General features: G+C 58.8%; 56 protein-coding genes (2 of these 56 only partly in view). 15 read left to right on the plus strand and 41 right to left on the minus strand.

Translation table 11 applies throughout. The annotated features are described in order from the left end of the window. Positions 1-113, plus strand: partial view of a tRNA pseudouridine(55) synthase TruB gene (truB, locus tag CORTU0001_RS07570; RefSeq protein ID WP_005328674.1) — the 3' portion only. It extends 781 nt beyond the left edge of the window; the window shows 113 of its 894 coding nt (coding positions 782-894); its start codon lies beyond the left edge, outside the window; the stop codon is at positions 111-113. On the opposite strand, the gene CORTU0001_RS07575 is transcribed toward truB, so the two are convergent. The 5 genes from CORTU0001_RS07575 to rbfA form a co-directional block, all read right to left on the minus strand. Then, the gene (locus CORTU0001_RS07575) at positions 110-784 is read right to left on the minus strand and encodes a 4'-phosphopantetheinyl transferase family protein (protein ID WP_034668458.1); all 675 of its coding nucleotides are present in this window, start codon (positions 782-784) and stop codon (positions 110-112) included. The genes truB and CORTU0001_RS07575 overlap by 4 nt on opposite strands. Then, positions 784-1,593 (minus strand): metallophosphoesterase family protein, encoded by an 810-nt coding sequence (locus CORTU0001_RS07580; protein WP_005328677.1) that lies wholly within the window; start codon positions 1,591-1,593, stop codon positions 784-786. The genes CORTU0001_RS07575 and CORTU0001_RS07580 overlap by 1 nt, the downstream gene beginning before the upstream one ends. A gap of 86 nt (positions 1,594-1,679) precedes the next feature. Continuing rightward, a complete protein-coding gene (locus tag CORTU0001_RS07585) occupies positions 1,680-2,996 on the minus strand; it encodes an MATE family efflux transporter (RefSeq protein ID WP_005328678.1) in 1,317 nt (438 codons plus the stop codon). Between the two features lie 20 nt (positions 2,997-3,016). Then, positions 3,017-3,979: a DHH family phosphoesterase gene (locus tag CORTU0001_RS07590; RefSeq protein ID WP_005328679.1), complete on the minus strand. Its 963-nt coding sequence runs from the start codon at positions 3,977-3,979 to the stop codon at positions 3,017-3,019. Beyond that, the gene (gene rbfA / locus CORTU0001_RS07595; RefSeq protein WP_005328680.1) at positions 3,980-4,423 is read right to left on the minus strand and encodes a 30S ribosome-binding factor RbfA; all 444 of its coding nucleotides are present in this window, start codon (positions 4,421-4,423) and stop codon (positions 3,980-3,982) included. It lies immediately after the preceding gene. Positions 4,424-5,304: 881 nt separating this feature from the next. Between rbfA and CORTU0001_RS07605 the strand changes: the two genes are divergently transcribed. Continuing rightward, entirely contained in the window at positions 5,305-5,745 is a 441-nt protein-coding gene (locus CORTU0001_RS07605; protein WP_034668461.1) for a hypothetical protein, read from the plus strand. Positions 5,746-5,874: 129 nt separating this feature from the next. Here CORTU0001_RS07605 and infB read toward each other — a convergent pair whose 3' ends face one another. From infB to rimP, 4 genes are all read right to left on the minus strand, one after another. Next, entirely contained in the window at positions 5,875-8,706 is a 2,832-nt protein-coding gene (gene infB / locus CORTU0001_RS07610) for a translation initiation factor IF-2 (RefSeq protein ID WP_005328682.1), read from the minus strand. A 106-nt stretch (positions 8,707-8,812) separates the two neighbouring features. Then, on the minus strand, positions 8,813-9,160 hold the full coding sequence (locus CORTU0001_RS11510) for a YlxR family protein (RefSeq protein ID WP_005328683.1): 348 nt from the start codon (positions 9,158-9,160) through the stop codon (positions 8,813-8,815). Between the two features lie 84 nt (positions 9,161-9,244). Beyond that, complete coding sequence (gene nusA, locus CORTU0001_RS07620) at positions 9,245-10,261, minus strand: transcription termination factor NusA (protein ID WP_005328685.1); 1,017 nt, start codon at positions 10,259-10,261, stop codon at positions 9,245-9,247. 23 nt (positions 10,262-10,284) lie between these two features. Further along, a complete protein-coding gene (gene rimP, locus CORTU0001_RS07625; RefSeq protein ID WP_005325182.1) occupies positions 10,285-10,824 on the minus strand; it encodes a ribosome maturation factor RimP in 540 nt (179 codons plus the stop codon). A 38-nt stretch (positions 10,825-10,862) separates the two neighbouring features. Between rimP and CORTU0001_RS07630 the strand changes: the two genes are divergently transcribed. Both CORTU0001_RS07630 and CORTU0001_RS07635 read left to right on the plus strand, forming a co-directional pair. Continuing rightward, positions 10,863-11,714 (plus strand): DUF4439 domain-containing protein, encoded by an 852-nt coding sequence (locus CORTU0001_RS07630; RefSeq protein ID WP_005328687.1) that lies wholly within the window; start codon positions 10,863-10,865, stop codon positions 11,712-11,714. A gap of 182 nt (positions 11,715-11,896) precedes the next feature. Then, positions 11,897-12,226: a transglycosylase family protein gene (locus CORTU0001_RS07635; RefSeq protein WP_005325184.1), complete on the plus strand. Its 330-nt coding sequence runs from the start codon at positions 11,897-11,899 to the stop codon at positions 12,224-12,226. A 120-nt stretch (positions 12,227-12,346) separates the two neighbouring features. Here the strand turns inward: CORTU0001_RS07635 and CORTU0001_RS07640 are convergent, their stop codons facing one another. Both CORTU0001_RS07640 and CORTU0001_RS07645 read right to left on the minus strand, forming a co-directional pair. Next, complete coding sequence (locus tag CORTU0001_RS07640) at positions 12,347-12,709, minus strand: DoxX family protein (RefSeq protein ID WP_034668463.1); 363 nt, start codon at positions 12,707-12,709, stop codon at positions 12,347-12,349. Positions 12,710-12,748: 39 nt separating this feature from the next. After that, positions 12,749-14,518, minus strand: a complete 1,770-nt coding sequence (locus CORTU0001_RS07645) for a proline--tRNA ligase (protein ID WP_005328689.1) — start codon at positions 14,516-14,518, stop codon at positions 12,749-12,751. A gap of 31 nt (positions 14,519-14,549) precedes the next feature. Here CORTU0001_RS07645 and yaaA point away from each other — a divergent pair, with 31 nt between their 5' ends. Beyond that, positions 14,550-15,272: a peroxide stress protein YaaA gene (yaaA, locus tag CORTU0001_RS07650; RefSeq protein ID WP_034668531.1), complete on the plus strand. Its 723-nt coding sequence runs from the start codon at positions 14,550-14,552 to the stop codon at positions 15,270-15,272. A 16-nt stretch (positions 15,273-15,288) separates the two neighbouring features. Here the strand turns inward: yaaA and CORTU0001_RS07655 are convergent, their stop codons facing one another. The 5 genes from CORTU0001_RS07655 to CORTU0001_RS07675 all read right to left on the minus strand — a co-directional run bounded on the left by CORTU0001_RS07655 (position 15,289) and on the right by CORTU0001_RS07675 (position 19,923). Then, positions 15,289-16,602: a DUF4921 family protein gene (locus CORTU0001_RS07655; RefSeq protein WP_034668464.1), complete on the minus strand. Its 1,314-nt coding sequence runs from the start codon at positions 16,600-16,602 to the stop codon at positions 15,289-15,291. Between the two features lie 27 nt (positions 16,603-16,629). Then, complete coding sequence (locus CORTU0001_RS07660) at positions 16,630-17,382, minus strand: ABC transporter permease (RefSeq protein ID WP_005328691.1); 753 nt, start codon at positions 17,380-17,382, stop codon at positions 16,630-16,632. A 32-nt stretch (positions 17,383-17,414) separates the two neighbouring features. Continuing rightward, the gene (locus tag CORTU0001_RS07665) at positions 17,415-18,314 is read right to left on the minus strand and encodes an ABC transporter ATP-binding protein (RefSeq protein ID WP_034668533.1); all 900 of its coding nucleotides are present in this window, start codon (positions 18,312-18,314) and stop codon (positions 17,415-17,417) included. Between the two features lie 66 nt (positions 18,315-18,380). Next, positions 18,381-19,124, minus strand: a complete 744-nt coding sequence (locus CORTU0001_RS07670; RefSeq protein ID WP_005325191.1) for a response regulator — start codon at positions 19,122-19,124, stop codon at positions 18,381-18,383. Continuing rightward, positions 19,117-19,923 (minus strand): sensor histidine kinase, encoded by an 807-nt coding sequence (locus tag CORTU0001_RS07675; RefSeq protein ID WP_244262103.1) that lies wholly within the window; start codon positions 19,921-19,923, stop codon positions 19,117-19,119. Before CORTU0001_RS07675 ends, CORTU0001_RS07670 begins: the two co-directional genes overlap by 8 nt. A gap of 445 nt (positions 19,924-20,368) precedes the next feature. Here CORTU0001_RS07675 and CORTU0001_RS07680 point away from each other — a divergent pair, with 445 nt between their 5' ends. Together CORTU0001_RS07680 and CORTU0001_RS07685 are read left to right on the plus strand one after the other, a co-directional pair. Further along, complete coding sequence (locus CORTU0001_RS07680) at positions 20,369-21,190, plus strand: PhzF family phenazine biosynthesis protein (RefSeq protein WP_005328694.1); 822 nt, start codon at positions 20,369-20,371, stop codon at positions 21,188-21,190. After that, complete coding sequence (locus CORTU0001_RS07685; RefSeq protein ID WP_005328695.1) at positions 21,191-22,546, plus strand: protein adenylyltransferase SelO; 1,356 nt, start codon at positions 21,191-21,193, stop codon at positions 22,544-22,546. A gap of 85 nt (positions 22,547-22,631) precedes the next feature. On the opposite strand, the gene mqo is transcribed toward CORTU0001_RS07685, so the two are convergent. Next, entirely contained in the window at positions 22,632-24,128 is a 1,497-nt protein-coding gene (gene mqo, locus CORTU0001_RS07690; protein WP_005325195.1) for a malate dehydrogenase (quinone), read from the minus strand. Positions 24,129-24,392: 264 nt separating this feature from the next. Here mqo and CORTU0001_RS07695 point away from each other — a divergent pair, with 264 nt between their 5' ends. The 4 genes from CORTU0001_RS07695 to CORTU0001_RS07710 all read left to right on the plus strand — a co-directional run bounded on the left by CORTU0001_RS07695 (position 24,393) and on the right by CORTU0001_RS07710 (position 28,008). Further along, positions 24,393-25,421, plus strand: a complete 1,029-nt coding sequence (locus CORTU0001_RS07695) for an alpha/beta hydrolase (protein WP_005328696.1) — start codon at positions 24,393-24,395, stop codon at positions 25,419-25,421. A 27-nt stretch (positions 25,422-25,448) separates the two neighbouring features. After that, a complete protein-coding gene (gene mtr, locus CORTU0001_RS07700; RefSeq protein WP_005328703.1) occupies positions 25,449-26,852 on the plus strand; it encodes a mycothione reductase in 1,404 nt (467 codons plus the stop codon). 316 nt (positions 26,853-27,168) lie between these two features. Continuing rightward, on the plus strand, positions 27,169-27,561 hold the full coding sequence (locus CORTU0001_RS07705; RefSeq protein ID WP_005328705.1) for a hypothetical protein: 393 nt from the start codon (positions 27,169-27,171) through the stop codon (positions 27,559-27,561). Positions 27,562-27,609: 48 nt separating this feature from the next. Then, positions 27,610-28,008, plus strand: a complete 399-nt coding sequence (locus tag CORTU0001_RS07710; protein ID WP_005328707.1) for a hypothetical protein — start codon at positions 27,610-27,612, stop codon at positions 28,006-28,008. A gap of 193 nt (positions 28,009-28,201) precedes the next feature. On the opposite strand, the gene map is transcribed toward CORTU0001_RS07710, so the two are convergent. The 5 genes from map to dxr form a co-directional block, all read right to left on the minus strand. Beyond that, a complete protein-coding gene (map, locus tag CORTU0001_RS07715; RefSeq protein WP_005325202.1) occupies positions 28,202-29,071 on the minus strand; it encodes a type I methionyl aminopeptidase in 870 nt (289 codons plus the stop codon). A 66-nt stretch (positions 29,072-29,137) separates the two neighbouring features. Next, positions 29,138-30,991, minus strand: a complete 1,854-nt coding sequence (locus CORTU0001_RS07720; RefSeq protein ID WP_005328709.1) for a penicillin-binding transpeptidase domain-containing protein — start codon at positions 30,989-30,991, stop codon at positions 29,138-29,140. Between the two features lie 81 nt (positions 30,992-31,072). Then, positions 31,073-32,236: a flavodoxin-dependent (E)-4-hydroxy-3-methylbut-2-enyl-diphosphate synthase gene (gene ispG / locus CORTU0001_RS07725; protein ID WP_005328713.1), complete on the minus strand. Its 1,164-nt coding sequence runs from the start codon at positions 32,234-32,236 to the stop codon at positions 31,073-31,075. A gap of 108 nt (positions 32,237-32,344) precedes the next feature. Then, positions 32,345-33,553 carry a M50 family metallopeptidase gene (locus tag CORTU0001_RS07730; protein WP_005328716.1) on the minus strand — a complete coding sequence of 403 codons (1,209 nt, stop codon included), beginning with the start codon at positions 33,551-33,553 and terminating at the stop codon, positions 32,345-32,347. Between the two features lie 14 nt (positions 33,554-33,567). Next, positions 33,568-34,728, minus strand: a complete 1,161-nt coding sequence (gene dxr, locus CORTU0001_RS07735) for a 1-deoxy-D-xylulose-5-phosphate reductoisomerase (protein WP_005328718.1) — start codon at positions 34,726-34,728, stop codon at positions 33,568-33,570. Positions 34,729-34,860: 132 nt separating this feature from the next. Between dxr and CORTU0001_RS07740 the strand changes: the two genes are divergently transcribed. Continuing rightward, positions 34,861-35,367: a DUF2631 domain-containing protein gene (locus CORTU0001_RS07740; RefSeq protein ID WP_179386647.1), complete on the plus strand. Its 507-nt coding sequence runs from the start codon at positions 34,861-34,863 to the stop codon at positions 35,365-35,367. Positions 35,368-35,556: 189 nt separating this feature from the next. Here the strand turns inward: CORTU0001_RS07740 and CORTU0001_RS07745 are convergent, their stop codons facing one another. From CORTU0001_RS07745 to rlmN, 3 genes are read right to left on the minus strand one after another with little or no spacing between them, the layout of a single operon-like run. Then, positions 35,557-37,149, minus strand: a complete 1,593-nt coding sequence (locus tag CORTU0001_RS07745) for a hypothetical protein (protein ID WP_005328720.1) — start codon at positions 37,147-37,149, stop codon at positions 35,557-35,559. Positions 37,150-37,154: 5 nt separating this feature from the next. Then, positions 37,155-37,985 (minus strand): ABC transporter ATP-binding protein, encoded by an 831-nt coding sequence (locus tag CORTU0001_RS07750; protein WP_005328721.1) that lies wholly within the window; start codon positions 37,983-37,985, stop codon positions 37,155-37,157. An 18-nt stretch (positions 37,986-38,003) separates the two neighbouring features. Further along, a complete protein-coding gene (gene rlmN, locus CORTU0001_RS07755) occupies positions 38,004-39,116 on the minus strand; it encodes a dual-specificity RNA methyltransferase RlmN (RefSeq protein ID WP_034668468.1) in 1,113 nt (370 codons plus the stop codon). 94 nt (positions 39,117-39,210) lie between these two features. Between rlmN and CORTU0001_RS07760 the strand changes: the two genes are divergently transcribed. After that, a complete protein-coding gene (locus CORTU0001_RS07760) occupies positions 39,211-39,618 on the plus strand; it encodes a LapA family protein (RefSeq protein ID WP_005325219.1) in 408 nt (135 codons plus the stop codon). A gap of 83 nt (positions 39,619-39,701) precedes the next feature. Here CORTU0001_RS07760 and CORTU0001_RS07765 read toward each other — a convergent pair whose 3' ends face one another. The 5 genes from CORTU0001_RS07765 to rpsB all read right to left on the minus strand — a co-directional run bounded on the left by CORTU0001_RS07765 (position 39,702) and on the right by rpsB (position 44,256). Next, positions 39,702-40,580 (minus strand): phosphatidate cytidylyltransferase, encoded by an 879-nt coding sequence (locus CORTU0001_RS07765; RefSeq protein ID WP_005328723.1) that lies wholly within the window; start codon positions 40,578-40,580, stop codon positions 39,702-39,704. A 149-nt stretch (positions 40,581-40,729) separates the two neighbouring features. Beyond that, positions 40,730-41,287 carry a ribosome recycling factor gene (frr, locus tag CORTU0001_RS07770; RefSeq protein WP_005325221.1) on the minus strand — a complete coding sequence of 186 codons (558 nt, stop codon included), beginning with the start codon at positions 41,285-41,287 and terminating at the stop codon, positions 40,730-40,732. A gap of 71 nt (positions 41,288-41,358) precedes the next feature. Then, positions 41,359-42,045, minus strand: coding sequence for a UMP kinase (pyrH, locus tag CORTU0001_RS07775; protein WP_023027755.1), 687 nt, complete (start codon positions 42,043-42,045; stop codon positions 41,359-41,361). A gap of 265 nt (positions 42,046-42,310) precedes the next feature. Next, the gene (gene tsf / locus CORTU0001_RS07780; protein WP_005325225.1) at positions 42,311-43,123 is read right to left on the minus strand and encodes a translation elongation factor Ts; all 813 of its coding nucleotides are present in this window, start codon (positions 43,121-43,123) and stop codon (positions 42,311-42,313) included. Between the two features lie 299 nt (positions 43,124-43,422). After that, on the minus strand, positions 43,423-44,256 hold the full coding sequence (gene rpsB / locus CORTU0001_RS07785; RefSeq protein WP_005325233.1) for a 30S ribosomal protein S2: 834 nt from the start codon (positions 44,254-44,256) through the stop codon (positions 43,423-43,425). A gap of 378 nt (positions 44,257-44,634) precedes the next feature. Here rpsB and CORTU0001_RS11515 point away from each other — a divergent pair, with 378 nt between their 5' ends. Then, positions 44,635-45,156, plus strand: a complete 522-nt coding sequence (locus CORTU0001_RS11515) for a M23 family metallopeptidase (protein WP_005328726.1) — start codon at positions 44,635-44,637, stop codon at positions 45,154-45,156. Here the strand turns inward: CORTU0001_RS11515 and CORTU0001_RS07795 are convergent. The 8 genes from CORTU0001_RS07795 to lepB (CORTU0001_RS07830) all read right to left on the minus strand — a co-directional run bounded on the left by CORTU0001_RS07795 (position 45,153) and on the right by lepB (CORTU0001_RS07830) (position 51,918). Next, on the minus strand, positions 45,153-46,070 hold the full coding sequence (locus CORTU0001_RS07795) for a tyrosine recombinase XerC (RefSeq protein ID WP_005328727.1): 918 nt from the start codon (positions 46,068-46,070) through the stop codon (positions 45,153-45,155). The two genes, CORTU0001_RS11515 and CORTU0001_RS07795, sit on opposite strands and share 4 nt — an antisense overlap. Positions 46,071-46,105: 35 nt before the next feature. Further along, entirely contained in the window at positions 46,106-47,287 is a 1,182-nt protein-coding gene (gene dprA, locus CORTU0001_RS07800; RefSeq protein ID WP_005328728.1) for a DNA-processing protein DprA, read from the minus strand. Next, complete coding sequence (locus CORTU0001_RS07805; RefSeq protein ID WP_034668471.1) at positions 47,284-48,846, minus strand: YifB family Mg chelatase-like AAA ATPase; 1,563 nt, start codon at positions 48,844-48,846, stop codon at positions 47,284-47,286. Before CORTU0001_RS07805 ends, dprA begins: the two co-directional genes overlap by 4 nt. Then, on the minus strand, positions 48,833-49,231 hold the full coding sequence (locus tag CORTU0001_RS07810; RefSeq protein ID WP_005328730.1) for a YraN family protein: 399 nt from the start codon (positions 49,229-49,231) through the stop codon (positions 48,833-48,835). Before CORTU0001_RS07810 ends, CORTU0001_RS07805 begins: the two co-directional genes overlap by 14 nt. A 172-nt stretch (positions 49,232-49,403) precedes the next feature. Then, positions 49,404-49,709: a DUF2469 domain-containing protein gene (locus CORTU0001_RS07815; protein WP_005325239.1), complete on the minus strand. Its 306-nt coding sequence runs from the start codon at positions 49,707-49,709 to the stop codon at positions 49,404-49,406. Between the two features lie 62 nt (positions 49,710-49,771). After that, complete coding sequence (locus tag CORTU0001_RS07820) at positions 49,772-50,413, minus strand: ribonuclease HII (protein ID WP_005328731.1); 642 nt, start codon at positions 50,411-50,413, stop codon at positions 49,772-49,774. Further along, the gene (gene lepB, locus CORTU0001_RS07825; RefSeq protein WP_005328734.1) at positions 50,400-51,137 is read right to left on the minus strand and encodes a signal peptidase I; all 738 of its coding nucleotides are present in this window, start codon (positions 51,135-51,137) and stop codon (positions 50,400-50,402) included. Before lepB (CORTU0001_RS07825) ends, CORTU0001_RS07820 begins: the two co-directional genes overlap by 14 nt. Continuing rightward, complete coding sequence (lepB, locus tag CORTU0001_RS07830) at positions 51,115-51,918, minus strand: signal peptidase I (protein ID WP_005328737.1); 804 nt, start codon at positions 51,916-51,918, stop codon at positions 51,115-51,117. Before lepB (CORTU0001_RS07830) ends, lepB (CORTU0001_RS07825) begins: the two co-directional genes overlap by 23 nt. A 415-nt stretch (positions 51,919-52,333) precedes the next feature. On the opposite strand from lepB (CORTU0001_RS07830), the gene CORTU0001_RS07835 reads away from it, so the two are divergent. Beyond that, a complete protein-coding gene (locus tag CORTU0001_RS07835) occupies positions 52,334-53,542 on the plus strand; it encodes an IS110 family RNA-guided transposase (protein ID WP_005328739.1) in 1,209 nt (402 codons plus the stop codon). A 247-nt stretch (positions 53,543-53,789) separates the two neighbouring features. Here the strand turns inward: CORTU0001_RS07835 and rplS are convergent, their stop codons facing one another. The 3 genes from rplS to CORTU0001_RS07850 all read right to left on the minus strand — a co-directional run. Then, on the minus strand, positions 53,790-54,134 hold the full coding sequence (gene rplS, locus CORTU0001_RS07840) for a 50S ribosomal protein L19 (RefSeq protein WP_005325245.1): 345 nt from the start codon (positions 54,132-54,134) through the stop codon (positions 53,790-53,792). Positions 54,135-54,308: 174 nt separating this feature from the next. Then, positions 54,309-56,645, minus strand: coding sequence for a Tex family protein (locus CORTU0001_RS07845; protein ID WP_005328741.1), 2,337 nt, complete (start codon positions 56,643-56,645; stop codon positions 54,309-54,311). Positions 56,646-56,791: 146 nt separating this feature from the next. After that, positions 56,792-57,111, minus strand: partial view of a hypothetical protein gene (locus CORTU0001_RS07850; RefSeq protein WP_005328743.1) — the 3' portion only. It continues 313 nt past the right edge of the window; only the last 320 of its 633 coding nucleotides appear in the window; its start codon lies beyond the right edge, outside the window — the gene reads right to left on this strand; the stop codon is at positions 56,792-56,794.

A 57,111-nucleotide genomic window follows, 5' to 3' on the forward strand; every position in this document is an offset into this window, starting at 1 on the left:
GACTCAAGGGCGTCCACGCTGCTGTGGCCCCTAATGGCCAAGCGGTGGCGCTCATTAAAGAAAAAGGCAAGCGCCTGGCCACCGTGTTTGTGGCACGGCCCTCTACCCTTTAGTGGCTAAAGTCTAAGGCTGGAACCGAGGTGGAGACGATAACGTAGCCGTCTCGAATTACCCAACGCCCGGTGATAAAAGGCACCGGTGTGGGCCTAGCTAAAATATAGGAAATAAGCGTGCCATCCTCGCGCAGGTCGATTTCTGCCTGGTCAAAGTCCAACCAGCGAAAGGTCATGGGAAACCACGACTTATATGTGGCCTCCTTGGCACAAAAAAGCAATCGGTCCGGGCAGGTAATCCCTGCCTCACGCAGCCGCAAAAGCTGCGGCATCTCCCCCGCTCGGGCGATCATGGTGAGCACATGATCCGGCAACGGTTCGGCGGGTTCTGCATCCAGGCCTACGGATTTTAAGGCTGAGGTAGGGGCAACCACCGCAGCCCGCATCCCCTCGGTATGCGTCATCGAGCCGACAAAACCTTCTGGCCACAGCGGCATGCCGCGCTCGCCGCGCAAAATGGGCGTCGCCGGGCTGGCCCCCAATTCCTGCAAGGCTCGGTGCGCACACCACCGAGCATCTCCGAACTCGGCCTTGCGTACATCAACTGCCTGGGAAACCAGAGACTTTTCTTCGGCCGCGAGTTCTTCAAAATTGGCCAAATCCGTATAGCTCGAGTCCGTGCGCACGTAGCAATAGCGCGCACTTTCTGGAAATAGCTCTGGATACATCATCATGTCCCCTCCTCTACAAAGGAACGCAGTACCGGATAGGGCCACGCCTGGGCGCTCTCACGCCCCTGCCATTCACGCGGATACCCCAATGACGTCTCGATGTGATCAACGCCGTCTACATTCATGCGAGACGGCATATGCAGGTGTCCATAGATGACGGACTGCGCGTTATAGCGCCGCGGCCACGACCGCGTATGCCTGGTTCCGCACCACAAGGCGATTTCAGGAAAGCGCAATAACATTGTCGGCTCTTGGACCAACGGCCAATGGTTAACCAACACGGTAGGACCATGTACTCGGGAAAGGCGCTTGATGGAATAGGCCAACCTGTCCCAACACCACGCCCGCACGTCTACGAAGGGGGCAATGGCAAACTCATCGGTCATCATCAGTTGTTTTGCGCGCGCCGCGTCAATGGCTTCGCCCACGCTTAGGCCATGCGGACGGAAACTGTAATCATACAAAGTAAATAGCGGAACGATGGTGGTCCCGTGAAATACCGGATACGGGTCTTCGGGAGTAATAACTCCAATCTCCCTGCACCTTTCCACCAGGTGCGCATACTTTTCTCGGCCTTGATACCGGTCCTGGGAGCGGGAGAATAGCTCATGGTTACCCGGCACCCAGATGACCTTGGCATAGCGATCATTGAGCTGGCGCAAAATACGAATAATGAGATCGGTGCGTTCTGCAACGTCCCCGGCCACGATGAGCCAATCTGCGGGATCGGGCGGGGTGAGCTGTTCAATGCGCTCGCTATTGGTTTTGACCGCTCCATGCAGGTCAGAAACCGCCCACACTGTTGGCATAGGTTTCTCACCCGCCTTCCTAGGATCTGCGCGCTGCACGGGGCCGAGCACCGCGCGAGAGTATCAACACGCCCACTTTAGCGCAGCTAACTCTCCTGCACTACGGCCCATTTCATCGATCGGAACCGGTAGACCACGCCCACCATGCGGAAAGCAATGAAGGCGGCGAGGCCACACCACACGCCGGTTAAGCCTGTGCCCATGAAGTGTGCCAAGATAACTCCCGGCAAAAATCCCACCAGAACCGAAGAAATGGTCAGCGTGCGCAAGAAGGCAGCATCGCCCGCGCCCAGCAAGACACCATCGAAGGCGAAGACCACGCCACCGCCGATAACCATGGCTACCAGGATCCACCACGGTTGGGAGATGGCATCGAGCACTTCCGGAGAGGAGGTGAAGATGCGCGGAATAATCCCTGCACCAGCAGCAAATACGGCAGCCAAGAGGCCAGAGAAAATCGTAGAGTACAACGCCACCTTGCTGCCCACACTGCGTGCGTGCCGCGCAGAGCCAGCACCTAGTGCAGCACCAGTCAATGTTTGCGCGGCAATGGCCAACGAATCCAAGATGAGGGACATGAAGTTCCACAGCTGCATCATGATCTGGTGACCGGCCAAAGAAGCGGTACCAACGCGGGAAACCACAGCCGTGGCCGTAAGAAAGGCAACCTGGAAGCTGGCTGAACGCAAAATAAGATCGCGGCCTAAGATGAGCTGTTCGCGTACCACATGCCATTGAAATTGCCAGGAGCCGGTATGTTCCTTGTGCAATTCGCGGACGAATAACGCAGCAATAATGCTCATGCCTAATACCGTGGCAATGGCCGAGCCTGCCAGCCCCCAGAAATGGACGAAGATGGGCACCGCGATAGCGCCAGGAATCATGCCAGACAAAGTAAAGTACAGCGGCTTCTTCGTATCTTGGACACCGCGCATCCAGCCGTTTCCGGCCATCTCCACCAAAGTAACGGGAATAGCCAGAGCTGCGATGCGCAGCCACAAGGCCGTCCCGGCGGCTGTGGTGGGATCACCAGTTAGAGCACGGGCGAATACGCCGCCGAAAATCCACATGATTACCGCGAGCAACCCGCCTACTCCTAGAGCCACATAGGTGGCTTGCACGCCTTCAGCAACCGCAGCTTCGCGCTTGCCGGAGCCAAAGAGCCGAGCAGAGCGAGCGGTCGTGCCGTAGGACAGGAAAGTCAACTGCGTCGTCACCACAGAGTGAATTGTGGTGGCTGCAGCCAGCGAGGCAAGCTCTTGGGCACCAAGACGACCGACAACCGCGGTATCTAGCAAAAGGTAGAGCGGCATGGCCGCAAGTACGCCAAGCGCGGGAAACGCGAGGCCAAAGACCTCGCGTGCGGTTACCGTGCCGGCGGTGGAGCGATCCTGAGCGTTCATTCCATCCGTCTGCCTATTTCTCATTGGATAGCGGCCACCAATTCCCTAATAATCTTTTCCGGAGCCCCGTGGGCGGTATAACCTGCGGCCGGTACATGCCCGCCGCCGCCGAAGGTAAGCGCTACCGAAGAACAATCAATGCGAGAAGAACGCAAAGAAACCGCCCACACCTCCGGAGCTTGTTCCTTAAACACTACGCCGACGGTGGTTCCTTCAAGCGCGCGAACGAACTCCACTAGTGATTCGACAGCCGAATCGGAGTGTCCCTGGATATCTTCCAGCCGCGCGACGAGAATGCCTAGGGTGTGCTCCCCTGCTTCTTCGAGGCGCAAACCGGCCAATACCCTACCGATCATCTGAAGATCGTCCGGAGTGGTGGAATCTAAAAGGTCAGCTGCGATCTGCTTGGTATCGAGATCGTAGTGCATGAGGCGGGTGGCAATATCGTGCATAGCCGGCCTACCCCAGCGGAAACTGCCAGTATCGGTCATCAAGCCGGCATATAAGCAGTGCGCAATATGCCGGTCAATCTGAATCTCCAGTGAATCCAGGATTCTCAGCAACACCACGGTGGTGGATTCACATTCAGTGTCCACCACATTGATGGCACCAAACCCTGGGTTAGAAGAATGATGGTCAATGCACAGAACCCGGCCCTGCTTGGCTAGCTGATCAATCCGATCCGCAAAGAACCCCGTTCGGTCCAAAGAACCACAATCAACGGTGACGTAGAGGTCATAGCTTTCCGGCAGCTTAAGGCTAGTGGTGACGTCGTCGGCGGCAGGAATGGTGTAAAGGTTACGGGAAATTTCCCGCTCCTGGCCCACAACGGCACACACGTCTTTGCCCCGTTGGCGCAGCGCGAGCAGCAACGCCGCAGCAGAGCCGATGGCATCGGCATCCGGCCGCAGGTGCGTCACAATGCAGATGCTGTGAGCATCGTGCAAAGCGGCAACTGCCGGCTCATATTGCTTCTTGGTCACTTAAGCCTCGTCTTCATCGGAGGTCTTATACGGGTTCGCATCCCCTGCCGGCTGGGCGTTTTCCTTCAGCTTTCCCAGTTCTTCATCGCGGGCGCGAGCACGGGCCAGAAGTTCTTCCATATGAGCAGAGGCCTCCGGAACGGTATCGACCTCGAAGGTTAGCGTCGGGGTAAACCGCACCGAGAGTTGATCGCCCACAATCTTGCGCAGCTGACCTTTAGCGCGCTTGAGGGCTTCTTCTGCTTGTGCGAAGTCTGGCTCGGAGTCAATGTCTTTTCCGCGCACGGTATAAAAAACGGTGGCATCGTGCAGGTCGCCCGTCACTCGAGTATCTGTGATGGTCACCAACTCGAGGCGGCGATCCTTGATCTCGCGTTCTATGGCACTCGCCACGATTTCCTTAATACGCTTGGCCATTCGTGCAGCACGCGCGTGGTCAACCATGGTGCAACTCCCTCTCCGTCGAACTATCGATCTCTACCAAGATCTATAAATCTCTACCAAGATCTATAAAATTGTGTCCATCTTACATTACTCCGCATGCATGTCCTGTGGCAGAAAATTAACTGCACATGAAGGCAATTCTGAGGATCTCGAACATGCAATAAAACCATATATATATCTTATGGACCCCTTGAATTAAAACGTTTCCGAAACTATGGTCAAAAGTGTTTCACCCCACCACGAGCCTGAATGGAGAAACGTGAAACCTTATAAAATAGCCCATCGATCACTACCGCCGCTTGTATCCTCGGCGGCTTTGCAGTCCCTCCAGCCTCTGCCACAAATGAAACGCTTAACGATCCCCCTCAATTCGTCATTCTCAATGTAGATTCTGACGGCGCCCCAAGCCTGCAACCATATTCCACAGGGGAAAGAAGCCCGGGAGATCCTGTTCCTGCTTGCATTCATTCTGAGAAGGAAAAGGGCGCAATTCAAGTCTATAACGATTGCGATTTTGATATGAACGTCAAAGTAATCGTTGCATTTGATTTCGACACACAATGCCTGTTGGTAAAAGCACATTCGCGGAGGAACTTTGAATGGTCTCCGACAAAGCGAATGGACGGTATTCAAGAATGCTAGATACACGCAGCAGAATGAGGACCCTAATCATCGCGATTGTATCAGCATTTTCCCTCCTTCTTTCCTCAAATATTGCCACCGCCGACATCGGAAACTTCCTTTATGACACAAAAGATCAGTGTGAAAGATCGCTGAAGGAGTTACGTAAAGACCCAGCGACAGCTAATTGGGCGAGAAGAGCAAGTTGCAATTACGAAAGCAACTGGGGAAACGGAGTATGGCATCTAAGGACCTAGGATTTGCAAGACCAAAACCAATCTAAGCCAGAAACAGCGAGCGTCACGCCCCAGCCTTTAAATGAGTTTCACGCCGATGCTCCGAACAAAGCAGCAAGCTGCCTCGAAAGGGCTAAACTCACGCAAGAGTGGCTAAACGATCAAGAACAGATTAGTGAAGTGGTTCTGCACAGGTTGCTCACTTCCAGCACAAAAGCCGAAGAAGGAAGAATAGGAATCACCTACGTTTTGGGCCAATGGCTACTTTCGAAACGCACTGGAACGTGGTCGGACTTGGCCCACGGCGAGGCTACGGAAAATAGTATCGGCCTTCGGTTCAACGATGGCAACAAGGAAATGCTCCCACTTGAGGACTGGGTATTCGACCTGCTTGGTCAGCCCCAAATCAAGGCCGAAAAATTTCTTGCATTCCTCAACTTCTCTGCTAAACAAGGCACGCATTAGCAAACCCAACTTGTCGTAAACCTGTCTAGATAGTTTAAATACTAAAGTTCAGCAGAAGCTGCAAATAAAATCGCCAGGGCTTCCCCAATCGGGGAAACACCTGGCGATTTTATTTACGCCGCTTGCGGACTAGGTACGCGGAACCTCGACCTCTTCGTAGGCCTGAATGATGTCGCCTACCTGGATATCCGGGTAAGAGAGCACCATACCGCACTCGTAGCCGGCCTTGATCTCGGTTGCATCGTCCTTTTCGTGACGCAGAGACTCAATCTTGGCGTCGGCAGTGATGACGTTGTTATCGCGCAGCAGGCGAACCTTGCCGTTGCGGACAACCTTGCCCTCGGTAACCATGCAGCCGGCGATGGTACCCACCGCGGAGGACTTGAACAGGGCGCGGATTTCGGCCGCACCGGTGTCGCGTTCCTCGTAAATCGGCTTGAGCATGCCCTTGAGCGCAGCCTCGACCTCTTCGATGGCCTTGTAGATGATCGTGTAGTAACGAATATCCACGCCCTCTTGGGTGGCCATCTCCGTCGCCTTGCCTTCTGCACGGGTGTTGAAGGCAATGATGACGGCGTCGGAAGCCGCTGCGAGAGAGACGTTGGTCTCGGTCACAGCGCCCACACCACGGTCGATGATGTTGAGCTCGACTTCGTCCTCGGTCTTGATATCCAGCAGGGCATCTTCCAGTGCCTCGACGGAACCGGCGTTGTCGCCCTTGAGGATGAGGTTGAGGGTCGAAGTCTCCTGCAATACCTTGTCCAGATCCTCAAGGGAGACGCGCTTGCGCTGCTTGGCCTGTAGGGCAGAGCGCTTGCGAGCATCACGCTGGTTAGCAATCTGGCGGGCAACGCGGTCATCTTCCACCACGAGCAGGTTATCGCCTGCACCCGGCACACCGGACAGACCCTGGACCTGCACCGGACGGGATGGACCAGCCTCTTCGACATCTTCGCCGAACTCATCGAGCATGCGGCGGACACGACCGTGCGCGTCACCGACGACGATGGAGTCACCCACGTGCAAGGTACCGCGCTGAACGATGACCGTTGCCACCGGACCACGGCCGCGATCCAGGTGCGACTCAATGGCCACGCCCTGTGCGTCCATGTCTGGGTTAGCGGTCAGCTCCAAGGCGGCATCCGCGGTCAGGATGACCGACTCAAGCAACTGGTCAATGTTCTGGCCCTGCTTCGCGGAGATATCCACGAACATGGTGTCGCCGCCGTACTCTTCCGGAACCAGGCCGTACTCGGTGAGCTGGCCACGGATCTTATCCGGCTGAGCCTCCGGCTTATCCACCTTGTTCACGGCCACGACGACCGGAATATCGGCAGCCTTGGCGTGGTTGATGGCCTCCACAGTCTGCGGCATGACGCCGTCATCGGCGGCAACCACGAGGATGGCCAAGTCGGTGGACTTAGCACCACGAGCACGCATGGCGGTAAAGGCCTCGTGACCCGGGGTATCCAGGAAGGTAATGGTGCGCTCGCCGTCCACGTCCACCGTGGTCTGGTAGGCACCAATGCCCTGGGTGATGCCGCCTTCCTCGTGGGCGCCCTCGTTGGTCTTACGGATGGCGTCCAACAGGCGGGTCTTACCGTGGTCAACGTGACCCATGACGGAGACGACTGGAGGACGATTCTCCAGCGCTTCCTCGCCGCCTTCGTCCTCACCGAACTGCAGGTCGAAGGACTCGAGCAGCTCGCGGTCCTCGTCCTCAGGGGAGACGACCTCGACGTTGTAATTGATCTCGGAGCCGAGCAGCTGCAGCGTATCTTCCGATACGGAAGCGGTTGCCGTCACCATTTCACCGAGGTTGAACAGTGCCTGTACCAGTGCTGCTGGATCCGCGCCGATCTTCTCGGCGAAGTCAGACAGGGATGCACCGCGACGCAGGCGGACGGTCTGGCCCTTGCCGTCTGGCAAGCGCACGCCGCCTACGACGTGCTTCTGCTGCTCCTCGTACTCATGGCGCTTCTGACGCTTGGACTTCTTGCCCTTGCGTGGAGCGCCACCTGGGCGGCCGAATGCACCTGCGGTGCCACCGCGACGTCCGCCGCGTCCGCCTCCGCGGAAACCGCCTGGACGACCGCCACCTGGGCCACCGTGACCCGGTCCGCCGTGACCGCCGCGACCGCGGCCGCCGCGTCCACCGCCGCTCGGTGCCTTAGACGGCATCGACGCAGGGTTCGGGTGGGACGGCATCATGGCCGGGGATGGACGGCGACCGCCGCCACCCTGGTTATTGCCGCCCTGACGGTTATTTCCGCCCTCGTTCTGGCCACCGCGCTTGCCGCGGTTATCGCCGGGCTTATTGCCGCCACGCTGGCCCTTGGAGCCGCCTGGGCGAGGGCCCGGACGGTTGTCGCCGCCACCCGTGGAGAACGGGTTATTAGCTACACGACGGGAGCCGCCTGGCTTCGGCATAGGACGAGGCATGGAATTGCCTGGGGTCGGACGCTCGCCCGACTTCTTGCCGCCAGCCTGACCTGGCTTCGGTGCGCCCTGGCCGGGCTTCGGTGCGGCAGCCTTAGCACCAGGCTTCGGGGCCTGTGCGCCCGGCTTCGGGGCAGCTGGCTTTGCGCCGGGCTTAGCAGCACCCTGACCTGGCTTCGGTGCGCCCTGGCCTGGCTTCGGGGCGGCGGCCTTCGCGCCTGGCTTTGGCGCCTCTGCGCCCGGCTTCGGGGCAGCAGACTTCGCGCCCGGCTTAGGGGCGCTCGCCTTTGCGGTGCTCTTAGCGGCACCCTTGGCAGGCTTATTGTCTTGCTTTTTCTCGGCGGCGTCATCGCCGCCGGACTGTGCTTCATAATGTGCTCGCATCTTCTTAACCACCGGCGGTTCGATGGTGGAAGAAGCAGTCTTTACAAACTCACCCTGTTCCTTCAGGGTGGCGAGCAGTTCCTTGCTGGTTACTCCGAGCTGCTTTGCGAGCTCGTGAACACGTAGCTTTCCGGGCACTTGTCTCCTCTTGGTATCGGCTAGGAGTCAAGGCCGCGGAAACTGGCCTGACCCCTAGTTAGGTGTGTAGGACTTTCATCGCTGATGCTTCATCGTTGTGCGCTCATCAGTGTTCGGTCTTCCTTTGTAACTCTGGTTCGTACGAATCTAACGCGGCATTGTCCGCGCTAGGTACCTGTCCGCTATGCGCTTCCAAGTACTGCCGTACCTGACCTGTGTCCACGGGTGCGGACGTGCGAAGCGCGCGCTTGAAGGCGCGTTTGCGCTCCGCCAGCTCGAGTGCAGAAAGTGTGGGGCTAATCCACGCCCCGCGGCCGGGAAGCCGGCGGTGTGGATCTGCTACCAGACGGCGGCCGTGCGGATCATCGTGGTCGATGACCACCCGTAGCAAGTCCGTATCTGGCAGGCGGCGGCGAGTAGCGATGCAGGTCCGGAGTCTTTGCCTCTCAGACATTCATCTCCTTACTTTTCGCGTCGCCAATATGCCCCAATCTGCAACTGGGCCGTTTACTAGCCTACGCTACAAAAGCGCAGATCCTTAATTAGCGTCAGCGTCCGAGTGAATATCGATCTTCCAACCGGTCAAACGGGCAGCAAGACGGGCATTCTGGCCCTCTTTACCAATAGCCAGGGACAGCTGGTAATCCGGCACCACCACGCGTGCGATCTGCGCCTCGTTGTCCACAACGGTAACCTTGACCACCTTCGAGGGGGCCAAGGCATTGCCTACGTAGACCGTGGGATCCTCGCTGAAGTCGATGATGTCAATCTTTTCACCGCCGAGCTGGCGCATGATGTTGTTGACGCGCTGACCGCGCGGGCCAATGCAGGCTCCCTTTGCGTTCAGGCCCTTGGCATGGCCCACAACGGCCACCTTGGAACGGTGGCCTGCCTCGCGGGCAATGGCAATCATTTCTACGCTGCCATCGGCAACTTCTGGAACTTCAAGCTCAAAAAGGCCACGCACCAGCTCCGGATGAGTGCGAGAGAGATTGATCTGTACCTGGGCGCCATTGCGATTAACGCCTACGACATAGGCCTTAATGCGGTCACCGTGCTCGAGCTTTTCACCCGGAATCTGCTCGGCCGGCAGCAAGATGCCGTCCTGGGACTCCAGCTCAGAGCCCAGCTGGACCACGACGATTCCGCGGGCATTAGCGCGCGCATCGCGCTGGACGATGCCGCTGACAACGCGGCCGGTGAGCTCCGAGTAGGAATCATAGGTACGCTCTGCCTCGGCCTCGCGCAGCTTGCGCAGGATGGCCTCGCGCACGGCCTGTGCGCCCACGCGTCCAAAGTTTTCCGGGGTGTCATCGTATTCGGTGGTTACTTCCCCAGTTTCTGGGTCGCGCTCCGAGACAATGACGCTGACCGCACCGGTGGTGGCGTCGATATCGACGCGGGACTTGGCGCCTTCTACCTTGCCGCCAGCATTAGACTCGCGGTAATCCAGGTAGGAATACAACAAGGCACCCGCAATCGCTTCCAGCAAGTCCTTTACGGGGACGTTGCGCTCGGACTCGATGGTACGAAGTGCCTGTAGATCAATATTCACTTGTCATTCCTCTCGGTTGCCGGTTAATTCTCGGCTTCTTCAAACGTCTTGCGCACTGCCTCTAACTCCTGTTCGGACGGCTGTGCAAACTCAATTTCTACCACTGCCCGGGCAATGTTTTCCAATCGTTCGGCGCGCGCCTGCACGTCCTTTTTGCTTGCCGTGATGAGGATTACGGCATCGGCGGCGTCGTTAAGCGCGCCAATGCGCGCCGATTGAGTCTTGCCATCGCCAAGGTCGAAGGAGACCTTGCGTCCCCGATTGCGACGCCAGTGGCGCGGGGCGGTGAGCGGCAGGTCCACACCGGGGGTGGAGACCTCCAAGGTATAGCCCGCACCGAAGTTCAGCTCTCCCTGCGCTTCCTTGTCATCAAAGAAGGCAGAAATCTCGTTGGATACTTCCTCCAACACATCGGAGCTAGGGCGCTTATCACCATCAATACGGATAATGACCTGGGATTTCTTTCCCGCCTTGGTGGTTTTAATGTCTTCTACGTCCAATCCCCGCTCAGCCAGTTTGGGTTGCAGGAGATCGGTCAATTGTTGTGCATCTGGGAAAGCCATGTGCACTAGCCTACGTGCTACGGGGTACAGTCTTTTGCGTGAACCGCCGACGTTTAGCTTTAGCCCTCGTAGCCACAACCGCCACCCTGCCCACCTTGGCTGGGTGCCAAGCGGTTGATTCCGTCGTCGACTACTTTGGCCCGCGGCCAGAAAGCAGGCTGCTGGCGCTTGCCGACGCCGCCGCCACCGACGCCTTGTCCCTCAGCGGCGTCGACGACCATGCCGCAGGGCTGCGCAGCTCCCAGGCGGACGCCCTGTATGCCGAAATTACACGGCTATGCGGCACGGATGATGCTGGCAATCCCCCACGCTCCTGCGAGGTAGAGCGCCCTACCGAAGCCAATCACGCCGCAGACTCTGGCGAAATTATGGAAAATGCCGCTTCTGCGACGACAGAGGCGGCCGATGAAGTCACCGTTGAATCGCGCGTCCTAGTTACCGAGCAGGCCATCGCGCTCAATGCCTGGCTGCCTGGCGATGCCCCGGATATCCCCGAGCTTTCCCAACCAGAGCAAAAAAGCGCTGCTGATCTCCTGAGCTGGGAGTATGAGCAGGTATTCGGTCTAGATTTCGCCCGCGCCTACGTTGGCCCCGAGCACGAGGACAAGGTGGATCATCGCCTAGCTGTTCATCATCGCCGCATCGACGCCCTCCAGGATGCACTAGCCCGCTACGGCAACATTCCGCAGCCAGAGTCGGCCTATACTTCCGGAGAGCAAGAACTGCCCCACGATTCTGCTTCCGCGCTGGCCTTTATCGATGGCCTTGCCGAACACGACGGCCGCAAGTGGTCCGCCGCCGCCACAGGTGCAGCGCAAGGAGAATCCCCGGATCAGGAATGGGTTACGTGGCTCATTGGCATCGCGGCGGAGTCCCACGGCATGCACTAGGCCACTGCCGCCCCGGCCAGCCCCCACCTGTCTATCCCCTGACAACGGGCCAGCGAAATGGCAGCAACCTCTACGGCCCTATGCATTGCTTCGGCTCCTCTAGCGTGCGTAGGTTGGTTCACCATGAGCTTGCAGGAGATTCCGCAAGCTAAACAGACACAAAGAGAAGGAGTTTCCTCTCAATGCGTTCTAAGAAGACCATGTTGACCGTATCCGCCGCGGCACTCGGCCTTGCTGGCTTGGCCGCGCCTGCTGCTACCGCCGCACCGGCTAGCGCTTGGGATCAGGTAGCTGCTTGCGAGTCCGGCGGTGACTGGCACATCAATACCGGAAACGGCTACCAGGGCGGCCTGCAGTTCAACCCGCAGACCTGGGCTGCCAATGGCGGCACTCAGTACGCCCCGACCGCTGACCAGGCAACCCGCGAGCAGCAGATTGCCGTGGCCGAAAACGTCCTGGCCACCCAGGGTGCTGGCGCTTGGCCTAACTGCGGCGGCCCCGTCGCCGGCTAGTTTTAGCTTCGGCATTTAACACGAAACCGGCCTCCTCCCCTTCCCGCTAAACCCCGCGGAGTAAGGGAGGAGGCCGGTTTTGTGCTTGACCTAGCTGGCTAGCATGCAGCCAAGGCGGCTTTAGGCCTCATGCTTGGCGATATTCCAGGCATACATCATCAACAACACCTGCAGCGGCTGGCGGATGATGTGGTAGAGCTTCTTTGGCCACCCTGCCTTGCGCTCGATCCAGGCGTGGTACATATTGGCCGGCCACACCGCTGCAAAGAGCGCGAGTGCGGAGGCACCGCCGAAGCCGCGGGTGGCGCGGCGGCGAAGCAAGGCACCGGTGGCAATCTCCCACAGGCCCGAAGCAAAGTTATAGAACCGCGCAGGACCTGGCAGTTGCGGCGGGACAATGGATTCGAAAGTCTTCGGCTTCACAAAATGCAATACGCCCATTGCTGAAAGCACCGTGGAAAGCCCATTCTTTTGAAAGTTCATGCCTTCCACGGTACCCCGCCGCGCAGAGTTGGGTCTTATTTAGCCATGCACGAGCTCGAGGATCTTGTCCACGATGTCCTCGGCTGGAACCTCGAGGGTCTCTCCCCCGCGGATGCGCAGCTCAATCTTGCCTTCCTTGAAGGCACGGCCCAGAATTGCCACGAAGGGCATGCCAAGGAGCTCTGCATCCTTGAACTTCACGCCTGGGGAGACCTTTGGGCGGTCATCGAAGAGCACCTCGAGCCCCTTGGCAGATAGCTCTTCTACCAGCTTGTCGCCGGCCTCCATGGCTGCTGCATCCTTGTTGGCAACGGCTACGTGTACCTGGTAAGGAGCGACGGCAACCGGCCAGTTGAGGCCCTTGTCATCGTGGCGCTGCTCAGCCAGGACGGCCAGCATGCGGGTAATGCCAATGCCATAGGACCCCATGGTAGGAACGGCGCGCTTGCCGTTTTCGTCCAAAATCTGGACATCGAAGGCCTCGGTGTACTTGCGGCCCAGCTGGAAGATATGACCGAGCTCAATGCCGCGCTCCAAGGTCAAGGTGCCGTGGTTTTCAGGAGCCAGGTCGCCTTCTTTAACCTCAGCGGCCTCAATGAACTCATCCACGGTGAAATCGCGGCCGGCTACGCAGCCAACCACGTGGCGCTCGCTCGCATCGGCGCCGGTAATCCACGCCGTACCCTTGACCACGCGTGGATCGGCCAGGACCTTGATGCCATTGGCATTTAGAGCGCGCGGGCCAACATAGCCCTTGACTAGGAAGTCATTGTCTGCAAATTCCTTGTCCCCTGCCAACTCAAACTCCACCGGCTCGAGTGCGGCCTCAAGGCGCTTTTCATCCAGCTCGCGATCGCCAGGGATGAGAACGGCAGCCAACTCGGACTCGCGCTCTTCGCTCTCCACGGCCGGGTGGTAGAGCTTGACCATCATGCACTTGAGGGTGTCTGCAGCGGTGGCCTCGCGGCCGTCGACAGTAATGCCTGCGCCCTGGGCCCATTCGACCAGCTTCTCAATGGTCTCTGCTCCCGGGGTGTCATGCTCCTGTGCCTCTGGCTGGCCCTCAATATCCTTCTCCGCCGGTGCTGGGGTCACCACGGCCTCGACGTTGGCTGCGTAGTCGCCCTCGGTGGAGCGCACAAAGGTATCCTCGCCTACCTCAGATACGGCGAGGAATTCCTCGGAGGCGGAGCCGCCCATGGCACCAGAGGTGGCCTTACAGATGGCGTAATCGATCTCTAGGCGGTTGAAGATATTCTGATACGCCTTGCGGTGGCGGCCGTAGGACTCGTCCAAGCCCTCATCGGTCATGTCGAAGGAATAGGAATCCTTCATCGTGAATTCGCGGCCACGCAGCACACCAGCACGAGGGCGCTCCTCATCGCGGTACTTGGTCTGAATCTGATACAGCGTAACCGGGAAATCCTTATAGGAGGAGTACATATCCTTGACCGCACTGGCAAACATTTCCTCGTGGGTAGGGCCAAGCAGCATATCTGCGTTCTTGCGGTCCTTGAGGCGGAAGAGGTTATCGCCGTATTCCACCCAGCGGTTGGTCTTCTCATAAGGCTCGCGCGGCAGCAAAGCAGGAAACAGCATTTCCTGGCCGCCGATGGCGTCCATTTCCTGACGGACTACATCTTCAATCTTGCGCAGGGTGCGCAGACCCAACGGCAGCCAGGTATACACGCCCGGCGCGACGCGGCGTACATAACCGGCGCGTACGAGCAGCTTGTGGCTGGGGACCTCGGCATCGGCGGGGTCCTCACGAAGGGTACGGAGAAATAGTTCAGAAAGGCGGGTAATCATGCACAAAAATATACCCCGCTACCCTGTATATATGCTCATTATCCTCCCTCCTTCAGAAACTAAGGCCCATGGCGGTACGGGACAGCCCCTTGACTTCAGCCAACTGTCCTTTCCGCAATTGCATGCCACCCGGCAAGAAATTGCCGCTGAGCTGCAGTCTCTTCCGGTAGACGAGGCCATGGAGGTACTCAAGCTTTCGGAAAAGCTGCGTGGTGAGGCCGAATCCAACCAGGGGCTTTTTACCACCCCCACCATGCCGGCCGTGTTGCGTTATACCGGCGTGCTTTTTGATGCCTTGGATGCCCCTTCCCTACCCACGTGGGATCGTCTTGCTATTGGCGACGCCCTCTTTGGCGTCCTCCGCGCCAGCGACCCCATTCCGCATTACCGGCTTTCGGGTGGCTCGAAGCTTGGCGGCCGCACCATGAAGTCGCGCTGGGGCAAGCAGATTACGCAGGCGCTCGAGGGAGTGGACGAGCTTATTGTCGATCTGCGCTCGGGCACTTACCAGCAGCTCGGCCGGGTAAAGGATGCGGTAACGGTACGGGTGGAAAGCCTGCAGGACGATGGTTCGCGCAAGGTGGTCAGCCACTTCAATAAGCACTTCAAGGGCCTGTTAGCCCGCGAGTTAGCGCTCTCGCCTGCCGACGCCTATAGCGCCGCCGACGTTGCCGCCATCGCGCGCGCCGCGGGTATGACCGTTGAGGAGCCGGGGCCTGGGTCGAGTGAGCTTACGCTCGTCGTCAAGCGCTGAGCCCAACGCTGCCCGCTTAGCGCAGCTGCGGGTTATACAGCAGGCTATTGCGCTGTACCGAACATTCGGTAGCCACGCGGACCGAGCGGGCAACATGTCCGGACTCGCGCAAGGAATAAAGCTGGCTAACTACCCTATCACGCAGATCCCAGGGCGAGATGGTGTTGAGATAAATCTTGGTGCCGCCTTCGAATCCGGCAAGGGTAGAAATGCGGAGCTTGATGAGAATGCGCCATGGCTGAGCGACGTCGACATCGGCAGGCTTGTGGTGCCACTCCTCATTGCAGGGAACCTCGCGGCCGACAGCAGCGTGGGCAGCATGGACGAGGTCGCTCATGGCGCGGATTTCTTCTTCCGACTGCCGCCACGGCTCGCAGGTCGCGGACTTGGAGTAGACCTCCAAGGTGGGATAGCGGTGCCCAAAGCCGGCGAAGAGGACGGCATGGTCGTTTTCCGCAATGATGAGGTTGCGGCTAGCGGCATAGTCCACCGCCCACTCGTTGTACATATTCATATTGCTGCGCAGCATCTGTACCTCCCGGTGGGAGGCCATGCCGCGGTCATCGATGGCAACGAGTTGCTTGTGCAGGTGCTCGAAGGAGGCGCCGGCTGGCTGCAGCCAATTTTGGAAGGCCACCACATAGGGGGCGTAGCGGTTGCGCTCGTAGAGGTCGCGCATGGCGTCAATAGTCAGCTGCATAAAGAGCAGGTGCTCTTCGGCGCTGAGGGTGCCGGAAGATACCACTTGGGAATCATCCTGTGCACCGCGCTCAAAATGGCGGCCCGCCACGATGACGTCGTGGCCTCCTGCGAAAAAGCCCGCCGCCTGTTCTATAAGTTCCTCTTCGCTTGCTTCAGGAAGGTGCGCTGCCTTGCGCTTCGTGCGCACGATCTTGAGCACATGTTCCCGGCCGGCAGGATCGGCAAGGTAGTTGTCCATGCGTTGGCGAGTCTCAGCATCCATGTCGAAGCCGTAGTTGGCGTGCCAATAGTCAAAGGAGACGATTTCAAACAGATTTGGAATGCGGCGAAAGGCCGGGACGGTGTGGCCGTATTCGCTCAAGGGCAATCCACGCACAATCCCGCCGGACGGCAGGATGCGGGCCTTTTCCGGCGGGGTATCAGTCATGCGCCCTGAACAAAAGGCGCAGCGGTGGGTGAAGTCTTCTTCCTGCAGTGGCTGCGGGTTAGCCACTGGCGTGGACAGCGGGCGGTTGCCGCGGCCCGGCACGGTCCACACTTCGGTCCCGGAGAACGGGTTGACCTGCTTGACCGTGCCATCCCGCATGGTCTGGATAGGTTCTATGCGGGCAAAAAGTGCATCACTCATGCCCACCAGCGTAGTTAGTTCTGGGAGTTATTTGGCGACGGACCGACGGCGGGACACTGCGCACGCACCGCCGACGCAGACTGCCAGCGTGATGCCCAGAATCAAAGCCGATACGCCACGGGAATGGTCCAAGGGGCCCGAATCGCTACCCAGGACCAAGGTCTGCATATTGGCGAAGGGCAGGCAGCCCAATAACGCTTCTGCCCAGGAGGTATCAAATGCCATAAGCGCAGTTTCTACGACAAAGAATTCCACCACGAGGATCATTGCGGCAAATGTGCCGCTACGCAAGAGGCAAGCCAGCCCCATAGCCAGCAGGCTAAAGCCGGCCCATTCCAGGTAAGCAAACACCACTCGGTTGCAGTCCGGCCATTCATAAAAGCTTGTGAAGTCAATATCGCCGCCGAATGCCGCAATCAGCAAAGTTCCCACAGCTATACCCAGTGTGGCCGCGAGCAAGAGTGATACCAGGATGACTAAGAATTGGCTGAGCACTATGCCAACGCGGCGGTTGGATGAAAGATAAGACCATGCAACGGTTCCTTTTCCTAAGTCACCGCCGACCATCATCGCAGAGGCAAAGATCATCACCACCATGGCGAGGTCACTAGCTGCTAAGACATCACTAGATTGAAATTTGCCATCCACGCTGCCGTTGAATTCATAGCCCCAGGCCATGAGCACGCCGCCGGCGGCCATACCGAGTGCCACGATGACGAGGTAGACCCAGGTAGAGCGCAGGGAAAAGAGTTTGCGGGATTCTGAAACCACAGTATTCATAGAAATCTGTCCTTAAAGGTTGGGTTGTGCGTTTAGGCGGAGCGGTAGGCCACGTGGTCGGCTGTCGCGCCGAGGTAGGCCTCTTCCAGGGAGGGCTGCTTGCGTTCCAAGCTGGAGATGAGAATGCGGTTATCCAGACAGATGCGGCCGATGTCGGAGCCTTCGAGGCCGCGCACGCGCAGGACCTCACCGTCAAAGGAGGTCTCCGCATCGGTGCCGTGCAACAGCCGCAGGAGTTCATCGGGCTGGTCCACAATCACTTCGAGGCTTGCGCCTCCCGTGCCGTTGACGAACTCCTCCACGGTGCCCTCACCCAGCAGCTTGCCCTTGCCGATGACCACGAGGCGGTCTGCGGTGAGCTGCATTTCCGACAGCAGGTGGGAGGAAACCAGCACGGAGCAGCCAGCCTCGGCGAATTCGCGGATGCGGGCACGCATCCAGTGCACGCCTTCGGGGTCGAGACCGTTGACGGGTTCGTCAAGAAGCAAGTGCTTCGGCTCGCCGATGAGCGCACAAGCAAGGCCCAGGCGCTGCTTCATGCCTAGCGAATAGCCGCCCACGCGCTTGGTGGCTACCTGGGTAAGGCCGACGCGGTCCAGGGTGTCATCCACGTGGTTCATGGACACGCCCTGCAACGCGGCCATGTAACCCAGGTGAGCACGGGCGCTGCGGCCCGGGTGGAACCAGTTGGCGTCCAACAAGGTGCCCACCGTGGCAGCGGGATTGGACAGTTCACGGAAAGGCGTGCCATCAAAAGTCGCGGTGCCGGAAGTCGGAGTCTCCAGACCCACGCACATGCGCATGGTGGTGGATTTGCCGGAACCATTCGGTCCGAGGAAGCCGGTGACTTGACCGTCAGGAACCTCGAAGGAGAGGTCATCTACTGCTTTAAAGGAACGGAAATTCTTGGAAAGGTGTGAAACTTTGAGCATGGTTCCCATCGTGCCGCCTGACCGGCACAAAGTAACCATCCTTGGGAGTGATTTAGCAGGTCATACCTAGGGATGAGACAGCAGTTCCTCCACCGAGACCACGCCATGGGTAAGGGCGTAGAGCACAGCATGCACGCGGTCGCGCGAGCCGGTTTTCGTCAAGATATGGCGTACGTGGGTCTTGACCGTGGCCATGGAGACGAACTCGCACTCGGAGATTTCGGTATTCGAATACCCCAGTGCCATTAGCTTGAGGACGTCTAGCTCGCGTGGCGTGAGATCTTCTGCCGGAGGGGCGGTAGCTGCTGCCGCAACGGGGGTGGCATGTGAATCGGGCTGTGACGCGGACTGCCCGCTGCGCAATTGCTGCAGCACCTGTGCGGTAATGCGCGGTGAAAGGACGGCCTCGCCAGAATGTACGGTGCGAATGGCGGCGAGGAGTTCCTCCGGTTCGACGTCTTTGAGCAGGAATCCAGAAGCCCCGGCGGAAATGGCGCCATGGACAAAGTTCTGGTCATCGAAGGTGGTAAGCATAATGACTTGGGTATCCGGGAATTCCGGCAGCAGCCTTTCGGTGGCGGCGATGCCATTGACGCGGGCCATCTGGACATCCATGAGCACAATATCGGCAGGCTGCGCGCGGGCGAGGTCGAGGACTTCATCGCCATCGGATGCCTGCCAGGCAACGTCTAAATCCTCTTGGGAGCCAAGGAGCATGGCGAACCCGGCGCGCACGAGGGGCTGGTCATCTACTAGGCCAATGCGGATGGGAGCGGCATGCGATCTTGCTGGCTGCTCAGAGTTAGTCATTGGGTACCTCCACGGTGATAAAGAAGTGTCCGTCCTCTGTGCGGGTAGCAACGCTGCCGCCATAGGCCCTAACGCGCTCGCTCATCCCGATGAGCCCGTAACCGGGCTCGTGATTGTCCGGCGTGCGTGCGGCCGGGTTATCGGCGCTCAATACTAGGCCGCTTCCAGTAGAGCGAAAGCGCAGCACTCCCCTTTTATCGCGGGAATGCTTGAGCATATTGGTCAAAATTTCTTGCACCACGCGGTAGACGGTGAACTGATAGAGCTCGTCGCTTTCGGTCGGCAGGTCCTCCAGCCCGTGCACGGTGATATCGAAACCGCTGCGGCGGGCTTCCGAGATGAGTCCTGCGATATCACTCGCGCCGGGCGCCTTGGTATCGGCGCGGGAATCTCCATCTCGCAGCACGGAGAGCAATCCGCGCATCTGTTTGAGGGAATCGCGGGAGGTAGAGGCGATGGTTTCTAAGGCTTCTGTGGCCGCTGCGGGATTTTTGGCGGCGGCGAACCGGGCGCCGTCGGCAAGAGCGATAACGCCCGCTAAGTTATGCGCCACAATGTCATGCATTTCGCGGGCGATGCGGTTGCGCTCTACCGCGCCGGCCATCTCCGCACGTTCAATCAGAAGCTGCTGGTCCTCGCGCTTTTTGCGGTCATTGGTGCCCAGCAAGAAGAAAAAGCCCATGACCGGCCACGCGATGATAACAACGGAGGCTAAGGACACTAGGGGATCAATCTGTGCTCCCTCGAGCCCAAAATCAATATCACTAAAGATAAGGTTTCCAAAATGCTGTGCCCACACAGAGAAAAGGGTGCCTACGCCTATCCAGGCAATCCATACACGGCGCATGCGCTTCGGGGAATGCGCCCCAATGAGAAAAACGCAATACGCCAAGGGAAAAGCATGGACGTTACTCAGCGCGGCCAAAGGGGTAAAAAGACACAGGGTAAAGACAATAGCGATTGCGCCTATCGCCTTTTCCTTCAACTTAGGATGCAGCCACAACGCCAATGGGAGAACCACGCAATAAAGAACTAAAACGCCCCTGTGAAAGAGGGAATCCCCGTCCACTACATCAGCAGCATAAGAAACCGAAGAAACCCAGAAAAACAGCGGAATGAGAATTCTCCACGGTGGGCCTACCCACGCGCGAAGTGCATCGGGCCATAGCTTCTTCATGGCTTTCTAGGCTAGCGCAGGCGCTAATCCATAGTCCTCATCCCTGGGGCTGACTAGACTGGCGGGCATGCACCACGAGTTCTTTGAGGTTGATGTTTTTGCCACGGGTGCCTTTAACGGCAATGCCTTGGCGGTGATTGCGGGCGCCGATGGCCTAAGTACCGAGCAGATGCAGGCAATCGCGAACTGGACCAACTTTTCTGAAACCACCTTCTTGCTCGAGCCTGGCGACGCCAGCGCGGACTACCGCGTGCGCATTTTCACCCCGTACGAGGAGTTTGATTTTGCCGGCCACCCCACCTTGGGCAGCGCTGCCGCGTGGCGGGCATTAGGCAATCAGCCACGGGAAAAGGGACGCATCGTCCAAGAATGCGGCGTGGGCTTGGTAACCGTCCGCGAAGAGGGCGAAGTCTTTTCCTTTGCTACCCCGCCGCTGCGCCGCGAAGAACCGCTGAGCCCAGCGGAGCTAAAGGAGGCCTGCGCTAGGCTCGGGCTAGATAGCGCGGAAGTTGTGGACCATGGCTGGGTGGACAATGGCCCGGGCTGGCGCCTGCTTCAATTGCGCGATGCCGCGGCGGTGCGCGCGGTTGAGCCCCGGGCCGAGCGCCCCAAGGTCGGCGTTGTGGGCCTTAATCCCAACGCCACAGAGAGCGAGCCGGCCTATGAGGTGCGGGCCTTTACTACCCAATACGAAGACCCAGTCACCGGTTCTTTCAATGGCGGCGCCGCGCAGTTTATGCGCTCGCGTAACTTGGTGCCGCCGCGCTATACAGCAACACAAGGCAGCCAGATTGGCCGGTCGGGCGAAGTATTTATCAACGATGACGGCACGGATATTTGGGTGGGCGGTCGCGCCCAGATTCGCGTGCGCGGAACACTGGAGGTTTAGATGCAGCTACACCACCACTTTGCCCAGAAGCTTCCCCACTTGGTTCGCCCCACCGAGGGTGAGGAGCAACCGAACCCACAGATGGTCATCCTGAACGAGGAACTAGCCAGGCAGTTGGGCTTTGACCCGGACTGGCTGCGCTCCTCCGAGGGCATAGATTTCCTTACCGGCCGCGCGGGCGGCCACGCCATGGCCTATTCCGGCTTCCAATTCGGTGCGTTTAACCCGCAAATGGGAGACGGCCGGGCCATGCTCTTGGGCGAGGTGGAAAAGGACGGCCGGTTATGGGATCTCCATGCCAAGGGAACTGGGCTTACTCCCTTTTCCCGCCTCGGGTCCGATGGCCGCGGAACGCTATCTTCCATGCTGCGCGAGTACCTAATCTCTGAAGCTATGCATGCCTTGGGCGTTCCCACCACCCGGGCGCTGGCGGTTATTTCCACCGGTCGGCCCATTCAGCGCGGGCACGTGCAACCGGCCGGCATTGTGGTACGGGTAGCGGCCAGCCATATCCGCGTCGGTACCTTTCACCTAGCCGCGCAGACGGATTACACCCGCCAGTTGGCCGACTATGCCATTGCGCGACACTACCCTGGCGCGGACTACCAGGAGTTTTTCACCCAGGTGATGGATGCGCAGATCCGCACCGTGTCCCACTGGATGCGCTTGGGCTTTATTCATGGCGTGATGAATACGGATAACACCACCATCTCTGGCGAGACCATTGACTATGGCCCCTGTGCCTTTATGGAGGCCTATTCGCCCGCGACGGTATTTTCCAGCATCGATAGGCAGGGCCGTTATGCCTTTGGCAATCAGCCCTCCATCCTGGGATGGAACCTGGCCCGCTTGGCGGAATCCCTGCTGCCGCTCTTTGATATGGACATGAATAAGGCCATGAGCTTTGCCCAGGAATCCATCAACGGCTTTAGCGACCGCTTTGAGGACCAGCGCAGGGCAGATTTAACACAGGCTTTGGACACCTCCCTGGAGGTCGCTTCTTCTTATGCGGCTGCCATGCAGCTCAACGGCCCAGATATCACGCTGGCTCACCGCGCTCTTGCCGACGCCGCCGCGGGCCACCCCACCCTCGCCCGCGAGCTCTTTGCCGAGGGAGACTTCTTGGATGACTATCTTGCGTCCTCGCCCGATCCTTCACGCGTCGATAGCGCCATGCCGCGGGTTATCCCGCGCAACCTCGCCGTAGAATCCGCGCTGGATGCTGCCGAACGCGGGGAGATGGGCCCGTATCAGGAGCTCCTCCACGCGGTCACCCACCCGTGGGAGCCCAACCCCACCTTCGAATCGCCGGATCCTAACGGCCTCGAGGGCTACCTCACCTACTGCGGCACCTAGGGCTGCTATTACCGGCCTAGTACGCACGAAACCCTCGCACCGTCGGGAAGGCGGTGCGAGGGTTTGTGAGGTCGAAAGCTAGCTCTTAGCGGTCCAGCTTCAGGGTCTTCTGGGTGTACTCCCACATCTCGTCGTACAGCTTCTCATCGTTGCGCAGCTTGATGCCATAAGACGGAACCATCTCGCGGATCTTGTCTGCCCAATCAATCATGTGCTCGCCGAAGCAACGCTCCAGCAGCTCCAGCATGACGGCCGGGGCAATGGATGCACCCGGGGAAGCGCCGAGCAGGCCGGCGATATTGCCCTCCTGGTTATTCACCAAGGTGGTGCCGAACTCGAGGGAACCGAACTGCGGGGCGCCAGCAGGCTTAATCACCTGGACGCGCTGGCCAGCGATAACGGTCTCCCAGTCGCTTTCCTTTGCTTCCGGTACGTACTCGCGCAGGGCTTCCACGCGGTCCGAGAAGCTCTTGCGCACCTCATCGACCAGGTACTTGGTCAGGCCGAATTCTTGCACGGCAACGCCGAGGTAAGAGGTGATGTTGTCTGGGCGGATGGACTTGAACAGGTCCAGGTAGGTGCCCTTCTTCAAGAACTTCGGGCTCCAACCACCGTAAGGTCCGAAGAGCAGGCCCTTCTCGCCGTCGATCACGCGGGTATCCAGGTGCGGCACGGACATTGGCGGGGCACCCACAGCAGCCTTGCCGTAGACCTTTGCCTGGTGCTGCTCGATAAGCTCAGGGTTCTTGGAGCGCAGCCACAGGCCGGATACCGGGAAGCCTGCGTAACCGGCAACTTCCTTCACCTTTGCCTTGCGCAGCAGGTCCAAGGCGTAACCGCCAGCACCAACGAAGACGAACTTTGCCTTGACTACGGTGATGTCACCGGTGTGCTTGTTCTTGGAGTACACCTTCCACGCGGAGCCATCGCGCTTGATGTCGATGACCTCGTGGCCGTAGCGGATCTCGGTGCCGGAAGCTTTAGCTGCGGTCAGGAACTGCTTGGTCAGCGCGCCAAAGTTGACGTCGGTACCAGCGTCGGTCCAGGAAATGGCCACCTTATTGGAGAAGTCACGGCCCTTCGCCATCAGCGGCAGCTTCTCAGCAAAATCGGAATCGTCCGCGGAGAACTGCATGCCCGGGAACATGTGCTTCTCGCTCAGCACATCATAGCGGCGCTTGAGGTAATCCACCTGGATTTCGCCCTGTGCGAAGGACACATGCGGAACCGGGTTAATGAATTCGCTCGGGTCGGTGAGAATACCGTTGTTGAGCTGGTGGGACCAGAACTGGCGAGACTTCTGGAACTTCTCGTTGATGCCCAGAGCCTTGGAGATATCAATGCGGCCATTCTTCTCCGGGGTGTAGTTCAGCTCGCACAGTGCGGAGTGGCCGGTACCGGCGTTATTCCACGGGGAGGAGGATTCCAATGCGGGGCCATCGAGGCGCTCAAAGACCATTTGGGTCCAGCTGGGCTCCAACTCGCGGAGCATAGCACCCAGGGTGGCGCTCATGATGCCAGCACCGATTAGTGCTACATCGACCTCGTCTACAACCTGTGCTGTCTTCTTAGCGGAGGACACTGTGTTATTACCTCTTCGAATTGAAAATAGATATCCATCGGCGCGGTCTACGCCTTGATTTTTAGCGCTTAGCGCCCCGCGCCACCATCGCTGCACTATGACAACCTGGCAGTGCGTCACGCATTAAGGCCTTACTCTACGCTTTTCTCATCCAATTTGGGATTTCTCCCCCAGACCAGTGGCGAAAATGTGGGAATTTCCGCCCCCACCATTTACACCCCACCGGCAGCACCATAAAGTCTTCCTTGCACCTAGAATCGAGGCATGGTTACACACTCCCCGGTATGGGGCCCAGACAAGCTTGGCCCTGACTATGAAGCTGCCACCATTGACTTGGGTACAGACCCCGATGGCGAGGGCGACGTGGTCACCACCCTGGTGCACTACGCGCCGGAGCATGCGGGCGATACTGCACGTGAGTCAGCCGCCCCGTCTCGCCCGGCACTGGTGTGGCTACACGGCATGACCGATTATTTCTTCCACACCCACGTAGCCGAGCACTTTGCCGCCGAGGGTTATGACTTTTATGCCATCGATCTGCGCAAGTGCGGCCGCTCGCGCCGCTCGGGCCAGTCGTGGCACTATGCTTCGGACCTGGCGCTGTACTTTACAGACCTCACCGCCGCTCTTGATGCGATCCCCAATGATGAAGTCATCTTCATCGCCCACTCCACCGGTGGCTTGATCGCCCCGCTGTGGATGGATCATCTGCGCCGAACCGACCAAGAACGCCACCAACGCTTGGCGGGCCTCATCCTTAATAGTCCATGGCTGGACATGATGGGCGTGCCCGGCCAGGTCCTCACTCCCCTCAAGCCGCTGCTCTACACATTGGGCCGCATCGCCCCCATGACTCCCCTGCCTGGTGGCAACCTCACTGCTTACGGCGAGTCCGTGCATAAGGATTTCTACGGCGAATGGAATTTTGACCTCCGCTTTAAGCCACTGGCGGGCCATAAGAAATATGTCGGTTGGATAGCCGCGGTATTCCACGGCTTTGATGCTATTCACAGCGGCCGCGTTGATGCCGGCGTCCCCATCTTGACGCTGCAGTCCACTCGCACCCAATTGGGTCAGCCTTACTCCGACAGCGTGAACCACGCAGATGTCATCATCGACGTTGCGCAAACGCGGCGCTGGGCAAAGGAACTTAGTGCCCACTACACCTTGCATCCCATCAAGGGGGCTAGGCACGATGTGTTCCTATCGCTTCCGGACCCGCTCCAAGAAGCTTTTGACGCCTGTGACAAGTGGCTGCCCACCGTCCTAGAAACCCCACAATCTACTCAGTAATTAAGCCCCTATATATAAGGAATAAACGTGACTACTTCACACCAGTCCCACACGCCCGCTGCCGAGGAACATTTCGACCTCATCATCATCGGCACTGGCTCCGGAAACTCCATCCCTAGCCCGGATTTTGATGACCGGAAAATCGCCATCATTGAAAAGGGCACCTTTGGCGGGACCTGCCTCAACGTAGGCTGCATTCCCACCAAGATGTATGTCTACGCCGCCGATATTGCCCTAGCGGCGCGCGAGGCCGGCCGGCTCGGCCTTGATGCTCAGGTCACTAGCGTGGATTGGGATTCCATCGTGGACCGGGTCTTTACCAACCGCATCGACCAGATTGCCCAGGGCGGCGAACAGTACCGTCGCGGCGAAGAAACCCCGAACATTACCGTGTTTGATGAGCACGCCCGTTTCGTCGGCCCGAAGACCATTCAGACCGGCGAGCATGTCATCAGCGGTGACCAGATCGTCATTGCCGCCGGCTCCCGTCCGGTGATTCCGGAGGTCTATGCCAACTCGGGCGTGAAGTACTACACCAATGAAGACATCATGCGCATGGACCACCAGCCAGAAAGCCTCATTGTGGTAGGCGGTGGCTACATCGCCATGGAGTTTGCCCACGTCTTTGACGGCCTCGGCACCAAGGTGACCGTTGTCAATCGCTCCGAGACCTTGCTGCGCCACTTGGATGATGACCTGTCCAGCCGCTTCAACCAGATTGCTCGCGATCGCTTCGACGTGCGCATAGCCAATGGCACCAAGCTCGAGGAAACTGACACGGGCGTGCGGTTGGAGCTCGACAATGGTGAGTCCGTGGAAGCAGAAGCGATTCTGGTTGCTACTGGGCGCACCCCAAACGGCGATCAGATGGATCTGGACAAGGCGGGCATTGAACTGCTTGCCGACGCCCGCGTGAGCACCGACGAGTTCGGCCGCACCACCGCCGAGGGTGTTTGGGCGCTTGGCGATGTCTCCTCGCCGTACATGCTAAAGCACGTAGCCAATGCGGAGACCCGCGCCGTGCAGCACAACCTGCTCCACCCCGAAGATCTCCGCCCACTGCCCCACGACAATGTCCCTGCCGCGATCTTTACCCACCCACAAATCGCCACAGTGGGCCTAACTGAGAAGCAGGCACGCCAGAAGGGCTTCGACGTCACCGTCAAGGTACAGAACTTTGGCGACGTTGCCTACGGCTGGGCTATGGAAGATAGCACCGGCATATGCAAGCTGGTGGCAGACCGCGATACCGGGCAGCTTCTCGGTGCTCACCTCATGGGTCCACAGGCCTCTACCTTGATCCAGCAATTGATTACCGCGATGGCCTACAAGTTGGACATGCGGGAGTTCACTCGCAACCAATATTGGATCCACCCTGCGCTGCCAGAAGTAGTGGAAAATACCCTTTTGGGACTGGAGTGGAATAAGTGAACTGTTACGTGATCCTTCTCACACTCCTCCAGTTTCTTCCCAGGGTTTAGGACGTTTTCCCACTTCACGCCAAGGAAGTCCCATTCACAATTTCAGGAAATTCACCACCATAAAGGGGCCCAAATTAATTTAATCGCTGAAATTCCGGTCTTTGACGTGCAAAAGGACGGGAGTTTTACTAAATTCACTTGGGACACCGGCTCGAGCCGATACGAACACGGCTACCGCGTGTTTATGAATACCGCCTGTGTATTCAATAACACTTTGGTTTCCCAGTGCGGAAGCCTTGCAAGTACGACTTTTAAGGAATTTTGATATGCGTATCCGCAATGCAGCAATCGCTGGCGCAACCGCTCTCGCCGTTGCCTTCGGCGGCACCACCGTCGCTTCCGCTGCCGACACCGTCAACCAGAACGGCAACAACGTCACCGTAGAGCAGGCTAACCCTTCCAAGACTGGTAAAGGCCAGGCCGAGGACCAGACTCCAGAGGACTACACCCCTTCCCTGTCCTCCAAGCTTGGCCACAAGCTCGAGGGCGACAAGGCAGCTAACGGCGTTGCCATCTTTGGTTCTTCCAAGGACTTCTCCGGCCAGCCAGCATGGGCAAAGGTCTTCTACGGTGCAACCGTTGTAGCAGGCGTTGGTGCCCTGCTCGGCGGCATCATCGGCCCTGTTTACAACTTCTTCGTACACGGCCCGTCCTTCTAAGCAACAGCCACACGGCTCAATCAAAACTTCCGAAAGGTAATTTTCACAATGCGTAACTTCCGCACCGCAGCCGTTGCTGCTGCTACCGCTGTCACCGTAGCTTTCGGCGGCGTTGCCGTCGCTTCTGCAGAGTCCTCCACCGCCAACGAGAGCACCGGTTCCTCCCTGTCCTCCAGCTCCTTCACCCAGAAGGGCAAGGAGTGGGGTGCATGGACTCCGGGCGAGGACGGCAAGCCGGTCGTAACTGCAGACAACCAGGTCACCGGCGAGGACATGTTCGGCAAGGAAACCTCCGAAACCATCCCGGAGTGGGCTTCCAACTGGAAGAAGGGTGCTACCGCACTGGGCATCACCTCCGTTATCGGCGCAATCATCGGCGCTTACAACTACGCTGTTTACAACGGCATCATCCCGCAGCACATCTTGGACCCAATCTTCCGCCGCTAATTGTTAGCCGCAGATTGGCTCTAGATAGCTAGGGCTTGCACGGGCCTCGTTCTTGTAACGAGGCCCTTTTTGCTATATATAGTCGCTCCGATAGGGCAGACTGCTCCGTGGGAAGTCGGCAAGAATACAAGGCCGCCTCCACTCCCCTTCTCTGGAAATGGAGGCGACCTTCAGTTTGTTCTGAGACTAAGTACTAGTCCTCATCTGGAATGGTAAGGATTTCATTGCCGTCTTCGGTGATGACGAGGGTGTGCTCAAACTGGGCAGTGAACTTGCCGTCAGTGTTTTGGACGGTCCAGTCATCATCCCAGATCTCGTAATCCAAGGAGCCGAGGTTAATCATCGGCTCAACAGTTAGGGTCATGCCAGGCTCAAGGATGTCGCGGTACACGGTCGAGTCATGGTGTAGGACCACAAGACCGTTGTGGAAGGTTGGTCCGACGCCGTGGCCGGTGAAATCGCGCACGACGTTGTAGCCGAAGCGCTTGGCATAAGACTCAATAACGCGGCCAATGACGTTAATCTCACGGCCGGGCTTTGCGGCCTTGATGCCGCGCATGGTGGCCTCCTTGGTGCGCTCTACCAGCAGGCGGTGTTCCTCGGAGACATTACCGGCGAGGAAGGTGGCGTTATTGTCGCCGTGGACGCCGTTCTTATAAGCGGTGATATCGATATTGACGATGTCGCCATCCTCAATCACGGTGGTATCCGGGATGCCGTGGCAGACAATCTCGTTGAGGGACACGCAGCTGGACTTGGGGAAGCCGCGGTAGCCCAGCGTGGACGGGTAAGCGCCGTGGTCGCACATGTACTCGTGCGCCACGCGGTCCACGTAATCAGTGGTTACGCCCGGCTGCACGGCCTTTCCGGCCTCCTTGAGGGCGTTGGCTGCGATCTTGCAGGCCTCACGCATCTTCTCAATGACCTCTGGGGACTGGACGTAGGGCTCGCCTACGGCCTCCTGCACCTCGTCTTTCCACACGTACTCGGGGCGCTCGATGCTCTCCGGCACGGTGAGGATCGGAGTGGGCTTGCCTGGCTTTAGCTTTCCTCGATTACTCATGGTTTCCCATGGTAGTCCTCTGCGCCCATAATGCAGCAGCCGGGGTCACGAGGGCAGGCGGGGTTTCTACCCTTCGGCCGGCGGAGCCGCACCCTCGTGCGGTCCGGACCGGTAGTCATCGACCTTCTGCAAGAAGTTGCTAGTGATATTGACCGAGACATCGGAGCCGCCGCCCAAAACCACGAGGGTGGCAAAGGCGATATCGTCTTCTTCCCGGTAACCGGTAAACCAGGCGTGCGAGCCCTCGTTAATCTCGGCCTCACCGGTCTTGCCGTAAATCGTGCCGCCCGCCGCCATGCTGCGTGCGGTACCGCTAGTAACCACTTGGCGCATCATGGCGCGGACGTTATCTAGCACAGGCTTCGAAATCTGCTGCGGCTTATCGGAGGCTTTGGTTTCGTGGCCTTCGATAAGCGTGGGCGTAGGCGTCTTGCCATTGGCAACCGTTGCGGAGACAAGCGCCATGCCGAAAGGGCTAGCCAAGTCGTAACCCTGTCCATAGCCAGCTTCAGTGCGCTCGAGTGGTTCTTTGCCCTCCGGAATGGAACCGGTAATGGTAGTAAGGCCCGGTATATCGTATTCCACGCCGAAGCCAAACTTTTTGCCCATATCCTTCAACTCACCAGGCTTAAGCTTGGTGGAAATATCCGCGAAGGTAGTGTTGCACGATTGTGCAAAGGCTTGGCTGAGCGGAACGCTGCCTAGGGCGAAGGCATTGTAGTTGGTCACCACGCGGCCAAAGATATCCATGGTGCCAGGGCACGGAACGATGGTATCGGTATTAAGCCCTTGCTTTTCTACGCCGGCCGCCGCGGTGAGAATCTTGAACACCGAGCCCGGAGGGTACTGACCTTGTAAGGCTACATCGCCGTCTTCATCGGCTTTCTCGGTTTGGGCGACGGCCAAGATATCGCCATTGGAGGGCCGAATGGCTACGAGCATGGCCTGGGAATCGGCACGCTCATTGACCGCCTCCTGCGCGGCACGCTGCACGTCGTAGTCCAGACCTACCTTGATCGATGGCGCCGCATCAGGGTCGTGCTTTTCCACATCAGAGAGCGCCGCACCATTTTCATTGACCACGGAAATGGACCAGCCGGTTTGGCCATCGACCTCATCCTGAACCGCGGAACGCACGCGCGACATCAGATCGGGTGCCAGGCCACGGTCGCGGGTGACCAGAGCCGGTTCTTCATTGAGGCGCACGCCGTCTATTCCTTCCACCTTGGGGCGCACGGCCTTGGCTTGATCCTCCGTAAACATGGTGACGGAAAAGGAGCCGTCTGCATCCTCCAATTTTTTCGCCAGATCCTTGGCATCCATCTCCGCAATGGAGTCATCCTGGCGGTGGGCGGCAGCCAGTGCGCCGCTGACCTTGGAAGCGGTGGGCCGCACATCATCCAGCGAGCTGGTATCTACCACCAGCCGGTAATTCAACCCCGGGCTCATCAATTCCACCCCGTTGGAAGAAACCACGCTGGCGCGCTCTGCTTCCAGTGCGCGCAGTTCCAGGTGCTGATTTGCTCCCAGGTCGGGGTGGATAAGGCTTGGCTTCCACCGCACCGTCCACTCATCCTCAGTCTTGGTCAGCGTCATCTGCGTGTCATAGCTCAAGGTACGATCCTTGGGTAGATCCCAGGTGACCTTGTAGTTCGCCGTGGCGAGGTTCTCATCTTGGTCCACGCCTTCAAGCTCAATGTCGAGCCCCTCGGCCTGCAGGCCGGAGTAGGTGGCATCGAGGGCGGAGGTGGCGTCCGAGGGGGCGTCGGTAAGCGCGGCTAAGCCGTCATTGTTCCGGGACTCCATCCCCTGGAGGAATTCCTCCGCCACCGGTTCCGCTGAAACCGGCTTCGGCGTACAGGCAACCACGCTGGTGGAGGCGAGCGTGATAGTTGCAACCAGCGCGACCAACTTCTTCATGTCTTGGCACTCTAGCAGCGCAAGCGCCAAAAAAGACTGCCCCACACCGAAGTGCGGGGCAGTCTGCTCAAAGTGGGTGAATTACTGGGTTACGCGAACCTCAGCCTTGGCGCCTTCCACGGCTTCCATACCCTGCTCATCGGCAATGCGCATGGCCTCTTCAATGAGGGTCTCCACGATCTTGTCTTCCGGCACGGTGCGAACGACCTCGCCCTTAACAAAGATCTGACCCTTGCCATTGCCAGAAGCAACACCGAGGTCGGCATCGCGGGCCTCGCCTGGGCCGTTGACAACACAGCCCATCACGGCAACGCGCAGCGGGAACTCCATGCCGTCCAAGCCGGCGGTAACTTCTTCTGCCAGCTTGTAGACGTCCACCTGGGCGCGGCCGCAGGACGGGCAGGAGACGATTTCCAGCTTGCGCGGGCGTAGGTTGAGCGACTGCAGAATCTGGTCGCCCACCTTGATTTCCTCTACCGGCGGAGCGGACAGGGACACGCGAATGGTATCGCCAATGCCTTCTGCCAGCAGTGCGCCGAAGGCCACGGAAGACTTGATGGTGCCCATGAACTTCGGACCAGCCTCGGTCACGCCGAGGTGCAGCGGGTAATCAGTCTTTTCCGCCAGCTGGCGGTAGGCCTCCACCATCAAAACCGGATCGGAGTGCTTAACGGAAATAGCGATATCGCCATAACCGTGCTCCTCAAAGAGGCCAGCCTCCCAAATCGCGGACTCTACTAGCGCCTCCGGGGTGGCCTTGCCGTATTTTTCCAGCAGGCGCTTGTCCAAGGATCCACCATTCACGCCGATACGGATGGGAATGCCGGCATCGCCTGCAGCCTTAGCAACTTCCTTCACGCGGCCATCAAACTCGCGGATATTGCCCGGGTTCACGCGGACGGCGGCACAGCCGGCATCGATGGCCTGGAAGATGTACTTCGGCTGGAAGTGGATATCCGCAATCACCGGGATCGGAGACTTCTTGGCAATGGCCGGAAGTGCCTCCGCGTCGATGGGCTTAGGGCAAGCCACGCGCACGATATCGCAGCCGGAAGCGGTCAGCTGTGCGATCTGCTGCAGCGTGCCGTTGATGTCGTGCGTCTTGGTATTGGTCATTGACTGCACCGAGATGGGCGAGTCAGAGCCGACGCCGACCGGGCCCACCTGCAGCTGACGAGTCTTGCGGCGCGGGTGCAGGACTGGTGGTGGGCCGTCTGGGATTCCTAGACCGATGGGGGTCGACATGAATTCTCCTTGTTGAAGCACAGTAAATACATACGGTGGGTGATTAACGCCCCCACTCTAGCACTGCTTGCTTTATGCCTGAAGTGCACGCAGCGGGGGCTGCGGCGGCTAGCCAAATAGCCGAATGGGGTTGACCACATCGGCGACGATCACGATGGCCCCAACACCCATCAGCAGCGCGGCCATGACATAGGTCACCGGCATCAACTTGGTGTAATCGGCCGGCCCCAGCGCGGGCTTGCCCGCCAGTGTGCGGATGCCATCGCGCAGCTTTTCATAAATGATGACGGCGATATGTCCGCCGTCGAAAGGCGGCAGCGGAATCAGGTTAAAGAGCGCGAGGAAGAAATTCAGGGTGGCCAGCATCATAAAGAACATCGACCACAGGGAGCGCTCCGCCAATTCGCCGCCCACGCGAGAAGCGCCGACGACAGACATCGGGCCATCGGCCTCGCGTTCGTGGCCAAAGATGGAGGCCACCACACCCGGAATTTTGCCCGGGAATTGCTTCAGCCCGTCGATCGTTGCGCTCAGTGAGTAGGTGCTAAAGCGCCAGGTTGCCGGCAGGGCGTCGACGGCGCCGTGCTTTTCGACGACATCGATAAGCTGATTGCTCAGCCCGATTGAACCAGCATCCACTAGCTCGCCGTCGTGGTTCAATCGCTTGACCGTATCGAGGTGAACCGGGAAGTCCTTTTCTTCCCCACCGCGCTCAACCGTCAGCGTGATGGTCTCGCCGGGGCGCTGCATTATCTCATCGCGCAGCTGGGCAAAAGAATCCAGCTTCTGGCCATCGAGGGCCACGACGATATCGCCCTCCTGCACGCCGGCCTTTCCAGCGGGGCCTTCACCCGTGCACTTTTCCAGTTCTTGGTTCGGCTTTTGATTGGCCGAGCAGGTCACCTCGCCCACGCGCGGGCGCACGTCAGCATCCGGGTTGGGCAGGCCGGCCGTCATCGCCACAAAGTAGAGGATGACAAAGCCCAAAATCAGGTTGACACCGATGCCGCCGGCCATCACGATTATGCGCTGCCACCACGGCTTTTTATACATCGCATGGGGCTCTTCTTCCTCGGTGAGGAATTCATCCTGGGCGGTCATGCCAGCAATATCGCAAAACCCGCCCACTGGGAAGGCCGCAAGTCCATATTCGGTGTGGCCCTTCCGGAAGGAAAATAGGCGCGGCCCAAAGCCAATAAAATAGCGGCGCACGCGCATGCCAAAGGCGCGCGCGGTGAGCATATGGCCTGCTTCGTGCAGCGCTACGGTGAGCCCGATGCCAAGGGCGAAAAACACAATGCCCAGCAAGTTTGCCATGGTGTGAAAGCTTTCTAGTCAGCCAGCGAGTCAATCAGCGCATTCGCGCGCCTGCGCGCCTCGCTTTCTACCGCGAGGATTTCATCGAGGCTAGAGACTACACCAGCAAACTCGGATGCGGAATCAAGGATCGTACCCACGACGTCCACGATCTCCGGGAAATGGATGCGCCCGGACAAGAACGCGGCCGCCGCCTCCTCATTGGCGGCGTTGTAGATGACCCCTGTTCCCTCGGCCGCGGCCCGGCGGGCGAGGTTGACGGCGGGAAAGGCGGCATCGTCAAGCGGCTCAAAACGCCAATCATGTGCCTGCGCAAAGTCCAAGGCCGGCTGGGCACCTGGGACGCGGTGCGGCCAATTCAACGCCAGCGAAATGGGCAGCTTCATCGACGGCGGCGAGACCTGAGCAATCGTGCAGCCGTCCTTGAAGGTGGCCATGGAGTGAATGATGGACTGCGGGTGCACGGTGACGTCGATGCGCTCCGGGGCGATGTCAAAGAGCAGCGTTGCTTCAATAAGCTCCAGGCCCTTGTTAATGAGGGTGGCAGAGTTGAGGGTATTCATCTGCCCCATGGACCACGTAGGATGCTGCGCTGCCTGCTCAGGGGTCACGTCCCACATCTCTTCGCGCGACCAACCGCGGAAGGGGCCACCAGAGGCGGTAAGGACGAGCTTATCCAGCTCCCCCTCCTCGCCGGCACGCAGGCACTGCGCCATGGCGGAATGTTCCGAGTCAACAGGGATAATCTGGCCGGGGCGCGCCTTCTGCGTAACCAGCGTGCCGCCCGCGACGAGGGATTCCTTATTGGCCAAGGCTAAGTACTCGCCCATCTCCAAGGTGGCCAAGGTGGCCTTGAGCCCCAAAGAACCCACCAAAGCATTGAGTACCGTATCGGCCGGGGTCGAGCGCACTAGGTGCTCGGCGGCGTCGGCGCCACTCAAAACCGAACCGCCTAAAGCGGCCGACACCTCGGCCGCGGCGGCCTCATTGGCCACGGCAACGTGGTCAAACGAAAGGTTGAGGCTACGGGCTTGTTCGATGATGAGCTGCGGGTTGGAGCCACCCGCAGCGATTCCCACGACGTCGAATTTATCGGGATTATCCGCAATGACTTCCAGAGCCTGCGTGCCGATTGAACCGGTGGAACCAAGAATGAGTATTCGCTGAGTAGTCACGCTTCCACCCTAGCGCCCACCACCATTGGGCGGGCGCGGCAGGTACGCCGCACTGCAACGGGGGTGTTTAATCGCCATCTAAGGTGCGATGTTTTAGAATGTGTAGCAGACAAATGGCATTGGTGTGCCCGCATGCCCATCGCACAGACGGACACACGCAGAAGCGAAGGAGAGCAAGTGTCTTCCCACAAGCCGGTACCGCAGGTATTTGACGGTGTTTCTACTGAGGACGTCCCATCCGCAGGATTCGGTTGGTCCCGCATCAGCCGCTCTGGCGTACAGATCGCCGGTTGGATCTCTGTCCTGTTCCTGCTTGCCTACAACTTTGGTAACCACAAGGGCCACGTTGAGACCATCTGGCTCATTGCCTTGGCTATCTTGATCGCCGTTGGCCTGCTCATCCACGCTTTCCAGCCTAAGTTGCACCAGGTCCGCACCGTGACCGCCCGCAACCAGCCGGTGGGCCACCAGGAGCCGGACTGGGTCTACGACCAGAAGACCAACACCGGCGTATACGCCGAGCTGACCGATTCCCAGCTGCGCGCGCTCAACATTGAGCCTTCCCGCGTTTCTCACCTGCGCGTTGAGCCAGGCACCAACAACGCCACCCCGGTTTCCTCCGGCAAGTACACGCTCTAAGCTTTTAGTACGCTTTAGCTACTGCCGCCCTTCCCCGCGAAGGTCGGCGGTTTCTTTATGCCTCCGCTTGGCGACGCCCCTCCTCCTCACCAACACATCCTGTCGTTTAGGCCCCACTCCCAGCCCCCACGGCCTCAACCGCGACCCCGAGAGGGCCGCAATGCGGCCACTGTCGCGGGGGCCGGAGGATTAAGACACCCAGTGCCCCACCTTGGCGTAAATCTCAGGCAGGGAGTTGTCCACGCGTTTTCCGCTTACCCGGAGGGCAACGATATAACACGCAACTGGAACCGCGATGACGAGGATAAACCCCAGCGCAACCAGTACCATATTCGAGCCGTAGCCGATGGCCATTGGAATGACGCCAGGGATAATCGGCGTCCAGCCAATAAACAAATTCAAAATGGCGCTTAAGAAGGCACCGGCCGAGTAGCCGGATTTATCTGCCCACATACTGCCACCGGGCCGCGCGGTGGCAAAGGGATTAAAGGTGGATAGCAGCAATGACAATCCTGCAGAAGAAATGAAAATTCCCAGTGCGACCACCATCAAGCACCCGGTGAGCGCTTTGTCGGCGCTCACCGCGAAAAGCACCGCCGCCGAGAGGACGAAAGTTATGGCTGTGGGCGCCAAGTGCGCCCAGTGCCGCGCGTAGAGAAACGTGCGCGGACGAACTGGTGCGGCCATCTTTACCCACAGGCTTGGACCGTCATAGCCAAAATCATTTGTGGCTACAATTCCGCCGAAGAGTCCCAGAAATAGCACTCCTATAGAAGGCATGACGGAATCAGTAGTAAAGCCCTGAATGATAAAGACGATTGCCAAAATCGGCTGCATGATGATGGTTCCGATAAGGCGGGAGTCACGGAAGATGTAGCGCAGCGAGCGGGTAAATTCCATCGCAGCTGGTCCGCGATAGGAAAAGGAGCCCAAGGAAAAGCGACTTATCCCTTTGTCCTTTTCGCGGCGTTGGTGCTTCGGAGACAAGAGTGCGCGGCGCTCGAATTGCAAGCGCAGCAACCGGTGCCACGCCCACACGGCTGCGCCCAGCGACGCCGCGGCGATGAGAAACTGCAAGAAGGCTACTACTGGTTCGCCTTGGGCGAGCGCGAGCGCCCAGCCCACCGGTGCGCCAACGGGCGTCCACGCCAGACCCTCGCCCACAGATCCCAATGGGAAGTCAGAGCCAGCAAGGGATGCAAGCCGATTAGAACCAAAGATGAGCAAGAACACCGCCAGCGCACCCAAAACTTTGAGGGTGGTCGAGCTTAGCTCCGCGACAGTAACCCCGACATAGACCGCGAGGTCCACTAAAACCAGCGTCAGTACTAGGGCAAAGAGCATGCTCAGGCAGAAGGGCACGATGAACAATGCCTTGCCATTGGCCGCCAAAATCACGCTTCCCGCCACCGCATAGGCAATGGAGAGCAAGACAGATACTGGAACGCGCAGATTGAGTACTGAGGCAATAGCTAGTGCCGGCGTGATGTCTTTTAACCGCACCGGCAACGCGGAAAGCTCACGGGCAGAAAGCTGATTCTCTCCGCTGGGCATGATGAGGGTGATAACGATAAAGGCAAGCGTGCCTACAGCAGGGGCCACGGTAAGGGCTTGCACGTTCCCAGTTCCGATGGAGATATCTGCCGCGGCAAGAGCGCCCAGCGACGCAAGGCCGATGAGTCCGTAGAGCAAGAGACAGATAGGGATCATGACCGCAGCGGCATTCGCCTTGAGATTGCGGACCCACAGTGTGCGGTGCAGCTTGAGGAGCGTCGAAGTCATTGAACCTACGCCTCCCCGTCCCCACGCTGCGGCTCGCCGCCTTCACGACGCAGCCAATCGAAAGAGCCCGCATCAAAATCACTCCCACCGGCAAAGTGGATGAAGGCATCCGTCAGGCTGCCACCTTGGCGCACCTCCTCCACATGGCCAGCAGATAGCACCTGTCCTCCCGCGATAATGGCTACATGATCACACAAGCCCTCCACCAATTGCATGACGTGTGAAGACAGGATTACGGTGCCACCGCGGGCGGCATAGGCGCGCAAGAGCTCCTGAATGAGCTGGCCGGAGACTGGGTCCACCGCTTCCAAAGGCTCGTCGAGGATCACTACCTCTGGGTTATGCAGGAGCGCACCTGCCAAAAGGATCTTCTTAGTCATGCCGGCGGAATAGTCCGCGATGGGTTTATCGGCGGCGTCGGCAAGCTGCAAGGCGTCCAGCAGCTGTGCGCTGCGGTGCTCCACCTCGGCTTGGTTCATGCTGCGCAAAGCGCCGAGATAGAACAGGTACTCCGGACCAGACAAACGGTCAAAGACGGGAGCGCCATCAATGAGCAGGCCCATCGCCGCCTTGGCCGCAATCGGTTCCTGCCACGTATTGTGCCCAGCGATGAACGCCTCACCGCTATCTGGGCGCAGCAGACCGCACGCCATGGTCAGCATGGTAGTCTTGCCAGCGCCATTAGGTCCAACGATGCCATAAATAGAGCCCCGCGGGATGTCGAGGCTCAAATTCGACACCGCGGGGCGTCCAGCGAAAGATTTATTCAGACCGCGCACGGCAAAGGCCTGCGCGGTGGGGTCATCTGCAAGCGGCGGATAATTCGGAATAATCATATCCGCCAATGTTATCAGTTAGGCGGACTTATCTTCCCGTTCATCCGCTGCGAGCTGACCACACGCTGCCGCAATCTCATCGCCCTTGGTATCGCGCACCGTGCAAGGAACGCCTTGGGCCTGTACGCGGCGCACGAACTCGTCTTGGCGGTCCTGCGGGGCTGCATCCCACTCCGAGCCCGGCGTGGGGTTCAGCGGAATGACATTGACGTGAACCTTGGAGCCCAGCTTCTGATGCAGCTTGCGGCCCAGCATATCCGCGCGGAAATCCTGGTCATTTTTATCACGAATCAGGGCATACTCAATGGACACGCGGCGAGCAGACTTATCCGCGTAATAACGCGCAGCATCGAGCACCTCATCGACGGACCAGCGGTTATTGACCGGCACGAGGCCATCGCGCAGCTCGTCATCCGGAGTGTGCAAGGAAACGGCGAGCGTGCAGGCCAAATCCTCGTCCGCCAGCTTACGGATTGCCGGAGCCAAGCCCACCGTAGACACGGTCACGTTGCGCTGGGAAAGACCAAAGCCGGCACCATCCTGGCCGGTAATCTGACGCACGGCCTGCACCACGCGCTTGTAGTTGGCCAGTGGCTCACCCATGCCCATGAAGACCACGTTGGACAGGCGGCCACCTTCTGCTGCCATCGCGGCTGCAGCATGGCGGAACTGCTCAACGATCTCGCCCGTGGACAAGTTGCGGTCTAGACCGCCCTGGCCGGTAGCGCAGAACGGGCAGGCCATACCGCAGCCGGCTTGGGAAGAAATACACAACGTGGCGCGTCCTGGGTAGCGCATCAGAACCGACTCCAGCAGCGTGCCATCATGCAAACGCCACAGGGACTTAGTGGTCTCGCCGTCATCCGTGGAAGTAGTCCGGATAGGCTGCATGAGCTCAGGGAAGAAGGCTTCCTTAACTGCTTCACGCTTGCCGGCGGGGATATCGGTCATATCCTCTACATTGTCGGTATAGTGCTCGTAATAGTGCTTAGCCAGCTGCTTTGCGCGGAATTTAGGCAGGCCAATTTCTGCGAGCTTGTCAATACGCTCGGTTTCGGTCAGGTCCGCGAAGTGCTTAGGGGGAAGTCCGCGGCGCGGGGCGGAGAAGTTAAGTTTCACTGGTTGAGCCATAGTGTTGCCCATCTTTCCACGGTCTGCGTGGGTTTTTCCAATTGAAAGCCATGCCAAGTGGCATAATCGACAGGTTTAAAGAAATAATGGATGCATGACAAATCCGAATTACCCCGCAGATGACTTTTCTTCTTCCGACGCAGACCTCTCCTCGACGGAGCTGAACACTTCTGCACCGGAGACCGATTCTAGCCTAGAGCCGACGGTCTCTGACTCTACTTCTCACTCCACCCAGCCTTCCGGCAAGGCGAAGGGATCTTTCGCAGCCAGCACTTGGATCGCGCTCATCGTAGATTTCCTGCTGCTGATTGTCCTCATTGTTTTCATCATGCAAAACCAGCACGAGGTTCCCATGAACTTCCTGGGCTGGTCCGGTGAGTTCCCTGCCGGAATTGCTTTCCTCATCTTCGCCATTGGCGGAGCACTCATCATGGCTCTGGTGGGTGGCTGGCGCATGTTTGAGTTGCGCCGCCAACTGCGCAAACAGGCTCAGCAGGTATAAGTCTCAACAAGCCGCCTCTCCCCCTTTCCTGCCTTCTTAAGAAGGACTCTTGGGAAGAGGCGACTTTTGCGTACCCGCTGCTTCTATGGCGTAAACGTTGCCAGGAAGCTAATGGCCACCCAGGTGACCATGGCGGAAGGCAGCATGCCATCCAGGCGGTCCATCAGTCCACCGTGGCCTGGCAGCAAGGCCGACATATCCTTGATTCCCAGCTCACGCTTAAACTGTGATTCCACTAAGTCGCCCAAGGTGGCACAAATGACAAGGCCAAGCCCCATTAGGCCGCCCACCCAGGCATCGTGATGGAGCAGGAACTTCACGGTAAGCGCGCCGGTGACCACGCCAAAAAGGATGGACCCGGCAAAGCCCTCCCACGATTTCTTGGGGCTTACTGCAGGGGCCATGGGATGCGAGCCAAACATCACGCCAGCGATATAGCCACCAGTATCGGAGGCCACCACGCACAACATGAAGACGACGATGGAAGCGGCACCACTGGCAAACGGGGTCGATACCAGCGACAGCATTGCTGCGAAGGTGGCAAAAAGCGGAATCCATGTCAGCACAAAAATGCCGACGGACATATCCCGCAGGTAGTTAATTGGCGGGCGATGGCGACCATTATGGAAGAGGCGACCAAACATGAGCGCCAGCACAGCGGTGACATAGACCGCAACAAGGCCGGGCGCGCCCAGTGGCCACGAGACCCACACCATGGCTTGGCCCAAAATAATGAGCAGCGTGCGCGGAATATAGTAGGAATGCTCCCGCAGGCGGCTGAGCACCTCCCACATGGCAACGCCAACTGCAAGGGCGACGACCGCGTACCACGCGAGCGGGCCGGCCCATACGGCGAGCACGACAAGTGCGCCGAGGCCTACGCCAACGCCGATAGCGGCCGGCAAATCGCGGCCTGCGCCATTCTTCGGCTGAGGCAATCGGCGGTTTATGGCGTCACTCACCGTGACCGGCTCCTTTCGCTGCTTCTTTCGCGCCCCCTCGCTAACGTTCACTGCTCGCCCTCCCCTACTCCAGACTTCGGAGCTGTAGGCCGCGGAACAGAAAAAGCGCCGCCGGCCGGGGACGGGCACGGCGGCAATGACGGGAGGTGCTAGACCTCCATCAGCTCGTTTTCCTTGTTTTCTACCAGCTTGTCCACCTGCTCGATGTAGCCGGAAGTAATCTTTTCCATTTCCTTTTCCGCTGCGATGACCTCGTCCTCGCCGGCGTCGCCGTCCTTCTGCAGCTTCTTCAACTGCTCCATGGCCTTGCGGCGGATATTACGGATAGCAATCTTGCCGTCCTCGCCCTTGCTCTTGGCCAGCTTCACCATTTCCTTACGGCGCTCCTCCGTGAGCTGCGGAACGGTCACGCGCAGAACCTGACCATCGTTGGTGGGATTCACGCCCAAATCCGAGTTGCGGATGGAGTTTTCAATCTCATGAATCATGGACTGCTCATAAGGCTTGATGAGCAGCATGCGCGGCTCCGGTACGGAAATGGTAGCCATCTGGGTAATCGGAGTAGGTACACCGTAGTATTCGGCTACCAAGCCGTTGAACATGGTGGGGTTCGCGCGGCCGGTACGAATGGTCACCAGCTGCTCGCGGGTGTGCTCGACGGAAGCGGTCATGTGCTCTTCTGCTTCGAGCTGAATCTCATCGATCATGAGGTTAAATCATCCTTAAACGAATAGGGGTGGCTGTATAAAAAGGTAGCAGGTTCGCGGTCCTTACAGTATTAGGACTGCACCAGCGTGCCGATAACTTCGCCGCCTGCGGCGCGGGCGATATTGCCCTCCTCCAGCAGGTTAAAGACCAAAATCGGCATATCATTGTCCATGCAAAGGCTAAAGGCCGTGGCATCTGCAACCTTGAGGCCCTTTTCAATGACCTCACGCGGAGTGATTTCGGAGTACAGTTCCGCATCCGGGTTGGTGCGTGGGTCATCGGAGTAGACGCCGTCGACTGCCTTGGCCAAGAAAAGGACCTCGGCGCCAATTTCCAGGGCGCGCTGCGCGGCAGTGGTATCCGTGGAGAAGTACGGCATGCCCATGCCGGCGCCAAAGATAACCACGCGACCCTTTTCCAGGTGGCGGTCAGCGCGCAGCGGCAGGTACGGCTCGGCAATCTGCGCCATGTTGATGGAGGTCTGCACGCGGCAGTCGACGCCTTGCTGCTTGAGGAAGTCCTGCAATGCAAGGGAATTCATTACCGTGCCCAGCATGCCCATGTAGTCCGAGCGAGCACGGTCCATGCCGCGCTGGGAAAGCTCCGCGCCGCGGAAGAAGTTTCCGCCGCCGATAACCACTGCAATTTCGATTCCCTGGCGGGAGACCTCGGCGATTTGGCGGGCTACGTTTTCAACCACATCTGGGTCGATGCCGACCTTGCCGCCGCCGAACATCTCACCGCCCAGCTTCAGCATTACTCGCTTGTATCCGGTTCGCTTAATATCTGCGGCAGTCACGCCTACTTCGTCTCCTTAACGCGGGGCAGTTTCAATCTCCGCCCTATCTTACCCATATATCTTTCGCATCCTCACACCGCCCGCCGGTGCAGGCCAGTAGGCAATTGCGACGTGCCGGTCCCTTTCCTGCGGATTGTCCATCCGCACGAGTCGGCACGGTGAGCGCACAACAAAGCCCACGAAGGATAGTCCTTCGTGGGCTAGTTGTTAAAGCGCGGTGGGCTTAAGCGCCAACCTCGTAGCGAACGAAGCCGGTGATGGTGGTGCCAGCTTCTTCAGCAACCTGCTTTACGGTCTTCTTGTTATCAGACAGGGAAGCCTGCTCAAGCAGAACGATGGACTTGAAGAAGCCGTTCAGGCGGCCTTCCACGATCTTCGGCAGGGCTGCCTCTGGCTTGCCCTCCTCACGAGTGGTGGCCTCAGCGATCTCGCGCTCCTTTTCGACGATCTCTGCAGGAACGTCCTCGCGGGTGAGGTACTCAGCGTTCATTGCAGCAATCTGCAGGGCTGCAGCGTGAGCGCCTTCCTCGCTGCCCTCGTAGGAAACCAGAACGCCCACTGCCGGCGGCAGGTCAGCGGAACGCTGGTGCAGGTAAACGGCAACGTTGTCGCCCTCTACGGTAACTGCACGGCGTGCCTGCAGCTTCTCACCGGTCTTTGCGGACTCCTCGTCCACGACCTCGGAGACCTTCTTGCCGTCGATCTCAATGTTGTTGAGCTCGTCAGCGGAGTTTGCCTTGGCCTCAGCAGCAGCGTCAGCAATCTTGGCTGCGAAGGTCTTGAAAGCCTCGTTCTTAGCAACGAAGTCGGTCTCACAGTTGATCTCGACCATGGTGTTGCCGGAAACGGCGATGAGACCCTCGGTAGCCTCACGGTCAGCGCGCTTGGAGACGTTCTTAGCGCCCTTAATGCGCAGGTACTCAACGGCCTTGTCGTAGTCGCCGTTGGACTCTTCCAGAGCCTTCTTGCAATCGAGCATGCCGGAGCCGGTAGCTTCGCGCAGTGCCTTGACGTCTGCAGCAGTGTAGTTCGCCATAGTTGGGGCGATCCTCCTTGAAAATCAAACAGTGTTCGTTCAAACAGCGTAGTCGACGCGGTGAAATCGCGCCGCTTTAGGGTGGCAGAAACCACCCCTTTCCCACCTCTGCATAAAGGTGGAGCTGGCTTCAGCAGAACCCAGCATAGATAAAACCAACCCCCGCCGCCGTTAAAGCACGGTGGCGGGGGTTGGTAAACAGCCTTGGGTAGGAATTACTCCCTTGCTGCCCCACACCAAAAGTGCGTGGGGTATTCAGTTAAACGCAGGTGAGGAAAATTCCTAGCGAGAAGTTAAGACTACTTCTCGGCCTTGTCTGCGGATGCTTCCTCAGACTTTTCCGCAGAAGCCGGGTCGGAAGCTGCGGCAGCTGCCTCAGCGTCACGCTTTTCCTTCTCAGCGGAGTCGCCGGCAGCTTCCTTAGCTGCAGCTAGCTGACGCTCCTCACGAGCCTTCTTGCCTTCCTCAACAGCGGAGGCAACGATGCCGGAGAGCAGCTTGGTGGAGCGGATGGCGTCGTCGTTGCCCGGGATCGGGAAGTCAACGTCGTCCGGGTCGCAGTTGGTGTCCAGGATGGCAACAACTGGGATGTTCAGCTTGTGAGCTTCCTTGACCGCGATGTGCTCCTTGTTGGTGTCAACAATCCACAGTGCGGACGGGGTCTTGGCCATATCGGAGATGCCACCCAGAACGCGCTCGAGCTTGGCGCGCTCACGGTTGAGCATGAGAACTTCCTTCTTGGTGCGGCCCTTGTAGCCGTCCTCACGCTCGTCCATTGCCTGAAGCTCCTTCATGCGCTTCAGACGCTTGGAAACGGTCTGGAAGTTGGTGAGCATGCCGCCCAACCAGCGGTGGTTGACGTAAGGCATACCGACGCGGGTTGCTTCCTCAGCAACTGCTTCCTGAGCCTGCTTCTTGGTACCAACGAACAGGATGGTGCCGCCGTGTGCAACGGTTTCCTTGACGAACTCGTAAGCCTCGTCAATGTAGGTCAGCGTCTGCTGCAGGTCGATGATGTAGATGCCGTTACGGTCAGTGAAGATGAAACGACGCATCTTCGGATTCCAGCGACGGGTCTGGTGGCCAAAGTGCACACCAGCGTCGAGGAGCTCGCGCATGGTTACAACTGCCATGATTCGCTCGCTTTCTTTTATCTTGTCTTTCGGTTTTCCAATTGTGCGGTGTTTTATTCCGCACCCTAGCAACGAAGGCCCCGCTGACACCTTGTTTCCAAGGACCACGTCAACCGTCAGGCTGTCTCTTCCTTCCAGCAGGAAGCGACAACTTCGCCGCGCGTAGTCAATGCCTCCACGAGGTGGACACACTGCTGCCACAAAGAATAATCCCCTTACGCTGGTTTTTCCAAACCGAAGTCAGCTTATCCACAACTTCGCCGCAGCCACTTTGCCTCAATCGTCACAATCGACTCAATCACATCATGCAACCCAAGTTGTCCACAACTAAAGGAGAACTCACTTCCCAACCGCTTGCCTCCGGCGGACACTGTGCCCATGAATCAGTTTCTTTCCTCCTCCACATTTCCCGCTTGCCGACGCCCCACCTTCCTCCCCGCCGCTTTCCTCACCCTTCTTTCGCTTCTTATTCTGTGTTGCCCACCGGCCACAGCCTATGTCGACCCCGCCTCCGGCAAACCTAGCCCAGCGCGGGTACTGCGTGGATTCGATGCCCCCGAACAAAAGTGGAGCCCTGGCCACCGCGGCGTCGACATGGCCCTATCGGTGGGCTCGCCGGTGGTAGCCGCCGAAGACGGCAAGGTCGCCTTTGTGGGCACGGTTGCTGGCAAACCAGTTGTCTCCATAGCCCACGCGGATGGAGTGAGAACGACGTATCAGCCCGTACACGGCTCCGTAAAGCAGGGCCAAGAAGTCCGCGAGGGCCAAGTTATTGGCCGTTTAGGCAATCCCGTCGATGGCTATCCCGGACTGCACTGGGGCGCACTTATCGCAAAAGATTCCTACATCGATCCTTTAACCCTGCTGGACATGCCGGTGATTCGACTCAAACCGCTTTAGGCTCGGGGATGGGCTTGATCGTATACGCGCTGCAAGCGCTGCGCGGACACGTGGGTATAAATCTGCGTGGTATTAAGCGAGGAGTGCCCCAGCAGTTCTTGCACTACGCGCAAATCCGCCCCGCCTTCCAATAGGTGGGTCGCGGCAGAGTGGCGCACCCCGTGCGGGGTAAGCCCCTGTGTACCAGTGACTTTGGCGGCCTTTTCTACAATGCGGCGCACCTGGCGCTGATCGATGCGTCCTCCCCTGCTGCCAACAAAAACCGCTTCAGTACCGGCCGCAGCGATTTCTCCACGGCCTTTGTCAATCCACTGCTTTAAGGCGTCTTCCGCTGCGTGCCCGAAAGGCACTACGCGCTGCTTATTGCCCTTACCGGTGACGTGCAAGGTACCACGTTGAAAATCAATATCGCCTAGGTCCAGCCGGACCAACTCCGCCACGCGCATACCGGAGGCATAGAGCAACTCCAAGATGGCGCTATCGCGAAGGAAGTGGACTTCATCTGCAGAGACCGCATTGCCCATAAGCTCGCCGGCCTGCTCCGGAGCGAGAACCGTGGGAAGATGACGACCCACTTTAGGAGTTACCAGGCGGGCAGCAACATCTCGCTTCAGGTGCCCTTCGCGCACTGCCCAAGTAGAAAATCCCTTCGCTGCCGCAGTGCGCCGTGCCAGGGTGGAACGCGATTTTCCTTCCGCAACAGCCTCTGCCAACCATTGGCGCAGGCTGTTGAGGTCAAACTCCGCGAAGGTAGGCACGCTGCGTGCAAGGTCGCGCAAGTCGGAGCGATACCCGCGCACCGTCGCTTCTGCGCGGCCTTTGACATGTAGTTGGAAATCCGCGAAGTCCTCAATGGCCTCAGCCATCTGCCCCTCAACTTTCGGAGTCTTCGCGGACTTTCCATCTTCACTCATGCCACAGCAGTGTACTCGCCATACGCAGGTGTCATTTATTCCGTTTCCCGGCGCGCCCAGGTATTGCCATGCCGGACGACAACGCACATCTTTTCCAGTGCCAGTAGTAAGTGAACTGTCAGCGGTAAACGGAATCCCGCTTCGCGGGCAATGTCCTCTGCCGTTGCTTTCTCCTGTCCTAGCGGTGGCGTCGCGTCAAAGACGCGCAACTCATTGCGGGAGAGGCGTTGGGTCATGGTTGCCGCAAAATTGATTTCGTACTGTGCGCCTGGGTCCACTTCCCCGGCGCGACTTACTAGAGCGCGAATTTCATCAGCACTGGTAACCAACTGTGCGCGGCCTTCTTGAATGCGCTGATGGCAGCCCAACGAACCGCTAGTAGTTATTGGTCCCGGCACCGCCATCGCAACACGCCCAAGCGCCTCTGCCCAGTTAAGGGTGTTTAATGCACCAGATCGAAACGCGGCCTCCATAACTACTGTGCCGTGGCTCAGCGCTGCCACTAGGCGGTTCCGCGTTAGGAACCGGTGGCGCTTCGGTGCGGTTTCCGGCGCGAATTCAGAAACGATGCAGCCGTTATCTGCAATCTTGGCAAATAGGTTGGCATTGCGGGCTGGGTAGTCCCTATCGATACCACACGCTGCTATGGCTACCGTGCGCCCGTTGTTGTGCAGGGCGGTTTCGTGCGCGACGGTATCCACTCCCAGCGCGCCGCCGGATATTGGAGTCCATTCATGCTGAACCAATCCGGACACGACGTTGTGGGTGGCCTGCCAGCCATAGCGAGAAATGGCACGAGTACCGACGATGGCCACAGCTTGAGCAACCTCTGCCTGCAATGGCGCACCGCGCACCCACAGGCTATGCGGTGGCAATGCTTGGTCATCAAAAGTAGCTGGAGCCTCCCCGCTGTGCTGATAGAAGCCGAATGCAGAGTCAAACTCCTCTGTAGGCCACTCTGGGCTTTCTGCCGTAATGAGCCGAGCCCCGACCCTTTCGGCTGCCGCCATATCTTCGGCTTGCCGCAACCAGTCATAGCGAGAGGCCGTGCGGGCCAAAAGCGGGCCAATCCAGTCGGCGCGATTGTAGATTCCGTGGGCGATTTCCTCAGCTGGATACTGCGTAAGCAAGGCCTGCAACGCCGCAGAGGGACCTTCCACCACTCGGTTGAGGTATACCCAGGTGGTATAAGGAGTAGAGAGATCAAGTTCGCTCATGCTGCGAGCCTCCCTACATTAATTGAGCCGCGCAGATCGAGCGCGCGCCCTATTTCGTCCAGGTCCGGCTGCGCCTTTCCTGCTAGATCCGCCAGGGTCCAGGAGAGCTTCAATACGCGGTCCACTCCGCGCTGGGATATTTCGCCATCTGCCAAATATGCGGACAGCATGACCATAGCGGCTTCTGCAGCCGGCCTCTTTCGGCGCAAATAGGACGAAGGCACTTCCCCATTGGTGCGCGCGGTGATGCCATCCGCCCACCAGCGCGCGGCGGCACGTTCACGGGCAGCGGCGACGCGCTCGGCGATAACTGCGGATTCCTCTTCTCCCTCCGCGTTAATAGTTGCCGCCTGCCCCGTTAGCGTGACCACCATATCCAGACGGTCTCGCAGCGGACCGGAGAGGTTGGATAGGTAGTTCATGCGCTCGTGCGGATTGCACCTGCACTTGGATGGATCTTCGGCCGCACACCTGCACGGATTTGCTGCCATGACCAATTGGAAGCGAGCAGGATAAGTTACCTCGCGGCGCGAGCGCGCCAACCGCACGTGTCCTTCCTCCAGCGGTGCACGCAGACCATCGAGTACCGGCGCGGCTACTTCACTGGCTTCGTCAAGAAAGAGCACACCATTGTGAGCCAAGCTCACCGCACCGGGGCGGGGATGACCAGAACCGCCACCAAGTAATGCGGCCCGAGTTACCGAGGCATGCGGGGCGATGAACGGGGCGCGCTCGATAACCTCACCTGGGGTCCCGGTCAGCGAATGAATTGCAGTGGTTTCGACCTGCTGGTCCGGGGTAAGGGTAGGCAGAATGGTGGGCAGACGCGAGGCGATCATGGATTTTCCTGACCCAGGCGGCCCAATCATCATCAGGTGGTGGCCGCCGGCGGCCGCAACCTCGGCAGCCCATTTCGCATTGGATTGACCAGCAATATCGCTAAAGTCGAGGCGCGATGCCGCCGCTGGCGTGGGGTTGAGGGAACCCGAAAAACTTCCAGCTTGCGGCAGCCCACGATTACCGCAGGCCCAGCCGAAAGCCTCCTTCAACGACGAAGCAACCAGTACGTCCATGTCCGGCACCAAAGTCGCCTCGGCGGCATTGCCAGGCGGAACAATAAGAGTTGTTATTCCTTGTTCCCGTGCGGCCAGAAGAGCGGGGATGATGCCTGCTACAGGCCGAACGGAGCCGTCGAGTCCGAGCTCGCCTAGGACCAAGGTGCGCTGGAGGCGTTGGGCGGGCGAGGGAGTACTGCCAAAAGACGGGAAGTCGGCCTCCGACTGTGCCGCGAGGATCGCAAGCGCTATGGGTAGGTCAAAGTGGGACCCGGATTTGGGAAGCGAAGCCGGGGACATGGAGACCACCACTTTGGTCTTCGGCCAGGGCAGATGGGAATTAAAGGCTGCGGTCTTGATTCGGTCCCGGGATTCGGAGATTGCGGTATCCGTCTGGCCTACAACGTGTATGCCTGGCAGTCCGTGGCCAACGTTCGCCTCCACGTCAACCAACTGAGCAAGGACTCCATTGAGGGACATGGTCAAACAATTACCTAGAGCCATCTTCGACCCCCTTGAAGTGCTCCAGCGCAAACCCCTGCCCCCGCGCGACCAAGGCAATGACGTCGAATCGCACCTCAGACAGTGGCCTTCCGTCGAGCCACTGCGCCGCGGCTTTGCGCAGGCGCGCGAGCTTCTGCGGGGTTACGGCCTCAGCTACCCCGTAGTTGGAATTGGCGCGGGTCTTAACCTCAACAAAGACAATGGTTCCGTTAGGTTCCCGGGCGATGAGGTCGATTTCTCCCACTCGATAGGAGACGTTGGCAGCGATAATTTGTGCCCCACGTTCGCGCAGATAGCGCGCTGCGAAGGCTTCTCCCCTTTTTCCTAAGACTTGTTTATGACGAGGCTTCTTCGTGGCCAAACGGTGTTCTGAATTAAAGTGCATTGCGGTTTATCCTTGTGCTTCGGGAAATTCATTGGCCAGCACAGAACACCGCAGCTGGTAAGGCTTACACAAGGGACGCAGTAACAAAAAGGCCCTAGCTGTGGATAACTAGGCTCTGCAACTCTGTTATCCACAGCTAGGGCGCGGCGCCGTGTGCGCCGGCTTGACAAAACTATTCCGGCATCATGAATTCCGGCTTATCCAGCTCCTCGATATTGACGTCCTTGTAGGTGATAACGCGGACGTAGCGCACAAAGCGCGCGGAGCGGTACATATCCCATACCCAAGCATCAGACATGCGCACCTCGTAGTAGACATCGGGCCCAGAGGTATGGGGAATAAGCTCTACCGCATTAGCCAGATAAAAGCGCCGCTCAGTTTCAACGACATAGGAAAACTGGCTGACAACGTCCCGGTACTCGCGGTAGAGGGACAGCTCTACCTCAGCCTCGTAGTTATCGAGTTCCTCTGCACTCACGGTGGACCTCCAGGTTGTGGGTTAGCTCGCTATAGCTTAGCGCGAGAAAGGCTAGATTTTAGCTAGGCACGCGCGGCAAACTCCGCATGAGCGCGACGGACATTCTCGTAGCTCATCCGGTGCTCCGGGCACGCTCCTAGCGCCGCAATTGCGGCCTCATGCGCCTTGGTCCCATACCCCTTATGGCTGGCCAACCCGTAGCCGGGGTACCGCGCATCCAGCTCGTGCATCAGGTGGTCCCGGCTGACTTTTGCCAATACACTCGCCGCGGCAATGCACCGCGCGGCCGCATCGCCGCCGATAATGGGCAGGTGGGGTTGGGTAAGACCGGGGATAAAGAGGGCGTCGGTAAGCACATAGCCCGGACGTGTTTCCAGGCGCGCAACTGCCCTGCGCATGCCGGAAATATTGGCGTGCTGGATGCCGCGCTTATCGATGTCCCCCGCACCAATATGCACCACAGACCAGTCCACAGCCTTGTCTTTAATGAGTGGAAAAAGCTTCTCGCGCTGTTTGGGGGTGAGCTTCTTTGAATCTGTAAGCGCCGCCAACTCCTTGATCGGACGATCGGGCATGACGCAGGCTGCGATGGTAATTGGTCCACAGCAGGCACCGCGCCCAGCCTCATCCGCGCCGGCTACCGGGCCTAAACCGGCCTTGCTCAAAGCGACCTCGTAGGTGCGTCGCTGTTTAAGCCGCCGCATGCGAAATTTCCGGGTGCTGCACCCCACCCCAACGCGAAAGCGGCAAAATGACGGCCTCGACGCGACCGCGGACATTGTCCACCGGCACGGTGCCCTGCAGGTGGTCGCCCAAGTGCGCACGGGAATCGAGGGAGTTGGTGCGATTATCACCCATCACCCAAAGGTTTCCCTCGGGGACGGTGACCGGGCCAAAATACTCACCGCCGCACTCTCGCGAGCCCACGCTGGGGTCTACGGGAATCTCCGGCGGATCGAGGACGAAGGATTGCTCAATGGGCTTTCCATCCACCATGACCGCAGGGTCGCCAGCCTGGCAACTCACCGTCTGCCCGCCGGTAGCAATGACGCGCTTTACCAGGATATTTTCCCCATTGGGAAGCAGCCCTACGGCCGCCAAGGCATTTTGCGCGCCGCGCACAAAAATATTGCGCGAGCGATTGACCTCAAACTCGTTATTCCACGACTCGGGCCCTTCAAAAACCACCACCTCACCGGGCTTGGGGTCCGTGAAGTAGTAGCTGACCTTTTGCACGGCAATGCGATCATTTTTGCAGCCGGCACACCCGTGCAGGGTCGGTTCCATCGAAGCAGAAGGAATGACATACATCCGCCCCACCAGCGCCTGCAGGAGCACCAGCAGGACAAAGCCTGCCACCACGGGGATGAGAAAATCCCGGGTGCGCAGGCGTTGGGAGGAAGGGTTATTCCTGAATGTCCGGGTCATCGACCCCACCAATGCGGGTAAACGGCCAGAATACGAATTTCACCTTGCCGCGGACGTTTTCTACTGGAACCGTGCCGTGGAACTTGTCGGTCATGTGGTAACGCGAATCGGCCGAAGCAGTACGGTTATCGCCCATCACCCAGATATTGCCCTCCGGTACCTCGACGGGACCAAAGTACGGACCACCGCAGGCCTCCGAGCCGGTCGACTCATCTACCGGGTACGTAGGCGGGTCTTGCACATAGTCTTGCTCGATGGGTTTGCCATCTACCATGACGGCAGAATCGCCCTCCTGGCAGGACACCGTCTGTCCGCCGGTAGCAACCACACGCTTGACCAGGGTGTTTTCGTCTGGCGGTGCCAAGGATACGAAGCTCAACGCATCCTGCACGCCATGAATGATCGGATTAGACGAACGCGGTGAGACGTAGCTGGAATTCCAGTCCTCGGTGCCCTTGAATACCACGACATCGCCCGGCTCTGGCTCGCCGTCACCGTAGTAAGAGATCTTTTCCGTAAAGATACGGTCATTCGTGCAGCCCTCGCAGCCGTGGAGAGTCGGCTCCATCGAACCCGACGGGATCACATACTGCCGGCCGATAAAGTTCTGGAATAGTCCGACGATCACGAGAACCGTCGCCACTACCAGAAGGGTTTCCAGCAGCCACGGCATTTCCTTCTTCTTAGTCGCCTCTTTGCCTTGCTGGGTGGCCTCGCCCTGCACCGGGTGGGCCCCCTCGCCTTCTGACGGCTGTTCCTGCGAGATGCTGTCTTTATTCACGCGCTAGATCCTAGCAACCCCACGCCCGACTTCCGCTCTTATCCCCCTCGCGGCAGGGGGATTCACAGCCAACTTTTCGCTTGCCCCCATTACGTTGTTGGCAGTTCCGCTTGAAGGGACTCAGGATTCGTACTCCTAGCCCCATGCTGGGGCAGGTTATGTTTGTCTGCGTTCCTTCTGCCTTGGGGCAGTGGAACTAGTCGCTGGCTTCGGTATGGCTTGTTTTCGTCCCTGTCTGAAAATGATCCGGGGGTGATGCCGCCGAAGGCAGTGACATACTCCAGACTGCTAATAGGAACCTGACCCGCACAGAATGTGCGAGGTCTCAAAGTAATGTGGATGCCAGCGTGAAGTATGTCCGACCACCAGCGATGAAATAAGTCCCATACTCATTCAGTTCGCTAGGAGGTCTGGCATGACCTACGACTATGTCATCGGCATGGACGTCGGTAAATACTTTCACCACGCTTGCGTCTTAGATATCGACGGCACCCAGGTGCTATCTAAGCGCATCAACCAAAACGAAAAATCCCTGCGCGCACTGTTTTCAGCGTTCAGCGCACACGACCACAAGGTCCTTGTCGTCGTGGACCAGCCCAATAACATTGGTCGACTAACTGTCGCGGTTGCTCAAGAACTCGGGATCGACGTGCGCTACCTTCCCGGTTTGGCTATGCGTCAACTCTCGCGCATCCACGCTGGCAATGCCAAAACTGATATCCGGGACGCCTATATCATCGCCCACGCTGCAAAGAACCTTCCGGAATCCCTCCGCAGCGTCGACCGCGTCGAAGAAGCCTTCCTCCAGTTGAAGGTCCTCAACGGTATCGACGAAGATTTAGCACGCTCCTACACCAGGCTCATCAATCAGATTCGAAGTGCACTAGTAGGCTGCTACCCGCAATTCGAACAGGCCCTTCGCGGTCAGATAATTCACCGCAAGTGGGTTCTGCACCTACTTGCACGCTACGGCGGACCGACCAAGATAAAACGCCTCGGAAAGGCCAAGGCAGCTGCCTTCGCTCGACGCTATAAGGCACGCAATCCTGAACCTGTCCTCGATGCCATTTTCGCTGCCATCTCTGAGCAAACAGTTGCCATTGCTGGTGCACACTATGCCGAAATGGGCGTAGCAATGTCGGCGAAGGACGCGCTTTTAAAGCTCGAGCACCGCACACAAATCGAGCAGGAAGTCATCGAGCTCATCAACGACATCCCCCACACTCAAATCCTGCTATCCATGCCAGGAATCGGACCAAAGACGGCAGCACAAATTCTCATGACCGCGGGCGACATGACCGACTTCCCGACAGCTGGGCACCTAGCCTCTTACGCTGGCTTATCACCTCGGACAAACCAGTCCGGGACCTCGATCATGTCGAACTCACTGAACCGAGCTGGCAATAAAAAATTAAAGAACGCCCTATGGCAATCATCTTTTGCATCCATCAGATTCCACGAGTGTTCCCGGCAATTCTATGAACGAAAGCGCCGTGAAGGCAAGAGACACAACGCCGCAGTAGTAGCACTAGCCCGCAGACGGCTCAACGTCCTCTACGCCATGATGCGCAACCACGAGCACTACCACGATCCCGCACCATCACAGGAAGACCTAGCAGCCTAGACACTAAGAGTAAAGATAGCCGACCGGGTAAAATCCCAGTCGGCTAGCAGCCATGCCCGAAAACAACACGACCAAACAACCCCGCAGAGAGAATCCGCCCCCAATTTCTCCACCCGCTAGGTTGACAACCTATATAGGAACACCCCCCCTTCCCTCTCGGCATAAGGATGAAGGGAATTGGACATAGAAAAATTCCCCTGCACCCACAGTGGGGTGCAAGGGGAAGCTGGCGCGCAGCGCGCTAGTACTAGCGACGCTCCTTGATGCGAGCCTTCTTGCCGCGCAGATCGCGCAGGTAGTAGAGCTTCGCACGACGGACGCGGCCACGGCGGGAGACCTTGATGGACTCCAGGTTCGGGGAGTGAACCGGGAAGGTACGCTCAACGCCGATACCGAAGGAGACCTTACGGACGGTGAAGGTCTCGCGGATGCCGGAGCCCTGGCGACGGATGCAGATGCCCTTGAAGAGCTGTGCACGCTCGTTGTTGCCCTCGATAACCTTTACGTTAACGTCGAGGGTATCGCCTGGGCGGAAGGACGGGATATCGTCGCGCAGCTGTGCTGCATCGACCTTGTCAATAATGTTGGACATGCCAATATTCCTTTTCAGTTTGGGACAGAGGACCCTAGCGGCGTACTGCCTAACCGGTTCGTGCCCGTTACATAGAACGGTGCACTATTTTTCCACATACGCCAGCCGGAACCAAATCCTCATATTGCAAATTTCCTCGCCCCACCCAAGGTTCCTCACCGCAGCGTAAGGAACCTAGAAACCTGCCTTCTTCAGGGCATCGGCCATGGCTCCACCACCACCGGCGCCATTTTGTCCACCCGTGCGGCCGCGCGAGCCACCCCGAGATCCGCGCCCGGATTTGTGGCCGGAGCGCTTTCCGCCTCCTCCGCCGCCGGACTTAGCGGAACCGCGTGGGGAATCACCGCGGCGTTTGGGAGCCGGCTGACCCGGTTCATCATCCAAACGGAAGGAGAGACCGATGCGCTGGCGCTCCACATCAACCTCCATGACCTTCACCTTGACCACCTGGCCAGAGCGCACGACCTCGTGCGGATCGGAAACAAACTTGTGGCTCATGGCAGAAACGTGGACGAGGCCATCCTGATGGACTCCGACATCCACGAAGGCGCCAAATGCCGCCACGTTGGTCACCGTGCCCTCAAGAATCATGCCCGGGGTGAGATCGGAGACCTTATGTACGCCTTCTTTAAAGGTGGCAGTCTTGAACTCAGGGCGCGGGTCGCGTCCGGGTTTATCCAGCTCGGCGATGATATCGGTCACCGTAGGAATGCCGAAAGTCTCATCCGCAAAGTCTGCTGGCGCCAGCGTGCTGAGTACGCGGGTATTGCCAATAAGTTCAGAAATACCCAGGCCCGTCTTCTCCGCGATGCGGGAGACGACAGGATAGGCCTCTGGGTGTACGGCAGAGGAATCCAGTGGATCGGTACCGCCGTTGATACGGAGGAAGCCTGCAGACTGCTCAAAGGCCTTAGGTCCAAGACGCGGTACCTTCTTCAGTTCCTTGCGGGAAGCGAAAGAACCGTGTTCATTGCGGTAGGAAACGATATTGGCGGCGATGGTGGAATTGACACCCGCTACGCGTTCAAGCAGCGGGACGGAAGCGGTATTGAGATCAACACCCACGCCGTTTACCGCACTTTCCACCACGCCATCAAGAGTGCGGGCGAGCGCCGTCTGGTTAACGTCGTGCTGGTACTGCCCCACACCAATGGCCTTCGGATCGATCTTGACCAACTCAGCCAAAGGATCCTGCAAGCGGCGAGCGATGGAAACCGCACCGCGCAGCGAGACATCCATGTCAGGGAATTCTTCTGCCGCAAGCGGCGAGGCGGAGTAGACCGAGGCGCCGGACTCGGAAACCACGACGGGCGTGGGTCGCTGGCCGCCGGCCTGTTTAATTAGGTCCGCAATTTCCTGAGCAAGCTTCTCGGTCTCGCGGGAGGCGGTGCCGTTGCCGATGGCCATAAGGTCTACAGAATGCTTGGCGCACAGGGTCGACAGCGTTTGAACTGCTTGGCTCCACTGGTTCTGCGGCTGATGCGGGTAGACAATGGCGGTATCGAGCACCTTGCCGGTTTTGTCCACTACCGCGCACTTCACACCATTGCGGTAACCCGGATCCAAGCCGATGGTGGCACGCTGGCCAGCAGGTGCCGCGAGCAGCACGTCGCGCAAATTGGTGGCAAAGATCTTCAGCGCGCCTTCCTCCGCGATCTCTTTTAGCCGCATGCGAACGTCCAGGCTGGAGGAAATATAGAGCTTGGTGCGCCAGCCCCAATGGACGGCGTCGGCAAGCCACTTGGAGGAGCGATCCAACTCGAAGCGGGAGGCGATTGCGTCCTCGTAATCGGCGTCATCGCCGGCATCTAGCTGCAACTGCAGCACGCCCTCATTCTCGCCACGCAGCAGCGCCAAAATGCGGTGCGAAGGCAGCTTGTGGAAAGGCTCGTTGAAATCGAAGTAATCCTTAAACTTCGCGCCCTCAGCTTCCTTGCCCTCAACAACGTGCGCGCCCATGGAGCCCTCAGTGAACATACGCTCGCGTACTTCACCCACCAGATCCGCGTCGAGCGCGAAGCGATCCACCAAGATGGCGCGGGCACCGTCGAGGGCCTTCTTGGTGTCCTCAAAGCCCTCGGTGATAAAGGCCTGTGCCAACTCTTCCGGAGCGGCGTTGGGATCCGCAATGAGCTTATCGGTCAGCTCCTCCAGGCCAGCTTCGCGCGCAATATCGGCCTTGGTTTTGCGGCGCTTCTTATACGGCAGATACAAATCTTCTAGGCGCGCTTTGGTGTCGCAGGCAAGGATTTGCTCCTTGAGGGCGTCGCTAAGCTTGCCCTGCTCTTCAATCGCCGCAAGGATGGTCTCCTTGCGCTCCTGTAGTTCCTTTAAATAATTCGCACGCTCTTCAATGGTGCGCAGCTGGGAATCATCCAGCCCGCCGGTGGCCTCCTTGCGGTAGCGGGCAATAAACGGGACGGTATTGCCCTCCGCAATCAGCTGCAACGCGGTAGAAACCTGCGATTCCTTGACGTTGAGCTCGGCGGCGATAGTGGCCGCAATATTCACGTGGTCTCCTCACTCTTTCTCGAGGTTTGGGATTAGACCCACCCAATTTACCGCACGGCTCCTCTGCTACCTTCGCTTGCCGACGCCCCCTAGACGCACAAAACCTCCTTTCCCAGTAAGGGAAAGGAGGTTGCTGCGGCGCGCTCTTAGTAGATAACCACGCGGGCGTTATCGCCGCCGGAGCAGGAAACGCGCGAAGAGCTACCGGAGCAGTACATGGTGTAGGTACCACCGGTGGCCGGCGAGTAGACGCTCAAGGTAGCGCCGGTGCCGCCGCCGGCGACCCAGTTATTCATAAACGCGGTATAGACGTTGCTGGCAAAACCGCTGGAGGTTTTGCTGGTAGCTGGATAGTAGCTAGTGAAGTCACTCCAAGAGTGCCCATTGCTGCTGCCAGAAGACGCTGCCTGTGCCGGCGCTGGCGCTGGAGCATCCTTAGTCTTGGTCACCGTGACCGGGCTGGAAT

Source organism: Corynebacterium tuberculostearicum SK141 (genome assembly GCF_000175635.1).
Lineage (GTDB): Bacteria > Actinomycetota > Actinomycetes > Mycobacteriales > Mycobacteriaceae > Corynebacterium > Corynebacterium tuberculostearicum_C.

Coding starts and splice junctions, on each gene's coding strand:
- CORTU0001_RS07575 (WP_034668458.1), bottom strand. CDS start 784: ATGATGTATCCAGAGCTATTTCCAGAAAGTGCGCGCTATTGCTACGTG.
- CORTU0001_RS07580 (WP_005328677.1), bottom strand. CDS start 1,593: ATGCCAACAGTGTGGGCGGTTTCTGACCTGCATGGAGCGGTCAAAACC.
- CORTU0001_RS07585 (WP_005328678.1), bottom strand. CDS start 2,996: ATGAACGCTCAGGATCGCTCCACCGCCGGCACGGTAACCGCACGCGAG.
- rbfA (WP_005328680.1), bottom strand. CDS start 4,423: ATGGTTGACCACGCGCGTGCTGCACGAATGGCCAAGCGTATTAAGGAA.
- CORTU0001_RS11510 (WP_005328683.1), bottom strand. CDS start 9,160: ATGTCTGAGAGGCAAAGACTCCGGACCTGCATCGCTACTCGCCGCCGC.
- rimP (WP_005325182.1), bottom strand. CDS start 10,824: ATGGCTTTCCCAGATGCACAACAATTGACCGATCTCCTGCAACCCAAA.
- CORTU0001_RS07635 (WP_005325184.1), top strand. CDS start 11,897: ATGCGTTCTAAGAAGACCATGTTGACCGTATCCGCCGCGGCACTCGGC.
- CORTU0001_RS07640 (WP_034668463.1), bottom strand. CDS start 12,709: ATGAACTTTCAAAAGAATGGGCTTTCCACGGTGCTTTCAGCAATGGGC.
- CORTU0001_RS07645 (WP_005328689.1), bottom strand. CDS start 14,518: ATGATTACCCGCCTTTCTGAACTATTTCTCCGTACCCTTCGTGAGGAC.
- yaaA (WP_034668531.1), top strand. CDS start 14,550: ATGCTCATTATCCTCCCTCCTTCAGAAACTAAGGCCCATGGCGGTACG.
- CORTU0001_RS07655 (WP_034668464.1), bottom strand. CDS start 16,602: ATGAGTGATGCACTTTTTGCCCGCATAGAACCTATCCAGACCATGCGG.
- CORTU0001_RS07660 (WP_005328691.1), bottom strand. CDS start 17,382: ATGAATACTGTGGTTTCAGAATCCCGCAAACTCTTTTCCCTGCGCTCT.
- CORTU0001_RS07665 (WP_034668533.1), bottom strand. CDS start 18,314: ATGCTCAAAGTTTCACACCTTTCCAAGAATTTCCGTTCCTTTAAAGCA.
- CORTU0001_RS07670 (WP_005325191.1), bottom strand. CDS start 19,124: ATGACTAACTCTGAGCAGCCAGCAAGATCGCATGCCGCTCCCATCCGC.
- CORTU0001_RS07680 (WP_005328694.1), top strand. CDS start 20,369: ATGCACCACGAGTTCTTTGAGGTTGATGTTTTTGCCACGGGTGCCTTT.
- CORTU0001_RS07685 (WP_005328695.1), top strand. CDS start 21,191: ATGCAGCTACACCACCACTTTGCCCAGAAGCTTCCCCACTTGGTTCGC.
- CORTU0001_RS07695 (WP_005328696.1), top strand. CDS start 24,393: ATGGTTACACACTCCCCGGTATGGGGCCCAGACAAGCTTGGCCCTGAC.
- CORTU0001_RS07705 (WP_005328705.1), top strand. CDS start 27,169: ATGCGTATCCGCAATGCAGCAATCGCTGGCGCAACCGCTCTCGCCGTT.
- CORTU0001_RS07710 (WP_005328707.1), top strand. CDS start 27,610: ATGCGTAACTTCCGCACCGCAGCCGTTGCTGCTGCTACCGCTGTCACC.
- map (WP_005325202.1), bottom strand. CDS start 29,071: ATGAGTAATCGAGGAAAGCTAAAGCCAGGCAAGCCCACTCCGATCCTC.
- CORTU0001_RS07720 (WP_005328709.1), bottom strand. CDS start 30,991: ATGAAGAAGTTGGTCGCGCTGGTTGCAACTATCACGCTCGCCTCCACC.
- ispG (WP_005328713.1), bottom strand. CDS start 32,236: ATGTCGACCCCCATCGGTCTAGGAATCCCAGACGGCCCACCACCAGTC.
- CORTU0001_RS07730 (WP_005328716.1), bottom strand. CDS start 33,553: ATGGCAAACTTGCTGGGCATTGTGTTTTTCGCCCTTGGCATCGGGCTC.
- CORTU0001_RS07740 (WP_179386647.1), top strand. CDS start 34,861: ATGCCCATCGCACAGACGGACACACGCAGAAGCGAAGGAGAGCAAGTG.
- CORTU0001_RS07745 (WP_005328720.1), bottom strand. CDS start 37,149: ATGACTTCGACGCTCCTCAAGCTGCACCGCACACTGTGGGTCCGCAAT.
- CORTU0001_RS07750 (WP_005328721.1), bottom strand. CDS start 37,985: ATGATTATTCCGAATTATCCGCCGCTTGCAGATGACCCCACCGCGCAG.
- rlmN (WP_034668468.1), bottom strand. CDS start 39,116: ATGGCTCAACCAGTGAAACTTAACTTCTCCGCCCCGCGCCGCGGACTT.
- CORTU0001_RS07760 (WP_005325219.1), top strand. CDS start 39,211: ATGACAAATCCGAATTACCCCGCAGATGACTTTTCTTCTTCCGACGCA.
- frr (WP_005325221.1), bottom strand. CDS start 41,287: ATGATCGATGAGATTCAGCTCGAAGCAGAAGAGCACATGACCGCTTCC.
- pyrH (WP_023027755.1), bottom strand. CDS start 42,045: ATGCTGAAGCTGGGCGGTGAGATGTTCGGCGGCGGCAAGGTCGGCATC.
- tsf (WP_005325225.1), bottom strand. CDS start 43,123: ATGGCGAACTACACTGCTGCAGACGTCAAGGCACTGCGCGAAGCTACC.
- rpsB (WP_005325233.1), bottom strand. CDS start 44,256: ATGGCAGTTGTAACCATGCGCGAGCTCCTCGACGCTGGTGTGCACTTT.
- CORTU0001_RS11515 (WP_005328726.1), top strand. CDS start 44,635: ATGAATCAGTTTCTTTCCTCCTCCACATTTCCCGCTTGCCGACGCCCC.
- CORTU0001_RS07795 (WP_005328727.1), bottom strand. CDS start 46,070: ATGAGTGAAGATGGAAAGTCCGCGAAGACTCCGAAAGTTGAGGGGCAG.
- dprA (WP_005328728.1), bottom strand. CDS start 47,287: ATGAGCGAACTTGATCTCTCTACTCCTTATACCACCTGGGTATACCTC.
- CORTU0001_RS07805 (WP_034668471.1), bottom strand. CDS start 48,846: ATGGCTCTAGGTAATTGTTTGACCATGTCCCTCAATGGAGTCCTTGCT.
- CORTU0001_RS07810 (WP_005328730.1), bottom strand. CDS start 49,231: ATGCACTTTAATTCAGAACACCGTTTGGCCACGAAGAAGCCTCGTCAT.
- CORTU0001_RS07820 (WP_005328731.1), bottom strand. CDS start 50,413: ATGCGGCGGCTTAAACAGCGACGCACCTACGAGGTCGCTTTGAGCAAG.
- lepB (WP_005328734.1), bottom strand. CDS start 51,137: ATGACCCGGACATTCAGGAATAACCCTTCCTCCCAACGCCTGCGCACC.
- CORTU0001_RS07835 (WP_005328739.1), top strand. CDS start 52,334: ATGACCTACGACTATGTCATCGGCATGGACGTCGGTAAATACTTTCAC.
- rplS (WP_005325245.1), bottom strand. CDS start 54,134: ATGTCCAACATTATTGACAAGGTCGATGCAGCACAGCTGCGCGACGAT.